Consider the following 57,671-nt stretch of genomic DNA (forward strand, 5'->3'; position numbering starts at 1 on the left):
TGATTCACCCGCGTACGCGCGGGCACGCCACAGTATCCGTGCGTCACGCGGCTTCATCATCAATCGCTCCCTGCACCAGGAATGCGCAACATCTCCGTGTCCGTGTTGAACATTCGAATGTTCTGCTGCCTGCCATGGGCAAGGTAGCGCTGAACGCGCTCTCGCAAGACGAACTCGCTGCGAGGGCGTCGCTGGCTCGCCCAAACCTCGCGAGCGTCGAACAAGGACGGCGGGCAAACCTCCGACTCTCCACGCTTTCGCGGTTAGCCGAAGTGTTAGGTGTCGACGTTGTCGATTTCTTTTGCGACAGGTCGGTAGATGAACAGCAGCCGGTCGGCGAAGACGCCACGGCCCGAGTGATAGCAAACGTGAAACGGCTGCGCAGTGAGGCAGGGCTGAGTCAAGAAGCACTCTCGGTGAAAGCGCATCGATTTCGCACCTACGTCGGCCGATTGGAAAACGAAGCGGCCAGCCCAATGGTGGTCGATTTGCAGGACCTCGCTGACGCGCTTGGCAGCCAGATACCCGTACCGAGCCCCAGCAAACGCGGATAGGCCGAGGGGCCGCAAACGCCCCGAATTCGGCATCCAGCCGACGAACGGCCGCTGTTACTCCAAGACGATTGGGCGACGGAGGCAATATAGCGAACGCAAACTATGCTGGCTCGGTGCGCCTTTCCCCTCTGCTGCTTCTTTCGCGCGAGACAGCGACACTGCGATGAACTCCGACAGCTCCTCTGCTTTCTTGCGAAGTGCGGCGGTAAGCGTCGGGTGCCATGGGGTAGCTTCGTAAACCTGGTCTACTGTGTGCCGTAGCGCTCTACGCATCCTGTCGTCGGTGGAACGGGCCACTGAGCGAAATTCCGGATGTCGGTAAATTGCTGAGGCGAGACGTTCGACAACGTGTGCCAATGCACCGAACTGAAAGTCTAGTACGTGAAGTGAACTGAAAACGCCGCAAACTACGTTGACAGCCGCATCGAATAACGTGTTCTGACTTGCAATCACTTCGGCCCAGGCGTCGAGGACAACGCTCGAATAGCCTGCCTGTGACAGCATCCATAGGAAGTCATATGGCGCGATGGAGATGTAGGTTCGGTTCGCGAGAAGCGACAGCATCAGATACTGGCGGTGCTCTGCAAGCGAGCGCGGCCCAGTCTGAGCCGCGTGCGCAATAACGGCCAGCGGTGCCACGGACGACACCTTGAACCCACTCAAAGCCAATGCGCGCAATCGCGCATCGATGGATACGAGCGCCGCATTTTTTTCGAGGCAAAGCGCGATAGCATCGTACGATTCCGCGTCCAGAACCTCTTTAAACTCTAAGAAATTGCTAGGCACTTCGGCGGGGCCGTACGCGGGCGCAACTTCACAGTAGCGCTGGACCGACTCGACAATTGCCGTCAGCATGGCCACTCTTTGCTGCCGGTCTTCGGGAGTGTACCGAACTACCGCAAGCTTCCCGTCTACTTCCGCGGCTCGGCCTATCGAGCGTTCATTTTTTGCCTCCTCCAAGGCTATAAGCAGCAAATCATAGGCGCGTTGCGACACAATCGGATGTGGCAAAAAGCCGAGAACCGACAGAGCCTTAAATAGGCCCAATTCGACCAGCGTGATGCAATCCAGCACGCACGACGAACTCGACCCGAGTGGATTTGACCGCTCAAGCCCACCAGTGACGCGTCCCTCGGCAACGACCAAAGGCGGCTGGCTCGCCCCCCAGGACAATATAAGGTCCACTGGCGAACGTCCAAGCAACTGCGCACAAAGGCCTACGGTAACGCGACCCTGCCTGTAGCCATCGATGACTAGGTCCGTCCCTCCCGACTGTCGTTTCAACTGTGCGTGAATCCGAGACATATCTATGCCGCCGTCGTCGTTCTTTACAGACATAGTCAGGTAGCCCGGAATGGGTTCTACAGTCCTTTCGGTTAGCTCGTGCGCGTAACCGAGCAGATGCCTAGAGGCGGGCATCAATGAAGCAACGCGATAGGTGATCTCTTCTCCCATCTGATGCCGAATGGTCACCGTCTCGCCAACCCTCTTGCCGATAAAGTTCGCAGCAAAAGCAGAGTCATGAGGGAAGTAATTCTGTGCCTGCGGAAGAGTACCGACGTCTGCAGGGTCAATTACAAGGGTGAACGGCGACCCATCTTCTCGCATCAGTGTGGCCGCAACACCCGCAGAAACGGCTGTAGGTGTCGCGCCCCATGGAATGTCATCGGCAGTGAGCAGGGCGGTGATGAAACCCGCTGCAACGTTCGCGTTGTCGAGGTTACATCTAAACAATCGATACAACCGACGCATACCGAGGTCACGGTCACCGTATTGAATTTCCGCCAACGCCACCCTGCGGATAATCTTGGGCTCACCGCTTAGCTCCAGCGGGGCCTCGCCAAACGCACTCTGGATTTCTGCCGGCCGCAAGGTCTGGAGAGCGACGCGATACCAAAACTCCCAGGCGCGAGCATCGGTAGGACAACGGTCCCTTTGTCGCAAGGCCAGTGGCTTTAACCGGTGCCAATCATTCGCCTGCTGCGCGGCCAGGACTGCCATGCCGACGAAGGCGTCGTCCTCGAACCAATCTGGGGGAGCACTATCCACGATGGACCGAGCCTTCGCGCGGTAACCGCCTCTTGCGTATGCCTCCAGTAGGCGTGTTTGCAACCCACGACTGAGATTGACATTCGGAACCGATGTCAGCAGCGATATCGCCGCCTTGCAGTCCCCAAGCAGAGTAAGCGTATCGGCTGCCTGAATCTTCACAGGCTGGGCCGAGGTCGTCGTAACTAAAGCGGCAAGCTTCTCTCCTAAAATCGCAGCCTTCTCCGGCCGTCCAATCGCCAGATAAATTCGGACAGCAGCGTTGAGTAGAATGGGCGCGGTCTCTGCCTCGAAATCATGCTTATCAAGCAATTCAGCGACTGACGAACTGTCGCCGCTGTTTCGAAGTGCAATCCACATTAATGCCTGAGCGGTTTTCGCCGCGTCGACATCAGAGACCACAGCTGGGGATTCCGTGATATCCCGTACCAACTCGGGCATTCCGAGAATGGCGGCCGACTCGCCGACCATCATCTGCGCCGAGATATGCATCTCTTTCAGGTGAGGCGCCCCAACCTCTACAACGTTCTGGAGGTCGTCCAGTTCGTGATATGCGTATACGCGCGGAGCCACAAGCTTCAACGAAGACTCACCAAATACCTCCGCTTCCTCACAAATCTTCAAGCAAGCCGACGCGTCCCCGAGCAGTAGTCTTCCAACCGCAAGGTTCGCGGCTGCGTCCGAAACTAGTGCGCCGATTTCCTTGCGCCAGAGTTTTTCATCGCGTGGTTCAAAACATTCACATACGGCGCGCAATGTACACTCGACCTCTGGCGGCAATAGTCCCATTGAGGCCAGAAACGGGTCCTTACTGGCAAAGTCTGTGGCAATAAATAGGACGTTGCTCCACGTGTAGAAGCCCGCACCATCCGCACGTAGAGCTCGGTCAGCATAAGCGAGGGACAACGCTCGGTCCCCCGCGTCGTGAAAGCTGATTGCCATCATTTGCAACGCATCGGCGTTGCCTTGGAATCTGACGGGCACATCGGCTTCAGCAAGAAACTGCTTCAGTGCGATTTTTGTATTGGCCCAAGCAAGCCATACGTGGGCTGAATCCGGAAAACGCGAGCGCGCTTGCTCTGCGATGTCAAACGCGACGTCGAGATGGTCAGAAAGCAAGAGACCACGAATCTTTCCAGAGGCAATCCGGTCGTCGTCCGGGTATATCTCATACGCGGCGTCAAATTTCTGTGCAGCGCTAACGACATCTCCCGCGTGCCAATCCACAATACCGGAGAGCAAATACCATTTCGCTCTCTGCCGCTCATTCAATGAGGAATATTCATCAAAGATTACCGATAGCAACGCACTTGCGCCGCTGTAGCTCATTTCCTTAATGAGCTCGGCCACCTTGTCCAACTGTCTCGATACTGTACTGTTTTCGTTTGTTACAAGCGACGAGACAAGCGCCGGCCCACCCACTTGCGACATGAACGAATCGAGCTTCGATGATACTGCACTTATGAGCTCATTGGTCTCGACCACCCTCGATTGAGTCTCCTCCGACGACCTTCTCATATCATCAAAGACACCGCCTGGGGAGTTAGGGCTGTATTTCTTTTGAAGAACGGCGTGACGCTTTATGTGGTTACAAATATCGTCCCAAAACTCAATGCTTACCTTGAACTTTCCAGACTCCGCCCGCACGTCAGTCAAATCCTGAGCATACTTGACGAGCTTCGAATCACTTGCGGTCGTCGTCGCTACAATTAACTCGCCAATGCTCCAGCCAGCCGTGTCGGCCGCAGCCACTTCATCATTTATAACTTTTTCAGTGACCTTCGTTTCGTAGTAACGCTTGCACTGAATTCCTTTACGTTTACCAATGCGAGGCTCAACAAAAATGTCGACACCGCCCTGACTTTGTCCCGTTCGACCGTTGCGCTTCGGGGTGGGGTCTTCAAAGATTACTGAGTAGATGTCGGCGCAATAATCTTCGAAGTCCTCTGCATGCTTGGGCTTGGAGATTTCTAAAGTGAATGTGCGCATGTAGATGCTTCTTCGCTCTTCCGAAACCAAAGGATAAATGTCATCGAATCCGGCGTTCGCACATCGATGTATAAATTATCGTCGGCTCGAACATTGTGCACGAAAACAGCCAACGGAAAACGCGTTGGCCGATGCCGCGAAGGTACTCGGTCTGACTCATCGGCCATCATTCGACGTATGGGCAGCTTCGCGACAGAACGATGCAGTTCCAACCAAGAGGAAGATGCATCTGCTTTATCTGCAAACTGAGGTCTACAGCTCCGCGAATTTTTTCCTTTCCGCTCAAACCGTTAGGCGACTCAAGGTGCAGCCCATCTTCCTGTTTCACAGCACCATGCCATGGCACAAAAAAGGGCGTCACGAGAGGACGCCCTAAAGTCACCTTTTTCCGATACCCATCAGGAGTTAGAGTGAGAATCTTCCTTCCTCTTGTGGGTATGCTCATCAGAACGGAATATCGTCGTCCATCTCGTCGAATCCGCCGCCTGCCGGCGCGCTCGGACGGCTCTGGCCGCCGCCACCCGCACCGCCACGCGCTGCGCCGCCGGCACGGCCACCGCCGCCACCGCCGCGCTCCGCCTGCTCGCCGCGACCGCCACCACCGCCACCACCGTAGCCGCCGCCATAACCGCCTTCGTCACCGCCGCCACCGCCGCCGCCCGAACCGCCGCGGCCGCCGAGCATCTGCATCTGTTCGGCGACGATCTCGGTCGAGTAACGATCCTGGCCGTCCTGGCCCTGCCACTTGCGCGTGCGAATGCGGCCTTCGATATAGACCGACGAACCCTTCTTCAGGTATTCGCTGACGATTTCCGCCAGACGGCCGAAGAACGCGACGCGATGCCACTCGGTCATTTCCTTGAAATCGCCGCTTGCCTTGTCCTTGTAGCGGTCGGTCGTCGCGAGACGGATGTTCGCAACCGCGTCGCCGCTCGGCAGGTAACGGACTTCAGGATCGGCGCCGAGGTTGCCGACGAGGATGACCTTGTTGACGGATGCCATGTGTTTCTCCAGTAAATTCGATGCCGGGCCGCCCGCGCGTATCGCCGGAACGGACCGCCGGGCAGGCCGGCGCGCTGCCGATGCCTGCCCGAAACAAGATTCAGGCCTTGCGCGGCGGCGCTTTCATGCTGGCCGCGATTATAAGCCACGCGGCAACGAGCCCCGAGCACGTATAAAACACCGTGTTCGCGCCGCCGTGCTTCAGCAGCCAGCCGCCCACGATGCCGCCGAGCGCGAGCCCGATCGACTGCGTGGTGTTGTAGACGCCCGTGGCCGCGCCCTTGCGCGAACCCGGCGCGAGCTTCGACACGAGCGACGGCTGCGACGCTTCCAGGATGTTGAACCCGAGGAAGTACACGAAGAGAATCGCCGCCACGATCACAATGGTATGCGGTGCGCTGCCGAGCAACAATTGACCGATCAGGATAGCCAGAATGCCGCCGAGCAGCACCGGCTTCATCTTGCCCCGTTTTTCCGCGACGATGATCGCCGGCACCATCATGATGAACGCGAGCCCCATCACCGGCAGGTAGACCTTCCAGTGCGCGGCGACCGGCAGCCCGCCGTCCACCAGCAGGCGCGGCACGACCAGGAACAGCGCCGTCTGCGTCGCATGCAGCACCAGCACGCCGAAGTTCAGGCGCAGCAGCTCGACGTTGTGCAGCACCTCGGCGAACGGCGCGCGCACGTGCACGGGCTTCGCCGCGTCGGGCACGACCCACAGCACGACGCCGATCGCGAGGATCGACAGCACGCCGACGATCGCGAACAGCCCGCTCATCCCGACCCAGTGGAACACGATCGGCGCGCCGACGATCGCGACCGCGAACGACACCCCGATCGAGCCGCCGACCATCGCCATCGCCTTCGTGCGGTTCTGCTCGGAGGTCAGGTCGGCGATGAACGCGAGCACCGCCGACGACACGGCGCCCATCCCCTGGATCACGCGGCCGACGATGATCCACGTGATGTCGTGCGCGAACGCGGCGACGAAGCTGCCGAGCGCGAAGATCACGAGGCCGGTGACGATCACCGGCTTGCGGCCGAACTTGTCGGACGCCCAGCCGTAGAAGATATAGAACAGCGACTGCGTGACGCCGTAGGCCCCAAGCGCGAGCCCGACGAGCAGCACGTTGTCGCCGCCCGGGATGGTTTTCGCGTAGACCGAGAATACCGGCATGATCATGAACAGGCCGAGCATGCGCAGCGCGAAGATCGCCGCGAGCGACGTGGTCGCGCGCAGTTCGGGCGCAGTCATGCGGGAAGACGTGGCGGACGGATTGGACATCGGGAATGAATTTCGAATGATCGGAATGTCCGCCCGGCGGCGGGCGGCGGAAGATCAGGACCGGCGACCTGGCGGCCTTTCGGACGACACGTCGGGGCCGGATGCGGGCGGCCTGCGGGCCGCGCGGAACATGCGGCGCGACCGCTTTTCCCGGCGCAGGTGTCGCCTTGCTGTCACCTGCTGTAAAGGCCAGGGGCCGTAAACGACGGTCTCGAAAAGCCGTTATAGTAGCAGGTTTGGTTCCCTCCATTTCGCCAGGTTCATGGAACAGATCCGTATCCGTGGGGCACGCACCCACAACCTGAAAAACGTCAATCTCGACCTGCCGCGCCACAAGCTGGTCGTGATTACCGGGTTGTCCGGGTCGGGCAAGTCGTCGCTCGCGTTCGACACCCTTTATGCCGAGGGCCAGCGCCGCTACGTGGAAAGCCTGTCCGCGTACGCCCGCCAGTTCCTGCAGCTGATGGAGAAGCCCGACGTCGACCTGATCGAGGGGCTGTCGCCGGCGATCTCGATCGAGCAGAAGGCGACGTCCCACAACCCGCGTTCGACCGTCGGCACGGTCACGGAAATCCACGACTACCTGCGACTTTTGTACGCACGCGTCGGCACGCCGTACTGCCCCGACCACGACATCCCGCTCGAGGCGCAGAGCGTGTCGCAGATGGTCGACGCGGCGCTCGCGCTGCCCGAGGAAACCAAGCTGATGATCCTCGCGCCCGTCGTCGCGAACCGCAAGGGCGAGCACGCCGAGCTGTTCGAGGAGATGCAGGCGCAGGGCTTCGTGCGCTTTCGCGTGCGCTCGGGCGGCGGCGCCGCGAACGAAGGCGTCGCGAAGATCTACGAGGTCGAGTCGCTGCCGAAGCTGAAGAAGAACGACAAGCACACGATCGACGTCGTCGTCGATCGCCTGAAGGTGCGCCCGGACATGAAGCAGCGGCTCGCCGAATCGTTCGAGACGGCGCTGCGCCTTGCCGACGGCCGCGCGATCGCGCTGGAAATGGATACCGATCGCGAGCACCTGTTCAGCTCGAAGTTCGCGTGCCCGATCTGCTCGTATTCGCTGCAGGAGCTCGAGCCGCGTCTGTTCTCGTTCAACAACCCGATGGGCGCGTGCCCGGAATGCGACGGCCTCGGCCAGATCACGTTCTTCGACCCGAAGCGGGTCGTCGCGCACCCGTCGCTGTCGCTGGCCGCCGGCGCGGTGAAGGGCTGGGACCGCCGCAACCAGTTCTACTTCCAGATGCTGCAGAGCCTCGCGGCGTTCTATGAATTCGACATCGACGCCGCGTTCGAGGATCTGCCCGAAAAGATCCGCAAGGTGCTGCTGTTCGGCTCGGGCAAGCAGACGATCCCGTTCTCGTACATCAACGAGCGCGGCCGCACGACGATCCGCGAGCACGTGTTCGAAGGGATCATCCCGAACCTCGAACGCCGCTACCGCGAGACCGATTCGGTCGCGGTGCGCGAAGAGCTGTCGAAGTACCAGAACAACCAGCCGTGCCCGTCGTGCGACGGCACGCGCCTGCGCCGCGAGGCGCGCCACGTGCGGATCGGCACCGGCGACCACGCGCGCGGCATCTATGAAATCAGCGGCTGGCCGCTGCGCGACGCGCTCGGCTATTTCGACGGGCTGACGCTCGACGGCGCGAAGCGCGAGATCGCCGACAAGGTGATCAAGGAAATCGTCGCGCGCCTGACGTTCCTGAACAACGTCGGCCTCGACTACCTGTCGCTCGAGCGCAGCGCCGAGACCTTGTCGGGCGGCGAGGCGCAGCGCATCCGGCTCGCGTCGCAGATCGGCTCGGGGCTCACGGGCGTGATGTACGTGCTCGACGAGCCGTCGATCGGCCTGCACCAGCGCGACAACGACCGCCTGATCGCGACGCTCAAGCACCTGCGCGACCTCGGCAACTCGGTGATCGTCGTCGAGCACGACGAGGACATGATCCGCACGGCCGACTACGTCGTCGACATGGGCCCGGGCGCGGGCGAGCACGGCGGCGTCGTGGTGGCCGAAGGCACGCCGAAGCAGGTTCAGTCGAATCCGCAGTCGCTGACCGGCCAGTATCTCGTCGGCAAGCGCGTGATCGAGTATCCGGACGAGCGCATATCGCCCGATCCGGAGCGGATGCTGCGCATCGTCGACGCGCACGGCAACAACCTGAAGCACGTCGATCTCGAACTGCCGGTCGGCCTCCTGACCTGCATCACCGGCGTGTCGGGCTCCGGCAAGTCGACGCTGATCAACGACACGCTGTATCACGCGGTCGCGCGCCACCTGTACGGCTCGGCCGCCGAGCCGGCGCCGCACGAGGCGATCGAGGGCCTCGAGCACTTCGACAAGGTGATCAACGTCGACCAGTCGCCGATCGGCCGCACGCCGCGCTCGAACCCGGCCACGTATACGGGCCTGTTCACGCCGATCCGCGAGCTGTTCTCGGGCGTGCCGACGTCGAAGGAGCGCGGCTACGATCCGGGTCGTTTCTCGTTCAACGTGAAGGGCGGCCGCTGCGAATCGTGCCAGGGCGACGGCGTGCTGAAGGTCGAGATGCACTTTTTGCCGGACGTGTACGTGCCGTGCGACGTGTGCCACGGCAAGCGCTACAACCGCGAAACGCTCGAAGTGCAGTACAAGGGCAAGAACATCAGCGAAGTGCTCGACATGACGGTCGAGCACGCGTATGCGTTCTTCAGCGCGGTGCCGGTCATCGCGCGCAAGCTGAAGACGCTGCTCGACGTCGGCCTCGGCTATATCCGCCTCGGCCAGTCGGCCACGACGCTGTCGGGCGGCGAGGCACAGCGCGTGAAGCTGTCGCTGGAGCTGTCCAAGCGCGACACCGGCCGCACGCTGTACATCCTCGACGAGCCGACCACCGGCCTGCACTTCCACGACATCGCGCTGCTGCTCGAAGTGATCCACCGGCTGCGCGACCAGGGCAACACGGTCGTGATCATCGAGCACAACCTCGACGTAATCAAGACGGCCGACTGGGTGATCGACCTCGGCCCCGAAGGCGGCGCCGGCGGCGGCCAGATCATCGCGCAGGGCACGCCCGAGCAGATCGCGAAGACGAAGGCGAGCTTCACCGGCAAGTACCTCGCGCCGCTGCTCAAGCGTCCGACCCGCAAAGTCGCGGCCAGCTGACGCCCGTTCGCCCTTCCCCGCGCGCGGCCGCCCGGCCGCGCGCCCGTCGAGGGCGATCGCGCCCCCTCGTTTTCCCTTCTGCGTTTACACCATGCGCCAAACGGCCCGTTTGCGGACCATAATGGCAGCTATACTTTACGGCCGTAAGGTTCGTCATCCGCACCAATCCGGTGCGGCGCCGGGCGACCCGCGCTCTGCCGCGTGCCGCGCGGCACGACCCAGGGACAACAGGAATCCACGATGGAGAAGCAACAAGAGTCGCGCGATACGCAGAACCGCGAGCCGCACCTGCGCAGCGTGCGGCTGACGAGCGACTTGAGCCTGCCGAAGCTGTCGGCGCTCGAGATCGGCAGCTATCTCCTTGCGCTCGTCATGATGTGGCTCGTCCTCGAGCTCAAGCTGCTCGGCGGGATGCTGGCCGGCCTGCTCGTCTATCAGCTGATCCACACGATCGCACCGGTGATCGAACGCCACACCACCAGCATGCGCGCGCGCTGGGTCGCGGTCGTACTGCTGTCGATCGCGATCGTCGGCGCGCTCACCGGCCTGACGCTCGCCATCATCGAACACTTCGAGCACACGGTGCCGAACCTGCAGAGCCTGCTCGGCCAACTGATGCAGATCGTCGAGCAGACCCGCGCACGCACGCCGTCCTGGATCGCCAATCTGCTGCCCGTCGACGTCGAACAGATGAAGACGAAGGCGGCCGTGCTGATGCACTCCCACATGGACCAGCTCCAGCAAAGCGGCAAGAGCGTCGCGCGCGGCTTCGGCCACGTGCTGTTCGGGATGATCATCGGCGCGATGATCGCGATCGGCGTCGAGCAGGGCAAGGCGCGCCGGCCGCTGTCGACCGCGCTCGTCACGCGCGTGTCGCGCTTCGCCGACGCGTTTCGCCGCATCGTGTTCGCGCAGATCAAGATCTCGGCGATCAACGCAGCCTTCACCGGCATCTACCTGCTCGTCGCGCTGCCGATCTTCCATCAGCGGCTGCCGCTGTCGAAAACGCTCGTGCTCGTCACGTTCATCGTCGGCCTGCTGCCCGTGATCGGCAACCTGATCTCGAACACGCTGATCGTCGCGGTGTCGCTGTCGGTCAGCATGGGCACCGCGATCGCGTCGCTCGCGTTCCTCGTGGTCATCCACAAGCTCGAATACTTCCTGAACGCGAAGATCATCGGCGGCCAGATCGAGTCGCGCGCGTGGGAGCTGCTGCTCGCGATGCTGATCATGGAAGCCGCGTTCGGGCTGCCGGGCGTGATCGCCGCGCCGATCTTTTATGCGTACCTGAAACGCGAGCTGTACCTGCTGCGGCTGATCTGAAGCCGCCCGCTCGCCAACGGCCATAAAAAAACGCCGCGCCCGTGAATGAAGGGCGCGGCGTTTTCGTTTGCAGAGCCAGCCTGTCGCGGCCGACGGATCAGCGGAACACGACCGTCTTCGTCCCGTTCAGCACGATCCGGTGCTCGACGTGCCACTTCACCGCCCGCGCGAGCGTCACGCATTCGACGTCGCGGCCGATCGCGGTCAACTGGTCGGGCGTCATGCTGTGGTCGACGCGCTCGACTTCCTGCTCGATGATCGGGCCTTCGTCGAGATCGGTCGTCACGTAGTGCGCGGTCGCGCCGATCAGCTTCACGCCGCGGTCGAACGCCTGGTAGTAAGGCTTCGCGCCCTTGAAGCTCGGCAGGAACGAATGGTGGATGTTGATCGCACGCCCGGCGAGCTGCGCGCACATGTTCGGCGACAGGATCTGCATGTAGCGCGCGAGCACGACGAGATCGGCCTGATGCTCGTCGATCACTTCCAGCACGCGCGCTTCCTGCGCGGCCTTCGCGGCATCGGATGAGCCGCCGATCAGCGGGAAGTGATGGAACGGGATGTTGTAGCTCGCGGCGAGCTGGTAGAACTCCTTGTGGTTCGACACGATCGCCGGAATCTCGATCGGCAGTTGGCCGGTGCGATAGCGGAACAGCAGGTCGTTCAGGCAGTGGCCGATCTTCGACACCATGATCACGACGCGCGGCTTGACGGCCGCATCGTGCAGCTCCCAGCGCATCGAGAACTGTTCGGCGAGCGGCGCGAATTCCTTGCGAAGCGTGTCGAGCGCCGACGCGGCATCCACGCCGCCGCCGTCCTGCTCGAAGTGCACGCGCATGAAGAACTCGCTGGTGCGGCTGTCGCCGAACTGCGCGGAATCGAGGATGTTGTTGCTGCGCTCGAACAGGAAGCCCGAGACCGCATGGACGATGCCGTGCCGGTCGGGGCACGACAGTTTCAAGATAAAGCTGTGATCGGTCGGCATGACCGCTACTCCCATTGTTTCCGTATTCGTCAAATTGGCCGTTCGCGGCGCGCGGCGCACGTCGCTGTGCACGTCACGCGGCCGGCACGAACAGCGCGTCGATGCCGGCCGCGTCGGCCGCCGCAATCCAGCGGTGGCGCAGCAGCGTGTCGAGCGTCGCGAGGCTCGCATCCATCGTCGCACGGCCTTCGCGCAGCCACCCGATCACCTCGGGCACGCCGGCCAGCAGGTGCTCGGCCACTTCGCCGTCCTGGTTGCGCGGCGCGAAGTCGTGCGGCAGCGGCAGGTCGTACACGAAGATCAGTTCCGACTGCGTGCCTTCCGGCAGCGCGTTCAGCACCTGCACCGTGCGGCCCGCGATCGCGCGCGCCGACAGGTCGGCCGGAATGCCGGCTTCTTCCCAGCACTCCTTCGCGAGCGTCTCGTGAACGCCCAGCCCCCAGCCGATACCGCCGGCGACGACGTTGTCGAGCATGCCGGGGTCGGTGGCCTTGGTCGCGCTGCGGCGGCCGAGCCACATCTTCGGCGTCGCCGCGGCGGCCGGCTCGCCCGGCGCAACCGCATATTCTACGATGCCGTTCACGTGCACCGCATAGGTCTGCGTGCCGAAGAAGCGCGACGCCGCGCGCTCGATGTAGGCGAGCGGCGGATCGTCGAAGCGGTTGCGGATCGCGTAGATCTCGTCGCGCCAGCCGGGAATCGCGCCTTCGGCCGCGAGCGCGCCGATCGCGCTGGCCAGCGCCATGCTGCGCGCGTCGACCGAATCGTAGCGCGCCGACAGCACGACCCGATCGGCGGTCAGTTCGAACACGTCGGGCCAGCGCGCGAGCTTCGCGACGTCCTGGCGGCGCACCCAGCCGACCGCCTGGCCGGCGATCTCGAAACGCAGGTGCGCAGCCGGATCGAAGCGGCGCGCGGCCGCGATGCACGGAAACGTCATCGCGCTCAGTCCTTCAGCGCGACGCGGATGCCGATCGCGATGAACGTCGCGCCGGCGATCCGGTCGAGCCACACGCCGGCTTTCGGGCGGCGCTTCAGCCACGCGCCGATCATGCCCGCGCCGACGCCGAACAGCGAGAAGACCGCGGCCGTCTGCAACATGAACAGCGCGCCGAGCTCGAACATCTGCAGCGTCACGCCCTGCGCGCCGTGCGGATCGACGAACTGCGGCAGGAACACGACGAAGAACAGCGTGACCTTCGGGTTCATCAGGTTGCCGATCACGCTCTGCCGGAAAATCGTGGCGAGCGGCTGCGGCGGGCGCGCATGCGCGTTCGCGAGCCCCTGGCTGCGCAGCGCCTTGATGCCGATCCACACGAGGTACGCGGCGCCCGCGAGCTTCAGGATCTGGAACGCGACCGGCGACGAGCGCAGCACGGCCGCGACGCCGAGCGCCGCGAGCGTCGTGTGGAACAGGATTCCGGCGGTGAAGCCGAGCGCGGCGACGAAGCCGGCCGCGCGGCCCTGCGAGATGCCGCGTGCGAGGACCTGCAGGTTGTCGGGACCCGGCGCGAACGTGATCGCGATCGACGTGGCGAGAAACAGCATGAAGTTGGGCATCGTGACCTCGCTGCGGAATGTGACCCAAGCGTGAATCAAGGCAAGCCGCGACGGCCGGCCCCGACGGGCCGGCGTTCAATGGCCGGCGAATTCGGTAACGGTATAGACGGGCAGTCCGGCGTTGCGCAGCAGCGTCGAGCCGCCGAGATCGGGCAGGTCGATGATCGCCGCGCCTTCGACGACCTCCGCGCCGAGCCGCTGCAGCAGGTTGCGTCCCGCCATCATCGTGCCGCCGGTCGCGATCAGGTCGTCTATGATGATCACGCGATCGCCCGGCTTGCACGCGTCTTCGTGAATCTCGACCGTCGCGCTGCCGTATTCGAGATCGTACGATTCCGAACGGGTCTTGTACGGCAGCTTGCCGACCTTGCGGATCGGCACGAAGCCGACGCTCAGCTCGTAAGCGACGATCGGCGCGATGATGAAGCCGCGCGCGTCGAGGCCCGCGACGTAATCGAGCTTCGCGTCGACATAGCGTTCGACGAACAGGTCGACGAGGATGCGCAGCGCCTTCGGGCTCTGCAGCAGCGTCGTGATGTCGCGGAACTGCACGCCCGGCTGCGGCCAGTCGGGCACCGTGCGGATCTGGCTGTGGATGAAGGCGACCGGATCGAGCGGTGCGCCCGGCGACGAATGCGGCATGAAACTCTCCGAAAAAAACGGTGCGCGAAGATCGGGCACCGTTTCTGATCAATACGGGTCGGGTCGTGAATCGCGGCTCACGCTGCCGCGGCTGGCGGGTCGCGCCGATGGCGCGACAACCGCTCCTCCGCGAGCGCGAGCGCCTCGGGCAGCCCGCGCAGCACCACGATGTCGCTCGCGCGCAGCTTGGTCTGCGGATCGGGTTCGACGCCGCGGATGCCGTGCCGGCGGATCGCCGTGACTTCCAGCCCGAGCGCGTACAGCCCGAGTTCTTCCAGCGAACGCCCGACCGCGTCCGCGCGCGCATCGACCGGCACCGATTGTAGCCGCACCTGCTCGTGATCGTCGTCGTCCGCATCGTCCGCGCCGCGGAAATAGCCGCGCAGCAGGCTGTAGCGCTCGTCGCGCATCTCCTCGACGCGCCGCACGACCTTGCGCATCGGCACGCCGACCAGCACCAGCGTGTGCGACGCGAGCATCAGGCTGCCCTCGACGATCTCCGGAATCACCTCGGTCGCGCCGGCCGCGAGCAGCTTCTCGAGATCGGCGTCGTCGACGGTGCGCACGATCGCGGGCAGCGTCGGCTCCAGCTCGTGCACGTGATGCAGCACGCGCAGCGCCGACGGCGTGTTCGCATAGGTGATCGCGACGGCCGCCGCCCGGTGGATACCGGCCGCGAGCAGCGATTCGCGGCGCGCGGCGTCGCCGAACACGACCGATTCGCCGGCCGTCGCGGCCGCGCTCACACGATCGGGGTCGAGGTCGAGCGCGACGTACGAAATGCCTTCCTGCTCGAGCATGCGCGCCAGGTTCTGGCCCGCGCGGCCGTAGCCGCAGATGATCACGTGGCCGCGCTGCTTGAGGCTTTGCGTCGCGATCCGCGTCATCTGCAGCGACTGCTGCATCCATTCGGTCGACGACAGCCGCATCACGATGCGGTCCGCGTTCTGGATCAGGAACGGCGCGGCGAGCATCGACAGCAGCATCGACGCGAGAATCGCCTGCAGCAGCGTCGAATCGACGAGGTGCCGGTCGAGGATCAGGTTCAGCAGCACGAAGCCGAATTCGCCGGCCTGCGCGAGGCCGATGCCCGTGCGCATCGCGACGCCCGGCGTCGCGCCGAACAGCCGCGCGAGCCCGGCGATCATCGTCGCCTTGAACAGGATCTGCCCGACGAAGAAGCCGAGCACGATCAACGGATGCTCCCAGATCACGCGCGGATCGAGCAGCATCCCGGTCGTCACGAAGAACAGGCCGAGCAGCACGTCGCGGAACGGCTTGATGTCCTCCTCCACCTGATGGCGGAACGGCGTCTCGGAAATGAGCATCCCCGCGATGAACGCGCCGAGCGCGAGCGACAGGCCGAAGCGGTCGGTGATGAACGCGGCGCCGAGCGTGACGAGCAGCAGGTTCAGCACGAACAGCTCCTGCGAGCGGCGCCGCGCGACCACGTTGAGCCAGCGCGTCATGAAGCGCTGGCCGATGACGAGCAGCAGCGCGAGCGCGATCACGATCTTGACGGCCGCGAAGCCGAGCGTGAGCGCGAGGTCCTTCGACGATTCGGCGCCAAACGCGGCGATCACGATCAGCAGCGGCACGACCGCGAGATCCTGGAACAGCAGCACGCCGAAGATGTTGCGGCCATGCTCGGTCTCGATCTCGAGCCGCTCGGCGAGCATCTTCGACACGATCGCCGTCGACGACATCGCGAGCGCGCCGCCGAGCGCGATGCTGCCCTGCCACGTGATGTGCACCCAGTGCTCGAACAGCGCGCCGAGCACGAGCGCGAGCACGAGGGTCGCGACGACCTGCAGCAGGCCGAGCCCGAACACGAGCCGCTGCATCGACCTCAGCTTCGCCAGGGAGAATTCGAGGCCGATCGAAAACATCAGGAACACCACGCCGAATTCCGCGAGGTGCTCGGCCCGTTCGAGATCCGCCGCGACGCCGAATGCGTGCGGGCCGACCAGGATGCCAACGGTCAGGTAGCCGAGCATCGGCGGCAGGTTCAACGAGCGGAATACGACGACGCCCACCACCGAGGCCAGCAGCAGCAGCAGGGTCATTTCGAGCGGGGAAATCACAGGCGAAGCGTCCTCGTTCGTCGGGGCCACGGCAAGGCGGGCGCGGGTGGTGGCGGTGGACAGGCGGCATCGGACGAGTCCGAAGCGCGGCGCGGCGAACAAACGCCTTTGCTATACTCCGCGCATGATAGCGAAAATCAATGATGATCGGGCGCTCGCGCTCGCCCGCGACGTGCTCGACATCGAGGCGGACGCCGTGCGCGCGCTGCGCGACCAGCTCGACGGCGGCTTCGTCGAGGCCGTGTCGCTGCTGCTCGGCTGCCGCGGCCGCGTCGTGGTTTCCGGGATCGGCAAATCGGGGCATATCGCCCGCAAGATCGCGGCCACGCTGGCCAGCACCGGTACGCCGGCCTTCTTCGTCCACCCTGCCGAGGCCAGCCACGGCGACCTCGGGATGGTCACCTCCGACGACGTCTTCATCGGCATCTCCTATTCCGGCGAATCGGAAGAACTCGTCGCGATCCTGCCGCTCGTGAAGCGGATCGGCGCGAAGCTGATCGCGATCACGGGCCGCGCGGAGTCGAGCCTCGGCACGCTCGCCGACGTGCACCTGAACGCCGCGGTGTCGAAGGAAGCGTGTCCGCTGAACCTCGCGCCCACCGCGAGCACGACCGCCGCGCTCGCGCTCGGCGACGCGCTCGCCGTCGCCGTGCTCGACGCGCGCGGCTTCGGCTCGGACGATTTCGCGCGCTCGCATCCGGGCGGCGCGCTCGGCCGCCGCCTGCTCACCTACGTGCGCGACGTGATGCGCTCGGGCGACGACGTCCCGTCCGTCGGGCTCGATGCCACGCTGTCGGACGCGCTGTTCCAGATCACCGCGAAGCGCCTCGGCATGACGGCCGTGGTCGACGCCGGCGGCAAGGTCGCCGGCATCTTCACGGACGGCGACCTGCGCCGCGTGCTCGCCCGCGACGGCGACTTCCGCACGCTGCCGATCACCGAAGTCATGACGCGCAACCCGCGCACGATCGCGCCGGATCACCTGGCCGTCGAGGCCGTGGAACTGATGGAGCGCCACCGGATCAACCAGATGCTGGTCGTCGATGCCGACGGCGCGCTGATCGGCGCGCTGAACATGCACGACCTGTTTTCGAAGAAGGTGATCTGATGAGCGCAGCGCTGACTGCGGCCGAACGCGCGAGCCGCGTGAAGCTGATGATTTTCGACGTCGACGGCGTGCTGACCGACGGCGGCCTGCTGTTTACCGCGGCCGGCGACGCGATGAAGTCGTTCAATTCGCTCGACGGCCACGGCGTGAAGCTGCTGGGCGAAGCCGGCATCGCGACCGCGATCATCACGGGCCGCCGCTCGGAGATCGTCGCGGCGCGCGCGAAGGAGATGAAGATCGCGCACCTGTTCCAGGGCGTCGAGAACAAGCTCGCCGTGTTCGCCGACCTGATCGCATCGCTCGGCCTGACGGCCGACGCATGCGGCTACATGGGCGACGACTGGCCCGACCTGCCGGTGCTGCTGCGCTGCGGCTTCGCCACGGCTCCCGCGAACGCGCACCCCGAGGTGATCGCCCGCGCGCACTGGGTCGCCGAGGCCCGCGGCGGCCACGGCGCCGTGCGCGAGGTCTGCGATGCGATCCTGCGCGCGCAGCGCCGCTACGACGCGCTGCTCGCCGCCGCCTGCGGAGCCTGACCGATGAGTACGCATTTCCGTTGGACCCAGATGCTGCCGCTCGCCGCGGTCGCCGCGCTCGCGGGCGTCACCTGGTGGCTGCTGCAGGCCACGCTGCCGCCGCCCGGCGAGGGCGTCGCGCAGCCGAAGCGCCACACGCCCGATTATTTCGCGGACAACTTCTCGGTCACCGAACTCGACCAGACCGGCACGACCCAGTACCGGCTGACGGCCGCGAAGCTGGTCCATTACGAAGACACCGAAGGCAGCGACCTGACCGATCCGGCCATGCGCGCGTTCCAGCCCGGCAAGCCGGTCGTGACGACCACCGCGAAGCGCGGCACCGTCAACGGCGACGTGTCGATCGTCGATTTGTACGACGACGCGCGCATCCTGCGCGCGGCCGGCGGCGGCGATCCGCAGATGCAGGCCGATTCCCAGCATTTCCGGATCTTCGTCAATGACGATGTGATCCAGACCGAAAAGCCGGTTAAACTTCAGCGCGGCCTGTCGCTCGTCAACGCGACCGACGGCATGAAGTACAACAACGTCACCCGGGTCATCGAGCTTTACGGCAACGTGCGCGGCACGATTGCCGCCGCGGACACGTCCGGCGGCTCGAAAGGTCAACCCAAGTGACGCATCCCTCACGTGACTGCATGAACGAACCGTTCCCTCGACTGATTTCCGGCGGCGCTGCGCGCGCCGTCCGCGCCGCGCTCGCCGCGACGCTCGTGGCGCTCCCGCTCGTCGGGCTGGCGCCGCTCGCCCATGCCGAGAAGGCCGACCAGAACAAGCCGATCAACGTCGAGGCCGACAACCTGACCTACGACGATCTGAAGCAGGTCACGGTCGCGACCGGCAACGTCGTGATCACGAAGGGCACGATCATCATCAAGGGCGATCGCGTCGAAGTGCGCCAGGACCCGGAAGGCTATCAGTATGCGACGTCGTTCGGCAGCGGCAAGAAGCACGCGACGTTCCGCCAGAAGCGCGAAGGCCTCGACGAATACATCGACGGCGACGCCGAACGCATCGACTACGACGGCAAGCAGGACCTGACCACGCTGACCACCGCCGCGACCGTGCGCCGCCTGCAGGGCACGTCGACGGTCGCCGACACCGTGCACGGCAGCGTGATCACGTACGACGGCCAGCGCGACTTCTACACCGCGAAAGGCGGCAAGGACGTCGCGGCGCCGGGCAACCCGAACGGCCGCGTGCGCGCGATGCTGTCGCCGAAGAACGGCGGCCCCGCGCCGCTGAACGGCGCGCCGGCCAAGCTGTCGCCGTCGACCACGATCCAGGGAGCACCGGGCCAATGAACGCGCTCCCGAACCGCCAGCCGGCCGGCACGACGAGCTCGCTCGTCGTCCGCAACCTGAAGAAGCGCTACGGCTCGCGCACGGTCGTCAAGGACGTGTCGCTCGACGTGAAGAGCGGCGAAGTCGTCGGCCTGCTCGGCCCGAACGGCGCCGGCAAGACCACGTCGTTCTACATGATCGTCGGCCTCGTGCCGACGGACGCGGGCGAAATCTCGCTGAACGGCAGCTCGATCGGCCTGCTGCCGATCCACAAGCGCGCGTCGCTCGGCCTGTCGTACCTGCCGCAGGAAGCGTCCGTGTTCCGCAAGCTGACCGTCGAGCAAAACATCCGCGCGGTGCTCGAGCTGCAGTACGGCGAAGACGGCAAGCGGCTGTCGAAGGACGCGATCTCGTCGCGCACCGAAGCGCTGCTCGACGAGTTGCAGATCGGCCACCTGCGCGAGAACCCCGCGCTGTCGCTGTCGGGCGGCGAACGACGCCGCGTCGAAATCGCGCGCGCCCTCGCGACCAACCCGAGCTTCATCCTGCTCGACGAACCGTTCGCCGGCGTCGACCCGATCGCGGTGCTCGAGATCCAGAAGATCGTCAAGTTCCTGAAACAGCGCAACATCGGCGTGCTGATCACGGACCACAACGTCCGCGAAACGCTCGGCATCTGCGACCACGCGTACATCATCAGCGACGGGTCGGTGCTGGCCGCCGGCGCGCCGAGCGAAATCATCGAAAACGAAAGCGTGCGCCGCGTGTACCTCGGCGAACACTTCCGCATGTAACGTCCTCCTCGTGGCTGGCTGCACCCCGCCCGGCATCGCCGCGGGGGGGGGGGCCCCGCTTTGCATCCACGCCCGCGGCCCTGCCCGCGGCCGGGCGGCGCGCCGCGCGTAATCGCGGATGGCTCAATGCGCCTGGGTCGTGGCAAACTGCCGGTATGACTCCCTCCTTGCCATGAAAGCCAGCCTTCAACTCCGCCTGTCGCAACATCTTGCGCTGACGCCCCAGCTGCAGCAATCGATCCGGCTCCTGCAGTTGTCGACGCTCGAATTGCAGCAGGAAGTCGCGATGGCCGTCGCGCAGAACCCGCTGCTCGAGAACGACGACGAATGGATCGCGAGCCCGCTGCGCGTCGCGGCCGACGGATCGCTGATCGCGCAGACGCCGCCCGCCTCGAACACCGAACCCGCCGCGGCCAACGGCAGCAGTACGTCCAGCGATCGCGCGGAGCGCGACGAGCCGGCCGGCGCCGACGAATACGACGGTTACGGCTCCGCCGACGGCAACGACGGCCCGCAGTGGAACCTCGACGAATACGGCCGCTCGAGCGGCGCGTCCGACGACGACGACCTGCCGCCGCTGCAGGTGCAGGAAGCCGCGACGTCGCTGCGCGACCACCTGTCCGCGCAGTTGCGCGTCACGCAGGCCGGCCCGCGCGATCGCGCGCTCGTGATGTTCCTGATCGAATCGCTCGACGACGACGGTTACCTGACCGCCACGCTCGACGAAGTGCTCGCCGACCTGCCGCCCGAACTGGAAATCGACTGCGACGAACTGAACGCGGCGCTCGCGCTGCTGCACAGCTTCGACCCGGCCGGCGTCGGCGCGCGCTCGGCCTCCGAATGCCTGAAGCTGCAGCTGCTGCGCCTCGATCCGTCCCCCACGCGCACGCTCGCGCTCGAGATCGTGTCGCAGCATCTCGAACTGCTCGCCGCACGCGACTTCACACGGTTGCGCAAGCACCTGAAGGCGAGCGACGACGCGCTGCGCGACGCGCATGCGCTGATCCGCTCGCTGGAGCCGTTCCCCGGCGCCGCATACGGCAAGGCCGAGGCCGACTACGTCGTGCCCGACATCATCGTGAAGAAGGCCGGCCAGGGATGGCTCGCGGAGCTCAATCCGGAGGTCGTGCCGCGCCTGCGGATCAACAACCTGTACGCGAACATCCTGCGCAACAGCCGCGGCGATCCGTCGGCCGGATCGCTGAAGCAGCAGCTCCAGGAAGCACGCTGGTTGATCAAGAACATCCAGCAGCGTTTCGAGACGATCCTGCGTGTCGCGCAGGCTATTGTCGAGCGTCAGAAGAATTTCTTTGCGCACGGTGAAATTGCCATGCGCCCCTTGGTTTTGCGGGAAATAGCTGATACGCTGGGCCTACACGAGTCGACTGTCAGCCGTGTGACAACCGGGAAGTACATGCTGACCCCGTTCGGGACGCTGGAATTTAAGTACTTCTTCGGATCTCACGTCTCGACCGACACCGGTGGCGCCGCCTCGTCGACCGCCATCCGAGCCCTCATCAAGCAACTGATAGGAGCTGAAGACCCAAAATCGCCACTTTCGGACAGCCGCATTGCCGAGCTGCTGGCAGAACAGGGTTTCGTGGTCGCGCGCCGCACGGTTGCGAAATATCGCGAAGCCCTCAAGATCCCGGCAGTGAATCTGCGCAAGTCTCTTTAAGCCTGCTGCCTGCCCGGCGGCAGGCGTGTCCCGACCACCGCGCACACGGGGAACAGGCCGGGCGACCTGTCCGCGATACGCCGCCTTTCCGCGGCATGGGCAAGTCGACCGGAGCGCCGCCTCGATGCGGCCGGGTGGTCACTCGCTTGGAGAAGCACTATGAACCTGAAGATCAGTGGACATCATCTCGAAGTCACGCCTGCCATTCGCGAATACGTGATCACCAAGCTGGACCGGGTGCTACGGCATAGCGATCAGGTGATCGATGGCACTGTGATCCTCTCGGTCGACAACCACAAGGAAAAGGACAAGCAGCAGCGCGCGGAAATCAACCTGCACCTGAAGGGCAAGGACATCTTCGTCGAAAGCGCGAACGGCAACCTGTATGCCGCGATCGATCTGTTGATCGACAAGCTGGATCGCCAGGTCGTCAAGCACATGGAGCGCCTGCAAACGCACGCGCACGACCCGATCAAGCTGCAGCCGTCGATCGACCAGATCGAACTGCCGCCGCAATAACCGTCACCGCAACACGCACGCCGCCCGGTTCGCCGGGCGTTTTTTTTGCCACGCCGAGCGCAGGTGCCACCGGTCCGTCCGTGCTGCGCCACGCACGCGGCTGTGCTCTATAATGTTCCGGTTATCGCCGGGGGGTGTTGGATGCGGTAGCGGCGTTGCAGGTTGCCATGCCACATGCCTTGATATCGCCGAACATGGAAAATCAGTCCGCCGCCGCAAGGAGACCCCAGGCCGCCCAATCGCCTGCCAACATGAATCGCCTAGCCAAAATCCTGCCCATAGAGAACGTCGTCATCGACCTCTCGGTCACCAGCAAGAAACGCGTCTTCGAACAAGCCGGGCTGATGTTCGAGAATCAGAACGGCATCGGCCGCAGCACCGTCACGGACAACCTGTTCGCGCGCGAGCGCCTCGGTTCGACCGGGCTCGGCGAAGGTGTCGCGATTCCGCACGGCCGCATCAAGGGCCTCAAGCATCCGCTCGCCGCGTTCGTCCGCCTCGCCGATGCGATCCCGTTCGAAGCGCCCGACGGTCAGCCTGTCGGTCTCCTGATCTTCCTGCTCGTCCCCGAGCAAGCCACCCAGCAGCACCTCGAGATCCTGTCGGAAATCGCGCAACTGCTGTCCGACCGCGACGCACGCGAGCGTCTGCACAACGAAACGGATATCGCCGAGTTGCATCGCCTGCTCACTCAGTGGCAACCTTGAGTTGTTCCGGGCGGAATATTTCCCCGTACGAGGCGGCACGCGCCGCCCAGGGCCGCCCGGCGCCGGCCCGGCATGGCGACGTCCGTCGCCGCGCGCCCGCACCGGCCCATTGGAGTGACGAGAGTCATGGATACGTCCAGCATCAACGCCCAGAGCATCTTCGACGACAACGCAGCGACGCTGAAACTGAGCTGGCTGACGGGGCATGAAGGCTGGGAGCGCGGCTTTTCGGCCGACACGGTCGGCAACGCAACGTCGAGCGCCGACCTCGTCGGCCACCTGAACCTGATCCACCCGAACCGGATCCAGGTGCTCGGCGAAGCCGAAATCGACTACTACCAGCGCCAGACCGACGAAGACCGCTCGCGCCACATGGCCGAGCTGATCGCACTCGAACCTCCGTTTCTCGTCGTCGCCGGCGGCGCCGCGGCGCCGCCCGAACTGGTGCTGCGCTGCACGCGCTCGTCCACGCCGCTGTTCACGACGCCGATGTCGGCCGCCGCGGTGATCGACAGCCTGCGGCTCTACATGTCGCGCATCCTCGCGCCGCGCGCGACGCTGCACGGCGTGTTTCTCGACATCCTCGGGATGGGCGTGCTGCTGACCGGCGATTCCGGCCTCGGCAAGAGCGAGCTCGGCCTCGAGCTGATCAGCCGCGGCCACGGCCTCGTCGCCGACGACGCGGTCGATTTCGTCCGTCTCGGCCCCGATTTCGTCGAAGGCCGCTGCCCGCCGCTGCTGCAGAACCTGCTCGAAGTGCGCGGCCTCGGCCTGCTCGACATCAAGACGATCTTCGGCGAAACCGCGGTGCGACGAAAAATGAAGCTGAAGCTGATCGTCCAGCTCGTGCGTCGCCCCGACGGCGAATTCCAGCGCCTGCCGCTCGAAAGCCAGACCGTCGACGTGCTCGGCTTGCCGATCAGCAAGGTCACGATCCAGGTCGCGGCCGGCCGCAACCTCGCGGTGCTCGTCGAGGCGGCCGTCCGGAACACGATCCTGCAGTTGCGCGGAATCGACACGTTGCGCGATTTCATGGATCGGCAACGACTCGCGATGCAGGATCCCGACAGTCAGTTCCCCGGCAAACTGGTGTAACCCGCACGCGCCGGCCGCGCAACGCCGACGCGTCGAGCCGGTGCTATGATGAAACGTCAGGATTCTCCGTTCCCATGCGCATCGTCCTCATCACCGGCATCTCCGGCTCAGGCAAGTCCGTCGCGCTGAACGCGCTCGAGGACGCAGGCTATTACTGCGTCGACAACCTGCCGCCGCACGTGCTTCCCGAACTCGCCCGCTACCTCGAGCAGGACGGCCAGCGCCGGCTCGCGGTTGCGATCGACGCGCGCTCGAGCGCATCGCTCGACGAAATGCCCGGCCTGATCCGCGAGCTGTCCCGCGAGCACGACGTGCGCGTGCTGTTCCTCAACGCGAGCACCCAGGCGCTGATCCAGCGCTTCTCCGAAACGCGCCGCCGCCATCCGTTGTCCGGCTCGCTGTCGCACGATGCGGACGTCGGCCTGCTGTCGTCGCTCGAGGAAGCGATCGAGCGCGAGCGCGAGCTTGTCGCGCCGCTCGCCGAATTCGGCCACCAGATCGATACCAGCACGCTGCGCGCGAACGCGCTGCGCACCTGGGTCAAGCGCTTCATCGAGCAAAAGAACAACGACCTGATGGTGATGTTCGAATCGTTCGGCTTCAAGCGCGGCGTGCCGCTCGACGCCGACCTGATGTTCGACGTGCGCGCGCTGCCGAATCCGTACTACGACCACGAGTTGCGCCCGCTCACCGGGCTCGACCAGCCGGTCATCGCCTTTCTCGACGCACTGCCGATCGTCCACCAGATGATCGACGACATCCATGCGTTCCTGATGAAATGGCTGCCGCACTTCCGCGACGACAACCGCAGCTACCTGACCGTCGCCATCGGCTGCACGGGCGGCCAGCATCGCTCGGTGTTCATCGCGGAAACGCTCGCCGCGCGCCTGGCGCGCGAGGCGAACGTGATCGTGCGGCATCGTGACGCGCCCGTGGATGTCGACGCGTCGTCGCGGCTCGTCTCCGAGGTCGACCGACCCTAGCGACACCCGCCCCCACGCCCGCGCGCCATGTCCTCCTTATCGACCACCCTGATCGACCTGCCGCTGTTTCCGCTGCACACGGTGCTGTTTCCTGGAGGGCTGCTCCCGCTCAAGGTGTTCGAGGCGCGCTATCTCGACATGTCGCGCGCCTGCCTGCGCGACGACGCACCGTTCGGCGTGTGCCTGCTCAAGAGCGGGCCCGAAGTCGCGCAGGACGGCGCGGTGTCGGTGCCCGAAACCATCGGCTGCATGGCGCGCATCACCGAGTGCGATACCGGCGAATTCGGGATGCTGTATCTGCAGGCGGTCGGCACGCAGCGTTTCGAGCTGCTGTCGTATCGCGTCGAAGGCAACGGGCTGCTGGTCGGCATCGCGGAGCCGCTGCCCGACGACATTCCGCTCGAAGGCGAACAGGCGCTCGCGCAGTTCGGCTCGTGCGCCGAGGTGCTCGAACGCATCATCGATGCGCTGAAAAAATCCGATCCGCAGAAAATGCCGTTCGGCGAACCGTTCCGCCTCGACGATCCGAGCTGGGTATCGAATCGCCTCGCGGAACTGCTACCGCTCGACCTGCGCGCGCGGCAGAAGCTGATGGAATTTCCGGACGTCGGCGCGCGCATCGACGCCGTGCACCACGTGCTCGACCGGCACGGCTGGCTGTAGCGACCGCGCGCCGATCCGCCGCGAGTCGCGCGTCGCGCCCGCCCGAAGGCCATTCCTTCCTGCGGGCGACAACGCGGCGCCTTCGCGAACGCGGCCCGCGCCGCGCCCTTCCCCGTTCGTTACAGCAACGGCCCGCTCAGCGCATCGAGCAGCTTGCGCACGGGCGCCGGCACGCCGTACGCGTCGAGCCGGCTCAGCGGCACCCATGCGGTGTCCGCGTCCCGCGCCTGCGACGGCAGGCCGCCGCCGTCGGCCACATCGCTCAGCCGCGGCTCGATCTCGAGCCGGAAATGCGTGAACGTATGCGTGAGCGGCGCAAGCGGCACCGTGCCGCCGCCGCCGAAACCGCGCGCGAGATCGGCGAGCGCGGCATCGCCGTCCGCTTGCGGCAGGCTCCACAGGCCGCCCCAGATGCCGGTCGGCGGCCGTCGCTCGAGCAGCACGGCGTCGCCGTCGCGCAGCACGAGCATCCAGGTCTTGCGCGTCGGCACGGCCTTCTTCGGCCGGGCGGCCGGCAGTTCGCGCTGCCGGCCGGTCGATTGCGCGACGCAGTCGCCCGCGAACGGGCAGCGCGCGCAGTCGGGCTTGCCGCGCACGCACAGCGTCGCGCCCAGGTCCATCAGCCCCTGCGTATACGCGCTCACGTCGGCCGCGTTCGCGGCATCGGGCAGCAGCGATTCGGCGAGCGCCCACATGTCGTTCTCGACCCGCTTCTCGCCCGGAAAGCCCTCGACGCCGAATACCCGCGCGAGCACGCGCTTCACGTTGCCGTCGAGGATCGTCGCGCGCGCGCCGTACGCAAACGACGCGATCGCGGCGGCCGTCGAGCGGCCGATGCCGGGCAGTTCGGCCAGTGCGTCGGGCGTCGCCGGAAACGCGCCGCCGTGCTCGGCGACGACGACCTGCGCGCAGCGGTGCAGGTTGCGCGCGCGCGAGTAGTAGCCGAGCCCCGCCCATAGCGCCATCACGTCGTCGGCCGGCGCGGCCGCGAGCGCGGCGACGTCGGGGTAGCGGTCGAGAAAACGCGTGTAATACGGAATGACGGTCGACACCTGCGTCTGCTGGAGCATGATTTCCGACAGCCAGATCCGGTACGGATCGCGGGTGTTCTGCCACGGCAGGTCATGGCGGCCATGCTCGCGCTGCCACGCGACGAGACGCGTGGCGAACGTGCGGTGCAGCGGCGTGACGGGGAACGGAGCGGGGGCGATGCGGGGCGGCTTCAAGTTATCTGATCGGGGAAAAGGGTTTCAACGCTGGCACGTCGGGCAGAAATAGGTCGACCGCTGGCCCTGCACGATCTGGCGGATCGGCGTGCCGCATACGCGGCAAGGCTGGCCGGCACGATCGTAGACGAAGCAATCGAGCTGGAAGTAGCCGCTTTCGCCGTTGCTGCCGACGAAATCGCGCAACGTGCTGCCGCCGCGCTCGATCGCGTCGGCGAGCGTCGCGCGCACCGCATCGGCCAGCCGCTCGTAGCGCGGCAGCGAAACCTTGCCGGCGGCCGTCGTCGGCCGGATGCCGGCGCGAAACAGGCTCTCCGACGCATAGATGTTGCCGACGCCGACGACCATGTCGCCCGCCAGCAGCGCCTGCTTGACCGACACCGTGCGGCCGCGCGTGCGCGCATGCAGCAGCGCGCCGGTGAACGCCGGCGAGAACGGCTCGACGCCGAGGCTCGCGAGCAGCGGATGCGCATGCACGTCACCGGCTTCGCGCGGGTGCCACAGCACGGCGCCGAAGCGGCGCGGATCGCGGAAGCGCAGCACGAATTCGTCGAAGATCCAGTCGATGTGGTCGTGCTTCGCGGCGATCGGCACGCCGGCCGCGGGCAGCACGCGCAGCGTGCCCGTCATCCCGAGATGGACGATGAACCAGCCCGCATCGACTTCGAACAGCAGGTACTTGCCGCGGCGCTCGACGGCGAGCACCTCGCGCGCGCGCAATTGCTCGGCGAGCCCGGCCGGCACGGGCCAGCGCAGCATCGCGGTACGGACGTCGACACGCTCGACGCGGCGGCCCGCGACAAAGGGCTCGATGCCCCGGCGCGTGACTTCGACTTCTGGCAACTCTGGCATGTTTTGCGGGTCTGAGGCTACGGTCTGCTTACATAGGGAACGCGCATGCGCCGCCGCGAGAACGGCCGTTCTCGCGGCGGCCCCGAATTAAACACGGGAATGCCCGAAATCGCTCGCCTGGCAGCACGCGAGGCGGGCGATTTCGGGCATTCGCATGGGGGTTCCACAGGTAAACGGACCCTATCACGATCGTGCGTGTATTGTAGCGAGCGCGTTACAATCGGTTGAAACATCGAACGGATTTCCATGACCCTGCCCTCGAAGCTGCTTCAGGAGCGCCCCGCCGCCGTGCGCGGCGCGCGCGCCTTCCCGGTCCGCCGTGCACTCGGTGCCGCGCTGTTTGCCGCCTGGACCCTCACCGCCTTTCCGGCCCACGCGCAGAATCCGGCATCGGACGACGCGGAGCCGCAGGGTGCGTTCGAGCACGTGTTGCCGGACGAGCAGAAGAATCTCCCCGGCGTGCCGCTGACGAGCCAGATCGTCTACCAGGTGCTCGCCGCCGAGGTCGCGCTCCAGCGCAACCAGCCGGCGCCGGCGTACCAGACCTACCTCGCGCTGGCCCGCGACACGCGCGATCCGCGCATGGCGCAGCGCGCGACCGAAATCGCGCTCGGCGCGCAGAGCCCGGCCGACGCGCTGTCCGCCGCGAACCTGTGGCGTCAGTACGCACCGGATTCGAACCGCGCGTCGCAGGTCGACGCCGCGCTGCTGGTGCTCGCCGGCAAGCCGGCCGACGCGCAGCCGATGCTCGCGCGCGAGCTGGCCCGCGCGACCGGCGACACGCGCGGCCCGGCGATCCTCGCGCTGCAGGCGCTGCTCGTGCGCGGCCCCGACCGCGTCGGCGGCCTCGCGGTGCTGAAGGACATGCTGAAGAACGACATGAACCGCCCCGAAGCGCAGCTCGCGATCGCGCGGCAGCAGCTCGCGGTCGACGACAAGGAAGGCGCCGCGCAATCGCTGAAGCAGGCGCTGCAGATCCGCCCCGACTACCTGCCGGCGGCGCTGATGCTGTCGCAGATGGGGCCGGCGGAACGCGCGGCGGGCATCGCGTCGTTCGAGAAGTATGTTCAGCAGAATCCGAAGTCGCGCGACGCACGGCTCGCGCTGTCGCAGCTCTATCTCGCCGACGATCGCCTCGACGACGCGCAGAAGCAGTTCGAGACGATGCGCAAGCTCGACGCGAAGGATCCGACGCCGCTGATGGCGCTCGCGCTGATCAAGATCCAGCAGAAGAAACTCGACGAGGCGACCGGCTACCTGAAGCAATACGTGCAGCTCGCCGACAAGCAGCCGAACCTCGACGTCGGCCAGGGCTACATCTACCTCGCGCAGATCGCGATCGACCAGAACAACGACGCGCAGGCGTCGCAATGGCTCGACAAGGTCGACCAGACGAGCCAGCACTACCTGCCCGCGCAGATCACGCGTGCGCAGCTGCTGCAGAAACAGGGCAAGACCGACGAGGCGCGCAAGGTGCTCGACAACCTGCCGATCTCGGATCCGCGCGACGCGGCCGTGGTGGCGCGCACCGATGCGTCGATCCTGTTCACCGCGAAGCGCTATCCGGAAGCGGAGGCGCGGCTCGGGCAGGCCGTCCAGGACTTCCCGGACGATCCCGACCTGCGCTACGACTACGCGATGGCGGCCGAAAAGACCGGCCACTACGCGACGATGGAAAAGCAGTTGCGCGAGTTGATCCGTACGCAGCCCGACAACCCGCAGGCCTACAACGCGCTCGGCTATTCGCTCGCCGACCGCAACCAGCGCCTGCCCGAGGCCAGCAAGCTGATCGACAAGGCGATGGCGCTCGCGCCGAACGACGCGTACATCATGGACAGCCTCGGCTGGGTGAAGTACCGGATGGGCGACACGGCCGGCGCGACGAAGGTGCTGCAGCGTGCATACGAACTGCAGCCGAACGCCGAGATCGGCGCGCATCTCGGCGAAGTGCTGTGGAAGAGCGGCGCGCAGGACGACGCGCGCAACGCGTGGCGTGCCGCACAGAAGCTCGAGCCCGACAACGAAACGCTCGTGCAGACGCTCAAACGCCTGCAGATCAACGGCCTCTGATGCGGATGTTCCCGATGTTTTCCCTGTCCTCCCGCGCGCGGCGCACGCTGGCCGCGGCCGGCGCGGCGCTCGCGCTCGCCGGCTGCGCGAGCACTCCGCCGTCGGCCAACGCGCCGACGGGCGCCGTGCTGCAGACGGCGGCGGCGCATGCGTACCACGGCCGCTTCGCGGTGCGGTACGACGATCGTCTCGGCAACCCGCAGAACGTGTACGGCAACTTCGACTGGCAGGAGCACGGCGACGACGTGTCGCTCGAACTGCGCAGCCCGCTCGGCCAGACGCTCGCGGTCGTGAAATCGACGCCGCGCGCGGCGTCGCTCGAATTGCCGAACCGCCCGACCCAATATGCGCCCGACGTCGGCGACCTGATGCAGAAAACGCTCGGCTTCGAGCTGCCGCTCGCGGGCCTGCGCTACTGGCTGCTGCCGACCGCCGCGCCCGCGACGCCCGCCGAAACCGTGCGCGACCCGGCCGACGGCACGCGCATCAAGCAGTTGCGCCAGGACGGCTGGACGATCGACTACCTTGCCTACGCGGATGCCCCGGCCACGGGCGTCAAACGCGTCAACCTCGTGCGCGCCACGCCGCCGCTCGACATCAAGCTCGTGCTCGATCAGTAAGGGGCAGCGCTGCATGAGCGTTTTTTTGTTTCCGGCGGTGCCTAGCCGCCGCCACACTCCTTACGCCATTGTCTAAAGGAGTATTCTCTTTGAGCAGTTCCGTCATGGATTCGACCCGCTCGCTGCGCAACTGCCTGGCGCCCGCGAAACTCAACCTGTTCCTGCACATCACCGGCCGCCGTCCGAACGGCTATCACGATCTGCAGAGCGTATTCCAGCTGCTGAACTGGGGCGACACGCTGCACTTCACGCGGCGCGACGACGGCCGCGTCGCACGCGTCACCGACGTGCCGGGCGTGCCCGAGGAAAGCGATCTCGTCGTGCGCGCGGCGAACCTGCTGAAAGCGCATACGGGCACCGCGCACGGCGTCGACATCGAGATCGACAAGATCCTGCCGATGGGCGCCGGGCTCGGCGGCGGCAGCTCCGACGCGGCGACGACGCTGCTCGCGCTGAACCGCCTGTGGCAACTCGATTTGCCGCGCGCCGAACTCCAGGCGCTCGCGGTCAAACTCGGCGCCGACGTCCCGTTTTTTATTTTTGGAAAAAATGCGTTCGCGGAGGGTATCGGAGAAGAATTAGCTGAGGTACAATTGCCGACTCGCTGGTTCTTGGTTGTGACGCCACGCGTTCATGTCCCGACCGCTGAAATATTTTCAGATGAGTTGTTGACAAGAAATACGAAGCCCGTCACAATTGCTGACTTTCTTGCACAGCAAACCAGCGATGCGGGATGGCCAGATAGCTTCGGTCGGAACGATATGCAGGAAGTTGTAACAAGGAAGTACGCGGAAGTTGCGCAGGCGGTCAAATGGTTGTATGATGTGACCCCCGCGAGGATGACCGGCTCCGGAGCAAGCGTGTTTGCAGCGTTTCACAGCAAGCACGAGGCAGAAGCGGCGAAAGCCAAGCTGCCCGCCAGTTGGAATGGCGCAGTTGCCGAGAGTCTGAACGAGCATCCGCTCTTCGCTTTCGCGTCATGAAGTTTTACTTTGCCGAACGGCCTACACAAGTTCGGTGAAGTTATCAGTTAAGTGTAGGGGAGTCGCCAAGTTGGTCAAGGCACCGGATTTTGATTCCGGCATGCGAGGGTTCGAGTCCTTCCTCCCCTGCCAAAAATTTTCCCGCATTTCCCGCCCAAGCCTGAAGCAGGTGCACGATGAGCAGCCACAGCCATGATGGCCTGATGGTCTTTACTGGCAACGCGAATCCCGCGCTCGCCCAGGAAGTCGTCAGTATCCTTGGTATTCCCCTCGGCAAAGCGATGGTCAGCCGTTTCTCCGACGGCGAAATCCAGGTCGAGATCCAGGAAAACGTGCGCGGCAAGGACGTCTTCGTCCTGCAATCCACGTGCGCACCGGCGAACGACAATCTGATGGAACTGATGATCATGGTCGATGCGCTCAAGCGCGCCTCCGCCGGCCGGATCACCGCTGCCATCCCCTACTTCGGCTATGCGCGTCAGGATCGCCGCCCGCGTTCGGCGCGCGTCGCGATCTCGGCGAAGGTCGTCGCGAACATGCTGGAAATCGCCGGCGTCGAGCGGATCATCACGATGGATCTGCACGCCGACCAGATTCAGGGCTTCTTCGACATCCCGGTCGACAACATCTACGCGACGCCGATCCTGCTGGGCGACGTGCGCAAGCAGAACTACTCGGATCTGCTCGTCGTGTCGCCGGACGTCGGCGGCGTGGTGCGTGCCCGGGCGCTCGCGAAGCAGCTCAACTGCGATCTCGCGATCATCGACAAGCGTCGTCCGAAGGCGAACGTCGCCGAAGTGATGAACATCATCGGTGAAGTCGAAGGCCGCACCTGCGTGATCATGGACGACATGGTCGATACGGCAGGCACGCTCTGCAAGGCTGCACAAGTGCTGAAGGCGCGCGGTGCGAAGCAGGTGTTCGCGTACGCGACGCACCCGGTCCTGTCGGGCGGCGCCGCCGAGCGTATCGCCGCATCGGAACTCGACGAGCTGGTCGTCACCGATACGATTCCGCTGTCGGCCGAATCGCTGGCATGCTCGAAGATCCGCTCGCTGACGAGCGCGAGCCTGCTGGCCGAGACGTTCTCGCGGATCCGCCGCGGCGATTCGGTGATGTCGCTGTTCGCGGAATCCTGATCGCGAATCGACGGAACAAAGCATGCGCGAAAAGCGAAGCGGCAACGCTTCGCTTTTTGCACAATCGGACGGGATAGACGAAACCCCGGCCGTTTCATCGGGGGCCGTTTGATGGCCCCGTTTTACTGCCTGGTCGCGGGCAGCACATGGAGAATCACATGAAAGTCGTCGCTTTCGAGCGCCAACAGCAAGGTACGGGTGCGAGCCGCCGCCTGCGCAACGCCGGTAAGACCACGGGTATCGTCTACGGTGGCGAAGCAGCCCCGCAAAAGATCGAACTGGATCACAACGCGCTGTGGCATGCACTGAAGAAGGAAGCCTTCCACTCGTCGATCCTCGACCTGGAAGTCGCTGGCCAGTCGCAACAGGTTCTGCTGCGCGACGTGCAATACCACCCGTTCAAGCAACTCGTGCTGCACGTGGACTTCCAGCGCGTCGACGCGAAGAAGAAGCTGCACACGAAGGCACCGCTGCACTTCCTGAACGCGGAAGTCAGCCCGGCCGTGAAGCTGTCGAGCGCGATCGTCTCGCACGTCGCGACGGAAATCGAAATCGAGTGCCTGCCGGCTGACCTGCCGGAGTTCCTCGAAGTCGACCTGTCGAAGATCGAAGCCGGTCAATCGCTGCACGCGAAGGACATCGCGCTGCCGAAGGGCGTCGCGCTGGTCGCACACGTCGACGCGGAAAACCCGGTCATCGCTTCGGCGACGGTCCCGGCGGGTGCCGTGTCGGACGCAGCAGAAGGCGAAACGCCGGCTGCCTAAGCGGCTGCCTGCACGCCCCATCGATCCGTTTCACGAAACGGTCGACGCAACCCGCCGCGGCTTGCCCGGCGGGTTTTTCTTTTTCTGCGCCCAGGCGGCAGCCGCCGCCTTCGAAACGTCATGATCAAACTGATCGTCGGCCTCGGCAATCCCGGGGCGGAATACACCGCGACGCGCCACAACGCCGGTTTCTGGCTGATCGACCAGCTCGCTCGCGAAGCCGGCACGACGCTGCGCGACGAACGCCGCTTCCACGGCTTCTACGCGAAAGCGCGCCTGCACGGCGAGGAAGTGCATCTGCTCGAGCCGCAGACCTACATGAACCGCTCCGGCCAGTCGGTCGTCGCGCTCGCGCAATTCTTCAAGATCCTGTCCGACCAGATCCTCGTCGCGCACGACGAGCTCGACCTGCCGCCCGGCACCGTGAAGCTGAAGCTCGGCGGCGGCAGCGGCGGCCACAACGGCCTGAAGGACATCACCGCGCACCTGTCGTCGCAGCAATACTGGCGGCTGCGGATCGGCATCGGCCATCCGCGCGACCTGATTCCGGAAAGCGCGCGCGCCGGCGCGAAGCCCGACGTCGCGAACTTCGTGCTGAAACCGCCGCGCCGCGAGGAACAGGACGTGATCGACGCATCGATCGAACGCGCGCTCGCCGTGATGCCGATGGTCGTCAAGGGCGAACTCGACCGCGCGACGATGCAGCTGCATCGCAGCTGACCGCACCGCGCACGGGTCGGTGCATCGGCCATCCGGCCAACCCGGCGGCCTCGCCTGACCCACCGCGACGCGCACATGCGGTAATCTGGGCGTTTTGCCCGACAGGAGCCAAGCGGTGAGCCGTTACTGGAGCGACGTCGTTCAGCAATTGGTGCCTTACGTGCCGGGCGAACAGCCCGCGCTTGCGCACCCCGTCAAGCTGAACACCAACGAGAATCCCTATCCGCCGTCGCCGCGCGTCGTCGCGGCGATCGCACGCGAACTCGGCGACACCGGCGACACGCTGCGCCGCTATCCCGACCCGGTCGCACGCGCGCTGCGCGAGACGGTCGCGGCCCATCACCGCATCCAGCCCGAACAGGTGTTCGTCGGCAACGGCTCCGACGAGGTGCTCGCGCATGCGTTCCAGGCGCTGCTCAAGCACGACCGGCCGCTGCGCTTTCCCGACATCACGTACAGCTTCTATCCGACCTACGCGCGCCTGTACGGCGTCGAGACCACGATCGTGCCGCTCGCGGATGATTTCTCGATCCGCGTCGACGACTATCTCGACGACGCCGGCGGCGTGCTGTTTCCGAACCCGAACGCGCCGACCGGGCGCGCGCTGCCGCTCGCGGACGTCGAGCGGATCGCGGCCGCGAACCCGTCGTCGGTCGTCGTGATCGACGAAGCGTACGTCGACTTCGGCGCGCAGTCGGCCATCACGCTGATCGACCGCCATCCGAACCTGCTCGTCGTGCATACGACGTCGAAGGCGCGCTCGCTCGCGGGCATGCGCGTCGGCTTCGCGTTCGGCGATGCGGCGCTGATCGACGCGCTGAACCGCGTGAAGGACAGCTTCAATTCGTATCCGCTCGACCGGCTCGCGCAGGCCGCCGCGCAGGCTGCATATGAAGACACCGATTATTTCAACGCCACCTGCCGGCGCGTGATCGACAGCCGGGCGCGGCTCACGCATGCGCTCGCCGCGCTCGGCTTCGAGATCGTGCCGTCGGCCGCGAATTTCGTGTTCGCGCGCCATCCCGCGCACGATGCGGGCGCGATCGCGGCGAAGCTGAAGGAACGGGAAATTTTCGTGCGGCACTTCCGGCTGCCGCGGATCGACCAGCATCTGCGCATCACCGTCGGCACCGATGCCGAATGCGATGCGCTCGTCGCGGCGTTGGGCGAGCTGCTGGGCTGATATGGAAGAACCGGCGCCGGTCTGAATAGAAAGCGCGACGCGCGCCCGTCGATCGGAGCGCGCGTCAGCGCAGGATCACGACGCGTCGTCGCCCTTCACGGCGATCAACGCGTGGTACTTCTCCATCAATTGCGCGTGCGATTCGTCATGCTGCGGATCGCGCGGAATGCATTCGACCGGACACACCTGCTGGCACTGCGGTTCGTCGAAATGGCCGACGCACTCGGTGCACTTGTTCGGGTCGATCACGTAGATATCCGGGCCCATCGAAATCGCGCCGTTCGGGCACTCGGGCTCGCACACGTCGCAATTGATGCACTCGTCGGTAATCATCAAAGCCATGCTGATCTCACTTCTTCAGGCCGGCGGCCGGCTTCGCAACGAAACCGGCCGGCGCCGCATCACGCGGCAGGGCCTCCCATCGCCGTGACTTTCTCGGTCAGCCACTTCTCGACGGACGGAAACACGAATTTGCTGACATCGCCGCCCAATTGCGCGATTTCGCGCACGATCGTCCCCGAGATGAACTGGTACTGGTCGGACGGCGTCATGAACATCGTCTCGACGTCGGGCAGCAGATAGCGGTTCATCCCCGCCATCTGGAACTCGTATTCGAAATCGGATACGGCGCGCAGCCCGCGCACGATCACGCGCGCATTGTTGACGCGGACGAAATCCTTCAGGAGGCCGGTGAAACTCATCACCTTCACGTTCGGATAATGGCCGAGCACCTCGTTCGCAATCGTCAGACGTTCTTCGAGCGAGAAAAACGGCTTCTTCGCGCGGCTGTCGGCAACGCCCACCACCAGCGTATCAAAAATGCTCGACGCACGCCGCACGAGGTCTTCGTGCCCGCGCGTCAGCGGATCGAACGTACCGGGATACACGGCGACTACCATGTCGCTCCTCCTGTCATCACGCAAACGGGATGGCAGCCGTGCGATGCACGCGCCGCTGCCGAGATGGGCATGCGTCGCCTTCGCGGCGCGCCGCCTCGTATGGAACGCGCATTATTCATCATTTTCGCGGCGCAGCAAATGATAGTGAACCGCACCGGCCTTGCCGTGCTTCACCACCTGCCAGCCCGCGAGCGCGTCGTGCGCGGCCGGATCGAGTTCCGCCCCCGTTTCGACGTACAGCGCGCCGCCGGCCGCGACGAGCGGCGCCGACAGCGCGATCGCGCGCTCGAGCGCGGCCAGATCGTCGAACGGCGGATCGAGGAACACGACGTCGAACGCGCCCGGCGTGAGCCCGGCCGCGAGCCGCAGCGCATCGGCTTCGGCGATCTCGACCGAACGGGCGCCGAGCTTGTCCTTGATCGCACGCAACTGCTGCGCGGCGCGCGGATGGCGCTCGACCATCACGACGCTCGCCGCGCCGCGCGATGCGGCCTCGAAACCGAGTGCGCCGGTGCCCGCGAACAGGTCGAGGCAGCGCCGGCCTTCGAGATCCTGGCCGAGCCAGTTGAACAGCGTCTCGCGTACGCGATCGGGGGTCGGGCGCAGGCCGTCGAGATCGAGCACCGCGAGCGGCGTGCGTTTCCAGTCGCCGCCGATGATGCGGATCGTGTGCGGCTTGCCGCGGCTGGAAGGGGCCGCCGGGCGGCCGGAAGAGGAACGGGACATACGGGATATCGACAACGGAGGAACCGGGCGCGCGCGAGGGGCGCCGCCAAACAGGCGCACGTTACCACAGCGGCGACGCGCACTGACGCGAGCGCCGCGCCGCACTGATAAAATGCACGGTTTCGGCCGCCGAGCGCCGCGTCCGCGCGAACGCAGAACGGCCCGTCCGGCGCCCGCCCCCGCGGCGGCCCGCCCTCTTCCCGACGCCAGACCATGTTCAGTTTCTTCAAACGATTCAAGAAAACGCAGGAGCTCGATCCGGCGGAATCGCAATCGGCCGACGCGCAGCAAGCGGACGAAGCGTCCGACGCCGACGCGCCCGAGCCCGACGCACTGCCCGCGGCCGACCTGCCGCAGGCGAGCGCGCAACCGGCCGCGCCGGCCGTCGTGATGACGGTCACGCCGACCAACGACGGCCGCGACGAAGTCGTCGAGACGGTCGAGATCGTCCCGCCGCCGCTGCAGGACGCCTCCGCGAAGAAGTCGTGGCTCGCGCGCCTGAAAACGGGGCTCGCGAAGACGGGCTCGAGCATCACCGGCGTCTTCGTCAACACGAAGATCGACGAGGACCTGTACGAGGAGCTCGAAACCGCGCTGCTGATGTCCGACGCGGGCGTCGACGCGACCGAGTACCTGCTCGGCGCGCTGCGCGAGAAGGTGCGCACGGGCCGGCTGACCGATCCGCAGCAGGTGAAGGATGCGCTGCACGACCTGCTCGTCGAGCTGCTGACGCCGCTCGAGAAATCGCTGATGCTCGGCCGCGCGCAGCCGCTCGTGATGATGATCGCCGGCGTGAACGGCGCGGGCAAGACGACCAGCATCGGCAAGCTCGCGAAGCATCTGCAGAGCTTCGACCAGTCGGTGCTGCTGGCCGCCGGCGACACGTTCCGCGCGGCCGCGCGCGAGCAGCTGGCGGTCTGGGGCGAGCGCAACAACGTGACGGTCGTGCAGCAGGAAAGCGGCGATCCGGCCGCGGTGATCTTCGACGCGGTCAGCGCCGCACGCGCGCGCAAGATCGACGTGATGATGGCCGACACGGCCGGCCGCCTGCCGACGCAGCTGCACCTGATGGAAGAGCTGAAGAAGGTGAAGCGCGTGATCGCGAAGGCGCACGACGGCGCGCCGCACGAAGTGTTGCTGGTGATCGACGCGAACACCGGCCAGAACGCGCTCACGCAGGTGAAGGCGTTCGACGACGCGCTGGGCCTGACCGGCCTGATCGTCACGAAGCTCGACGGCACCGCGAAGGGCGGGATTCTCGCCGCGATCGCGCGGCAACGGCCGGTGCCCGTCTACTTCATCGGCGTCGGCGAGAAGGTCGAGGACCTGCAACCGTTCAGCGCGGTGGAATTCGCGGACGCGCTGCTCGGCTGAACGCCGCCAGCCCGTCTCGCACCAGGGCGCCTTCGGGCGCCCTTTTTCGTGCGCGCCCGATCCGGCCTGCCACGGGTCGCGGCGCGCATTCGGCGCTCATTCCGCGTCCGGCTGCACGCCCGGCTCGGCGGCCTTGAACGCATCGAGCGTCGCCGCATGATCGGCGATCCGCTGGATCGTCGGGAAACGCGTCGTGTCGATCGAAAAGCGGTTCGCGTTGAACACCTGCGGCACGAGGCACACGTCGGCGAGCGTCGGCGTGTCGCCGAAGCACAGCTTGCCGGTGCGCGGATCGTTCGCGAGACGCGTCTCCAGCGTGTCGAAGCCCGCCTCGATCCAGTGCCGGTACCACGCGTTCTTGGCATCCTCGGACACCTTCAGCGTGTGCTTCAGGTACTTGAGCACGCGCAGATTGTTGAGCGGGTGGATTTCGCACGCGATCTGCAGCGCGACCGATCGCACGTACGCGCGATCGACCGGCTGCTTCGGCAGCAACGCGGGCTCGGGATGGATTTCGTCGAGATATTCGATGATCGCGAGCGACTGCTGCAGCGTCGCGTCGCCATCGACCAGCGTCGGCACGACCCCGTCCGGATTCAGCGCGCGGTACGCGTCCTTCAGTTGCTCGCCGCCGTCGCGCAGCATGTGCACGGGCGCATAGTCGAACGGCAGCTGCTTGAGGTTCAGGGCGATCCGCACGCGGTACGACGCGGAACTGCGGAAATAGCTGTAGAGCTTCATGGGATGTCTCTCTTTTGGTCGTATTCGGCCGGCGGCGACATCGGCGCGGCGCGGCGGCGCGCGCGCCGCCGGGAACCAGAGTGTAGCGCGGCACGATGCGCGGCCGCGCCCGTGCGATACTCGGGGCATCCCTCACCGCTCACCGCGCGGCCCAATGCCGGCCGCCCGCCCCACGCTCCGATGACCGCTTCCCACGATCCCGCCGCCGCTCCGTTCCCCTGCGCCCGCTTCATCAAGGAAATCGGCCGCGGCCCGAACGGCGCGCGCGCCCTGTCCGCCGAGGACACGTTCGCGCTCTATCGCGCGATGCTCGATGCGCGCGTGTCGGACGTCGAACTCGGCGCGATCCTGATCGCCTACCGGCTGAAAGGCGAATCCGCCGACGAACTGGCCGCGATGCTCGCCGCCGCGCAGGCGTCGTTCGAGCCCGTGCACGTACAGGACGCCGCGTTCCGCCCGGTGTCGATCCCGAGCTACAACGGCGCGCGCAAGCAGCCGAACCTCGTGCCGCTGCTCGCGCTGCTGCTCGCGCGCGAAGGCGTGCCGGTGCTGGTGCACGGGGTGGAGCGCGATCCCGGCCGCGTGACGAGCGCCGAGATCTTCTCGGCGCTGTCGCTCGCGCCGTCGACGTCGCACGATGCGATCGAGGACACGCTCGCCGAGCGCCGCGTCGCGTTCGCGCCGATCGACGTGCTGGCGCCGCGCATCGCGCACCTGCTGTCGCTGCGCGGCGTGCTCGGCGTGCGCAACTCGACGCATACGCTCGTGAAGATCCTGCAGCCGTTCGCGCCGGCCGGGCTGCGGCTCGTCAACTACACGCACCCGCCGTACCGCGACAGCCTCGCGCAGCTGTTCCGCGATCATCCGGACGCCGCGCTCGGCGGCGCGCTGCTCGCGCGCGGCACCGAAGGCGAGGCGGTGGCCGACACGCGGCGCCAGGTGCAGGTCGACTGGCTGCACGACGGCGTGTGCGACACGCTGATCGACGCCGAGCGTTCGTCGACCGACGCGCCGCCCGTCGCGCTGCCCGAGTCGCGCGACGCGGCGACCACGGCCGCGTGGACGGACGCGGTGCTGCGCGGCGAGGTGCCGGTGCCCGACACGGTGGCGCGACAGGTCGCGACGATCGTACAGATCGCCCGCGTCGCGCGCTGACGGCTCGGCGCCGACCTGCCCCTTTATCCCGACATTTGACACGCGAGCGCATCCTGGCATAGAGTGGTCGCCATGCGTTCCTTTCCGAACACCCTCCGAATTACCTCCGGCCGCCTAGCGCGGCCGCTATCGCTACGACTAGCCTAAGGCTGTCGTAGCGCCGTGTGCCGTCCGCACGGTCCTCCCAGCAGTTCCTCGCCGTACCCCTCTCGCAGTTTTTACAACCCGAAGTCGTCAGCATTCGTCCGTCCATCCGTCGGCCGATTCGCGAAGATCATCCGCATCCGCGGCGCCATTGCGCGCCGGATGCGAGGCAGCGCCCACCGGCGCCCGTGCCGCCCGTCTTCGCTCGCGACTTGAGACCCGAGGTCCAGAAGATGATGCGCAATCCGCAAGACAAGTACCGTCCGTTCGAGCCCGTCCGCCTCAATGGCCGCCGCTGGCCCGCCCGCACCATCGAGCGTGCGCCCGTGTGGATGAGCACCGACCTGCGCGACGGCAACCAGTCGCTGATCGAGCCGATGAGCATCGAGCAGAAGCTCGAGTTCTTCGAAATGCTGGTCGCCATCGGGTTCAAGGAGATCGAAGTCGGTTTTCCGTCGGCGTCGCAAACCGACTTCGATTTCGTCCGCAAGCTGATCGACGACAAGCGGATTCCCGACGACGTGACGATCGAAGTGCTCGTGCAGTCGCGTGAAGACCTGATCGCGCGCACGTTCGATGCGCTCGAAGGCGTGCCGCGCGCGATCGTGCACCTGTACAACGCGGTCTGCCCGTCGTTCCGCCGCATCGTGTTCGGGATGTCGAAGGACGACGTGAAGGCGCTCGCGATCGACGGCACGCGCATCATCAAGGCACACGCCGCCGCGCGCCCCGATACGCACTGGACCTTCCAGTACTCGCCGGAAACCTTCAGCATGACCGAGCTGACGTTCGCGCGCGAGATCTGCGACGCGGTCGCGCAGACTTGGCGCCCGACCCGCGACCACAAGATGATCGTCAACCTGCCGGCCACCGTCGAGGCCGCGACCCCGAACGTGTTCGCCGACCAGATCGAATGGATGGACCGCAACCTCGCGTACCGCGACAGCATCGTGCTGTCCGTGCATCCGCACAACGATCGCGGCACTGCGGTCGCGGCGGCCGAACTCGCGTTGCTCGCGGGCGCCGATCGCATCGAAGGCTGCCTGTTCGGCAACGGCGAGCGCACCGGCAACGTCGATCTCGTCACGCTCGCGTTGAACCTCTACACGCAAGGCATCGACCCGGGCCTCGATTTCTCCGACATCGACGCGGTGCGCCGCGTCGTCGAGCGCTGCAACCAGATTCCCGTGCATCCGCGCCACCCGTACGCGGGCGACCTCGTGTTCACCGCGTTCTCGGGCTCGCACCAGGATGCGATCCGCAAGGGCTTCGCGCAGCAGCGCCCCGACGCGGTGTGGGAAGTGCCGTACCTGCCGATCGACCCGGCCGACCTCGGCCGCAGCTACGACGCGGTGATCCGCGTGAACAGCCAGTCCGGCAAGGGCGGCGCGACGTTCCTGCTCGAGCGCGGGATGGGCTTCACGCCGACGCGCCGCGTCCAGATCGAGTTCAGCCATGCGGTGCAGACGCTCGCCGACGCCTCGGGCGAGGAAGTGACGGGCGACGCGATCTGCGCGCTGTTCGCGCGCGAATTCCTCGAGACCGACGGCCCGGCCGCGCGCCACGGCAGCGGCGCGCGCTGGCAAAACCGCGAGATCGCGGCGGCGCCCGCCGCCGACGCGACGCCCGACGACGCGGTGCGACGTTTCGCCGCGGCATTTGCGACGGCCGCCGGCGCCGCGATCGACGTCGCGTCGTGCGAACACACGCGCACCGCGGACGGCCGGATCGCGGTATCGGTCGGCTGCCGGGTCGGCGACGCGCCGCTGCGGCACGGCGTCGGCGTGCATGCCGACGCGGCGAGCGCGGCGCTCGATGCGGTCGCGAGCGCGATCAACCGCTCGGCATGGCACTGCGCGGATCGACGCGCGGCGGCCTGAGCGCCGGACTTCGATGCAGGGTTGAATGTCAGCGAGCGGTGCGTGACCGCCCGTGCGCCGCGCGATCCGCGCCGCACGAGGCAGCAAAAAGCGGCTCAGAAGGCCGCTTCGGTCGATGCATGAAAAGGGGCGCCACCCGCGCTCATGTTTCGGTCGCGCACCGCGTCGCCTGCCACGCGAACAGGCACCAGCGGCCCTGGTCGTGCGTGTGGACGGACGTATAGGCAATCGGAAAGACGAGGCCGCCGTTGTTCGTTTCCATCTCGATCAACGCGCGCCCGGTGACGACGCAGGTGGCGTCGCCGACCGGCAGCACGTCCTGTGACTGGATTTCGATCTGGCGATAGCGGCGGCGGCCGGCGACGATGGCGTCGATGAACTGCTGCTTGGTTTCGCGTTTGCCGTTGGTGTGAACGAAAAACACCTTGTCCGACAACAGCGCGTCGAGCGCCTCGCCGTCGCCGTCCACCATCGCCCGGAACCGATCGCGCTCGAGCGCGCGGATCGCATCGACCACCTTCGTCATCGCCTGACTCCTCGGCAACGCGCCCGCGTTGCCCGGGCGTACGGATCAGAAGTTGTACTGCACGTAGAACTGGTGGAAATTTATACCAGGATTCGGCTCTTTGATACCCGCGTTAGACACATGTTCGAAACGGTAGCCGACCTGATACTGTTGCCGTTGGCCGAACTGCACGCCCACGCCGCCCGTCGGCGCGAACTGGAATGCGGTGGACAGCGAGAAATTGTCCGAGATCGTCGGGTGCGTCAGCAGGCGAACGCCGCCGCCCGCCTCGATGAACGGGCGAATCTGCCCGCTGCTCTTGATGAAGCGGAACATCGGCGTGACGCCGAACTCGCCGATGTTGCCGTGAACGTTGCCGCCCGTATGCCAGTAGCCGGCGTGCCCTTCGACGACGAACGTGAAGTGCCAGCCGCCGACTTCCCACCAGTTCCAGCCGGGATCCCACACCACGCCGATATCGGCCTTGTCGATCCCGCGGCGATCCGAAAAGCCGCCGCCGGCCTGGATCCCCCATCGATCCGCGAAAGCCGCACCCGATCCGCCCAGAAGAGACGCCGCCAGCATTGCATGCAGCACCAGCCGGCTGCGGGGCCGGCGATTCTTCTTATTGTTCATCTGACACTCCAACTTTGTGGGTTGAATGGAGCCTGCGGCAACGGCCGGGCCCGAGCGAACTGAATGGTATGGTAAAGGACTTTTCGAATCGGCATCACGAAGCGAAATGGCTTGCTTCCAAAACGACAAAAATCGAAATCGTCTACCGATTCCCAACAGAAACAACGGCTTACGGAACTTCGTGGCGGAGCCCCTGTCGCAGAATAGGCTATCGACTCGACTCATCCGATAGAAAAACAGGGAACTCCGATGCCCCCGCGTGCTCTAAGGAATTAGCACTCGTATTGCGGGAGTGCTAAGATGACCCACGGAATCTCATTCGAGACCGGGGTTTGTCCCTGATTCCAAAGGAGTTTTTAGTGAGCAACGCCCTGACCCTCCCGAACACCCTGAGCCCGGCGCCGGCCAAGGCCGAATCGGCAGGCTCGCTGGCGCTCGCAGCCCAATCGATGTTGCCCGGCCAGCTCGGCAACATCGACGCGTACATCCAGGCCGTCAACCGCATTCCGCTGCTGACCGCCGAGGAGGAACGCCGGTATGCAACCGAATTCCGCGAAAACAACGACCTCGACTCCGCGCGCCGCCTGGTGCTGTCGCACCTGCGTCTCGTCGTGTCGATCGCGCGCAACTATCTCGGCTACGGCCTGCCGCACGGCGACCTGATCCAGGAAGGCAACATCGGCCTGATGAAAGCGGTGAAGCGTTTCGACCCGTCGCAAAACGTGCGCCTGGTGTCGTATGCGATTCACTGGATCAAGGCCGAGATCCACGAGTACATCCTGCGCAACTGGCGCATGGTGAAGGTCGCGACGACGAAGGCGCAGCGCAAGCTGTTCTTCAACCTGCGCAGCCACAAGAAGAGCATGCAGGCGATGACGTCCGAGGAAATCGACGGCCTCGCGCAGGAACTCAACGTCAAGCGCGAGGAAGTCACCGAGATGGAAACGCGCCTGTCGGGCGGCGACGTCGCGCTCGAGGGTCAAGTGGAAGACGGCGAGGAGTCGTACGCGCCGATCGCCTACCTGGCCGACTCGCACAACGAGCCGACCGCCGTGCTCGCCGCGCGTCAGCGCGACATGCTGCAGACGGACGGCATCGCGCAGGCGCTCGACGCGCTCGACGCACGCAGCCGCCGCATCATCGAGGCACGCTGGCTGCAGGTCGACGACGACGGCTCGGGCGGCTCGACGCTGCACGATCTCGCTGCCGAATTCGGCGTGTCGGCGGAACGCATCCGCCAGATCGAGGCGAGCGCAATGAAAAAGATGCGCACCGCCCTCGCCGAATACGCCTGAATCCCGCCGATTGAGAGCGCCTCATCGAAAACCGCTGCCCAACCGGCAGCGGTTTTTTTTCGTCCTTTTTTCTGCTGCTTTTCACTCGCTTTTCAGCGCGTTTCACGCTCCGTTTCTCACCCGATAATTGAACGGATTCATCAGGCATTACGCTATTTGCGACGCCCTTCCGCATAAGCTTGATCCACCTCAATTTTTACCCCCTGTTTCGCGACGGTCTGCCGCATCGCAGCACTCGGCATCGGAAAGCAGTCCTTTTAAAATTGGCATGTCAGGCGCAAAAGGATTAAAACAGCTTCACGGCCGTCATAAATCCGACGTAAAGTCGCCCCCAATCCGACGTAAATCGTTTCAGGATAATCGCCTTGATCTCGATCAATAAAGAGCCTGCGCCGCCCTCGCGGCCGACCGGCACGATCGGCTGGCGTGCGCGCATCGCCGCATGGGCACGCGGCCCCACCCTCGCCCGCGACATCACCCTGGTGCTGATCGTCAAGCTGATCCTCCTGATGTCGCTCAAATACGCATTCTTCAATCATCCGCAGGCCGAGCACATGTCGTTGCCGCCTGCCGCCGTGGCCGAGAAGCTGCTCTCGGTGCCGGCGCCTGCATCTACCGAGGGAGACCATCATGATAAGTAGTGAAGTCGTCGATCTGTCGCGCCTACAGTTCGGCATCACGGCGCTCTACCATTTCCTGTTCGTGCCGTTGACGCTCGGCCTGTCCTGGCTGCTCGTCATCATGGAAGCCGTCTACGTGATGACCGGCAAACAGGTCTACAAGGACATGACCCAGTTCTGGGGCAAGCTGTTCGGCATCAACTTCGCGATGGGCGTGACGACCGGCATCACGCTCGAATTCCAGTTCGGCACGAACTGGTCGTACTACTCGCACTACGTCGGCGACATCTTCGGCGTGCCGCTCGCGGTCGAAGGCCTGATGGCGTTCTTCCTCGAATCGACCTTCGTCGGCCTGTTCTTCTTCGGCTGGAACCGCCTGTCGAAGGTCAAGCACCTGATCGTCACGTTCCTCGTCGCGCTGGGCTCTAACCTGTCCGCGCTGTGGATCCTCGTCGCGAACGGCTGGATGAACAACCCGGTCGGCGCCGAGTTCAACTACCAGACGATGCGCATGGAGATGACGAGCCTGTTCGACGTGCTGTTCAACCCGGTCGCGCAGGTGAAGTTCGTGCACACGGTGTCGGCCGGCTACGTGTCGGCGGCGATGTTCGTGCTCGGCGTGTCGTCGTGGTATCTGCTGAAGAAGCGCGACGTCGATTTCGCGCTGCGCTCGTTCGCGGTCGCGGCCGGCTTCGGCCTCGCGGCGACGCTGTGCGTGATCGTGCTCGGCGACGAATCGGGCTATACGACCGGCGAAGTGCAGAAGATGAAGCTCGCCGCGATCGAATCCGAATGGGAAACGCAGCCGGCGCCCGCGTCGTTCACGCTGATCGGCATCCCGAACCAGGCGGAACAGCGCACCGACTATGCGATCAAGATCCCGTACGCGCTCGGCCTGATCGCGACGCGCTCGATCGACGAACCGGTGGTCGGCCTGCGCGACCTCGCGAAGCGCAGCGAGGAGCACATCCAGAGCGGGATGATCGCGTACGGCGCGCTGCAGAAGCTCAAGCAGGGCGACACGAGCGACGCGACCCGCGCGCTGTTCGACCAGCACAAGCAGTATCTCGGCTACGGGCTGATGCTCAAGCAGTTCACGCCGAACGTGACCGACGCGACGCCCGAGCAGATCAAGGCCGCCGCGAAGAAGACGATTCCGCCCGTCGCACCGGTGTTCTTCTCGTTCCGGATCATGGTGGCTCTCGGCTTCCTGTTCGTCGCGACGTTCGTTGCCGCGTTCTGGTTCTGCGCGCGGCGGCAACTGCTGCAGGACAACCGCCGCTGGTTCCTGCGCTACGCGGTGTGGGCGATCCCGCTGCCGTGGATCGCGATCGAATTCGGCTGGATCGTCGCCGAGCTCGGCCGCCAGCCGTGGACGATCGCCGGCGTGCTGCCGACGCACCTGTCCGCGTCGAGCCTGCAGCCGAGCGACCTGTACCTGAGTCTCGCCGGCTTCATCCTATTCTACACCGCGCTGTTCGTCATCGAGATCAAGCTGATGTTCAAGTACGCGCGGCTCGGCCCGTCGTCGCTGCATACCGGCCGCTATCACCACGAACTCGTCGCTACCGGCGAGCGGGCCGCGGTTTGAGCACGCCCTCGCAACGGAACAAGGAATCGCTATGGACTATGCAACTCTCAAGCTGATCTGGTGGGTGCTCGTCGGCGTGCTGCTGATCGGCTTCGCCGTCACCGACGGCTTCGACATGGGCGCGACCGCGCTGCTGCCGTTCCTCGGCAAGACCGACGAGGAGCGCCGCATCATCGTCAACACGGTCGGCGCGACGTGGGAAGGCAACCAGGTGTGGCTGATCACGGCCGGCGGCGCGATGTTCGCGGCCTGGCCGCTCGTCTACGCGGCGTCGTTCTCCGGCTTCTACTTCGCGATGCTGCTCGTGCTGTTCGCGCTGTTCTTCCGGCCGGTGGGCTTCGACTACCGCAGCAAGCGGCCGGACCCGCGCTGGCGTGCGGGCTGGGACTGGAGCCTGTTCGCCGGCGGCTTCGTGCCGGCGCTCGTGTTCGGCGTCGCGTTCGGCAACCTGCTGCAGGGCGTGCCGTTCAAGTTCGACAGCGACCTGCGCGTGACCTACTACGGCGGCTTCTGGGCGCTGCTGAACCCGTTCGCGCTGCTGTGCGGGCTCGTCAGCCTCACGATGCTCGTCGCGCACGGCGCCGCGTTCATCAAGATGAAGACCGACGGCGTGATCGCCCGCCGTGCGTCGATCGCGCTGCGTGTCGCGTCGTTCCTCGCGGTCGTGCTGTTCGTGCTGGCCGGCGTGCTGGTGGCCTCGTATATCGGCGGCTTCCACATCACGCACGCCGCGCCGACCGACACCGTCGCGAACCCGCTGCTCAAGGACGTCGCCGCCGGTGCGGGCCTGTGGCTCGCGAACTACGGCGACTATCCGTGGATGATCGCCGCGCCCGTCGTCGGGATCGCGGGCGGCGTGCTCGCGCTGCTGCTCGCCGGCTCGAAGCAGGAAAAGACGGCGTTCTTCTGCACCGGCCTGATGATCGCCGGGGTGATCCTGACCGCGGGCTTCTCGATGTTCCCGTTCATCATGCCGTCGTCGCTCGACCCGCGCAGCAGCCTGACCGTATGGGATTCGACGTCGAGCCACATGACGCTGCAGGTGATGCTGTTCGCGGTGATCGTGTTCCTGCCGATCGTGCTGCTCTACACGGGCTGGGTGTATCGCGTGATGCGCGGCAAGGTCACGCACCAGACGCTCGAAGAGAACAAGCACTCGATGTATTGATGCATTGAACCGGGCCGGGGCGCGTGGGCGCCCTCGCCTACCGTTTCGCAAGGAGTCGGATCATGTGGTATTTCAGCTGGATTCTCGGTATCGGCGTCGCGCTGTCGTTCGGCATCGTCAACGCGATGTGGCTCGAAGCGCGGCAGAAGACGCAGGAAGCGTCCGGGCGGACACGGCGCGACTGACGCACCGACGGGTGACGCGCGCGGCCGCTCGATCCGCGCGCCGCTGCCGTCGCCGTCCGGAAGGAAAGAACCTCGCTTCGCGCGAGGTTTTTTTCGTCCTGGCCGCGCTGGCAGGCCGCGCACATCGATGCCAATTTAGCGCCAGATTGATACCACTTGAATACCAATCAAAGGTTTCATAAGATCGTTGGACACGGCCGCTGACAGGCCGATTCCTTCTGGGTGGGGGAGACATGCGAAACCCGTATGTGGCGTGCGCCTGCGCGCCGTATCGACGTCCACGTGCCGCGACGCGCACCGTCGTCGCGCGCGTGCGCGGCCAGCCGAGCGCCGCCCGCCGCAGCCGACTCGTCGCAGCGGCGAACGCCGTGGGCCGCCGATGAATCCGCGCACGCCGCCGCGCCGATCCGATCGGCACGCGTGCCCGCCGCCCGTTCCGTAACGCACGCGCCCGCGTGCCGAATGCGCGCGGTGCAGCCGCATCGCCCCGCGCGCGGGTGTCTCCCGCAGCTCCACTGAAAGATCCGATCGCAGCGACGTCGCGTCACGACGCCGCCACGCCCTCTTTTTCTCAGGAGTTCGAATTGAAGCGTACCTTGACCTCCCTCCTTGCCGGCCTGCTGATCGCGGTGCTGTCGCCCGCCGCGATCTCGGCGGTACCGGCGTCGGCCGCCGCTGGCGCGACCGCCGGCACCGCACAATCGACCGCCGCCCAAGCGGCCAGCCTCGCGACGCAGCTGTCGAACGGCCTCGCGTTGCGCGTCGCCGTCGACAACAACCACGCGGCCGCGGCCGGCGTGCCGTGCGCCGATCTCGGCGCGGACGGCGCGGCCTGCGCGACGGGCCGCCTGATCCTGCAGAACCGCGGCCACCAGCCGATCGCCGACGGCGGCTGGAAGCTCTACCTGCACAGCATTCGCCGCCTGTTGCGGATCGACCGGCCCGGCTTCGCGCTGCGGCGGCTCACCGGCGACCTGTACGAACTGACGCCGCAGCCGGGCTCGGTGCGGCTCGCGCCCGGCGAGCGCATCGAGCTGCCGTTCGTCGCCGAATACTGGCTGCTGCGCTACAGCGACGTGATTCCGCGCCCGTATGTCGTCGTCGACGGCGCGCCGCCGGCCGTGCTGCGCTACAACGATACCGACAACGAGCTGCGCTACGTCGAATCGCTGCCGGCCGACGCGCAGAACAACTCGACCGGCAACGCGCCGCCGGTGGCCGCACGGCCCGATCCGGGCCGCGCGCTGCCGAGCGTGAAACGCGAGCGGCCGCTGCCCGGCACGCTCGAGCTGCGCGGCGTCGAACTCGCGCTGCCGGACCTGCCTGACGCGCAAGTCGCGGCGCTGCGCGAGCGCGCGACGACGCTCGGGCTCGACGGCGCACGCGTGCCGGTGCGCGGCTTCGTCGCACCGCGCCGGCTGCCGGCCGACCTCGCGACACCGGGCGGCTACCGGCTCGCGATCGGGCCGCGGGGCGTGCTGATCGAAGGCTACGATCGCGCGGGCCTCTACTACGGCGTGCAGACGCTCTACTCGCTCGCGCCGGCCGGTGGCGGCCCGATTCCGGCGATGCTCGTCGAGGATGCGCCGCGCTTCACGCATCGCGGCATGCACGTCGACCTCGCGCGCAACTTCAAGCACCCGGCGACGCTGCGCCGCCTGATCGACCAAATGAGCGCGTACAAGCTCAACCGCCTGCACCTGCATCTGTCCGACGACGAAGGCTGGCGCATCGAGATTCCCGGCCTGCCCGAGCTGACCGAGATCGGCTCGCGCCGCTGTCACGACCCGAGCGAGACGCGCTGCCTGCTGCCGCAGCTCGGCTCCGGCCCCGACAACCGCTCGGGCGGCGGCTACCTGACGCGCGACGACTACGTGGCGCTCGTACGCTACGCGGCCGCGCGCTTCGTGCAGGTCATCCCCGAGATCGACATGCCCGCGCACGCCCGCGCGGCCGTCGTGACGATGGAGGCGCGCTACCGGCAGCTGCACGCGGCCGGCCGCGAGCAGGAGGCGAACGCGTATCGGCTGCTCGACCCGCAGGACACGACGAACCTGACGACGGTGCAGTTCTACGACCGGCGCAGCGACCTGAACCCGTGCGTGCCGGGCGCGCTCAACTTCGCGTCGAAGGTGATCCGCGAAATCGCGGCGATGCACGCGGACGCACAGGCGCCGCTGCAGACCTGGCACTACGGCGGCGACGAGGCGAAGAACATCTTCCTCGGCGGCGGCTTCCAGCCGCTGAACGGCACCGACCCGAACAAGGGGCGCATCGACCTGGCCGCGCAGGACAAGCCGTGGGCGCGTTCGCCCGCGTGCACGGCGCTGCTTCAGCGCGGCGAGATCAAGTCGATCGACGAGCTGCCGACGCGTTTCGCGAAACAGGTGAGCGCGGCCGTCAACGCGAACGGGATCGGCACGATGGCCGCGTGGCAGGACGGCATCAAGCATGCGAACGGGCCGCAGGATTTCAGCACGCGCCACGTGATGGTGTCGCTGTGGGACACGATCTTCTGGGGTGCGTCGGACAGCGCGCGCGACCTGAGCAACAAGGGCTACCTGACCGTGCTCGCGCTGCCCGACTACCTGTACTTCGACTTCCCGTACACGCTCGATCCGCGCGAGCGCGGCTACTACTGGGGCTCGCACGCGACCGACGAGTACAAGGTGTTCTCGCTCGCGCCGGAGAACCTGCCGCAGAACGCCGAAGTGATGGGCGACCGCGACGGCAACGCGTTCGAGGTGACGGGCACGGGCCCCGCGCCGCGCATCGAAGGCATGCAGGGGCAGGCGTGGGGCGAGGTGATGCGCAACGACACCTTCCTCGAATACATGACCTACCCGCGGCTGCTCGCGCTCGCCGAGCGCGCGTGGCACCGGGCCGACTGGGAGCTGCCGTATGCGGCCGGCGTGCGCTTCAAGCGCGGCGACACGCACCACGTCGACGTCGCCGCGCTGCAGCGCGACTGGGCCGGCTTCGCGACGCTGCTCACGCAACGCGAATTGCCGAAGCTCGAGCGCGCCGGCGTCGGCTACCGGAAGCCGACCTTCACGCTGACGAATCCGTGAACGGCTGATCGGCCGGGCAGCCCGGCGACCGGCGAGGTGGATCAACGCAGCGCCTGTCGCTCATCGGGAATCGTCCGCACCCAAGCAAAAACGGCTTGCGACGCACCGGTCGCAAGCCGTTTTCTGTTGACCGCCGGCCCGGATCCGCCGCGCGGATCGATCAGGCCGGCTTCACCGCGTCACGCCGGTTGTGCGGCCGCCCCGCCGCCCGACGGCGGCAGGCGCGCGCCGAGCTGTTCGGCATAGCGTGCCGCCGCGTTGCCGCAGACGATGTGGAACGTGTCGAGCGATACCCATGCGACGTCGAGCGTGCCGAGACGCTCGCGATCGACCGCCGACGGATCGCGCACGACCACGCGCAGGCGCGTGGTGGCCACCGCATCGAGCGACGCGACGTTGGTCGCGCCGCCGAACACCGCGAGCCAGCGCGTCGGTTCCGGATCGAGCGGGCCGGCGGCCGCGCCCGTGACGGGCTGTGCGGCGCCGGCCGGCGCCGTTGCCGCCGCCCCGATCGCACCGCTGCCGATCGCGGCACGCATCTCGTCGGCGATGATGTCGGCCTCCGGCCCGATGATCACCTGCACGCTGTTGCCGCCGCGCTTGAGCACGCCGCGTGCGCCGATCGACTTCAGTTCCGGCTCCGATACCTTTTCCGGATCGACGATGCTCAGGCGCAGGCGCGTCGTGCACGCGTCGACGACCGACAGGTTGGCCGCCCCGCCGAGCGCGGCGATGTAGCGTTGCGCACGCGGCGCGGCAGCCGTTGCGGCCGCGCCCGGTGCGACGAAACCACCCGATGCGGACGATTCCGCGGCCGCGTCGGTCGAGGCCGGTTCACGGCCCGGCGTGGCCATGTTGAACTTGCGGATGAAGAAGCGGAACAACCCGTAGTACGCGACGCCGTACGCGATGCCGAGCGGAATCGCGATCCAGCCCTTCGTCGACAGCCCGTAGTTCAGCACGTAGTCGATCGCGCCGGCCGAGAACGTGAAGCCGAGCTTCACGCCGAGAATCTGGCAGATCGCGAGCGACAGCCCCGTCAGCACCGCGTGGATCACGTACAGCACCGGCGCGAGGAACATGAAGCTGAATTCGATCGGTTCGGTCACGCCGGTCAGGAACGACGTGAGCGCCATCGAGAACAGCAGGCCGCCGACCATCGCGCGGCGCTCCTTCGGCGCTTCGTGCAGCATCGCGAGACATGCGGCCGGCAGGCCGAACATCATGATCGGGAAGAAGCCGGCCATGAAGGTGCCCGCGGTCGGGTCGCCCGCGAAGAAGCGGTGCAGGTCGCCGTGCACGATCTCGCCGCCGGCCGGCGGCGTGAAGTTGCCGAACACGAACCACGCGAGCGAGTTGATGATGTGGTGCAGGCCGGTGACGAGCAGCAGGCGGTTCAGGAAGCCGAACACGAACGCACCGATCGCGCCCGCGGTCGTCAGCCACTGGCCGGCCGCGTCGATCGCATGCTGGATCGGCTGCCACACGTACCCGAACGCGATGCCCAATATCACGCAGACGAGCCCCGTGATGATCGGCACGAACCGCTTGCCGCCGAAGAACGCGAGGTAGTCCGGCAGCTTGATGTCTTTATAGCGGTTGTACAGCAGGCCCGCGACGACACCCGCGATGATCCCGGACAGCACGCCCATGTTCAACTTCGGATCGATGTCCTTCATGATCGCGGTTTCGATCAGGTAACCGATCGCGCCCGCGAGCGCCGCCACGCCGTTGTTGTCCTTCGCGAAGCCGACCGCCACGCCGATCGCGAACAGCAGCGGCAGGTTGTCGAAGATCGCGCCGCCGGCGTCGGCGATCATCTTGATGTTGAACACGTCCGGCTGGCCGAGTCGCAGCAGGATGTCGGCGACCGGCAGTACCGCGATCGGCAGCATCAGTGCCCGGCCCAGGCCCTGTATTTTCAGAAACGGATTCCCGTTCATTCAGTCCTCCAATCCTTGTCTCGTCATTGATCGTCGTTGAGCTGATAGCTTTCGTCGTAATACGGGCCGCGAACCTGCCGCCGACGTTCAGTCGAGCGGCCAGACCTCGCGGCTTGCTGCCCTTACCGCCTGTGCCGAATCGAGCGCGAGCAGATCCTGCGCGCGCTGACGGCACAACTGGTAATCGAGACGGCGCACACGCGCCTTGATGCCCGGCACCGACACCGGATCGACCGACAGTTCGGTCACGCCGAGGCCCACCAGGACCGGCACCGCGAGCGGATCGCCGCCGAGCGCGCCGCATACGCCGACCCACTTGCCGTGCTTCGCGGCGCCGCGCACCGCGATGTCGATCAGGCGCAGCACGGCCGGATGCAGGCCGTCGGACTGCGCGGCGAGATCGGCCTGGCAGCGGTCCATCGCGAGCGTGTATTGCGTGAGGTCGTTGGTGCCGATCGACAGGAAATCCGCGTGCTGCGCGAGCTGGTCGGCCAGCAGCGCGGCCGACGGCACCTCGATCATCACACCGACCTCGATCGGCTCGGTGCGGCCCTGCGCGCGCGCGATTTCGTCGATGCGCTTTTTCAACCGCACGAGTTCGCCCGCGTCGGTCACCATCGGCAGCAGGATGCGCACCGCGCCGAACGGCTTCACCGCGAGCAGGCCCTGCAATTGATCGTCGAGCAGATCGGGGCGCACCTGCGCGAGGCGGATGCCGCGCAGGCCGAGCGCCGGGTTCGGTTCGGGCGGCAGCGTCAGGTAGTCGACTTCCTTGTCCGCGCCGACGTCGAGCGTGCGGATGATCGCCGTGCGGCCCTGCAGCGCGTCGACGATCGACTGGTAGCTCTGCTGGTGCTCGACCGCCGTCGGCGCGGCCTGGCGATGGATGAACATCAGTTCGGTGCGCAGCAGGCCGACCGCGTCCGCGCCGTTGTCGACCGCGGTGTTCGCGTCGTCGAGCGTCGCGATGTTCGCGGCGACCTCGATCGCGCGGCCGTCGACCGTCGCGGCCGCCTCGCCGGCCTGTTGCCGGTTCGCCTCGCGCACGCCGTCCAGGCGCTGGCGCTCGTGCCGCGCGCGCTCGACGTCGAGCGCGGTCGGCGCGTGTTCGAGCCGGCCCGCGCTCGCGTCGACGACGACCTGCGTGCCGTCAGGAATCGCGTACAGCGCATCGCCGACCGCCACCAGTGCCGGGATGCCGAGTTGCCGCGCGATGATCGCCGCGTGCGACGTCGCGCCGCCGCGCGCCATCACGAGCGCGGTCACGCGTTGGCGATCGAGCGACGACAGGTCGGACGGCGTGAATTCGTCGGCCGCGAGCACGGCCTCGTCGGGCAGCGCACGCGCGGCGCCGTTCGTGTGACCGAGCGCGCGCAGCACGCGCTTCTCGATGTCGCGCAGGTCGGCCGCGCGCTCGGCGAGCAGCGCATCGTCGAGCTTCGACAGCGTGTCGATCTGCGTGCGGATCGTCGCGCGCCACGCGAAGCCCGCGCCCTTGCCGAGGCTGATCAGGTCGCGCGCCGCGTCGACGAGCGTCGGGTCTTCCAGCAGCACGCGATGCACCGCGAAGATGCCCGCTTCGCCGACCGCGCCGCGCGCCGATGCGTTGCGCACCGTTTCGCCGAGCTCGGCGTCGACCGCCTTCAGCGCCTGATCGAGGCGGCGGCTTTCCGCGGCCGGCGTGCCGGACGCCTGCTCGGGCGGCACGATGTCCGCATCGTCGAGACGCACCAGCGTGCCGACCGCGATGCCGGGCGCGGCGCACACGCCGGCGAGCGTGTTCGGGTCCAGCGGCGCGCCGGAATTGCGCACGACCGTCTGCGGTGCGGGCGACCGCAGCCGCGCCGGCTTTTCTTCCACTTCGCCGTGCGCCTCGTGCAGCAACTCGTGCTCGACCGCATCGACGGCCTGTTGTGCCTGCGCGCCGCGGCCGACCAGCTCGACCGTCGCGCCTTCGCCGGCGCCGAGACCGAGCAGGCCGACGACGCTCGCGATCGACGCCTTGCGGCCGTCGAACAGCACGTCGACGCTCGCATCGAACCCGCGCGCGGCTTCACGCGCCCGTGCGGCCGGCCGCGCATGCAGGCCGCCCGGCTGCGCGAGCACGATCTCGCGGCGCACTTCGTGGTGCGCGGCCGCGCCGGCCTGCGCCGCCTGCGCGGCGGCTTCGCCCTTGCCGCGCAGCGCGAGCAACGGCGTCTCGCCGGCCGTTGCGAAACCGCTCGCGCGATCGACGACCTCGAACGCGTCGGAATTCGCGATCGCGATCACCGACACGAGCGAATGCGCGTGGCGCGCCACCGCATCCTGGTCGAATTCGATCAACAGCGCGCCCGCTTCGACGCGCGCACCGGCTTCGACGTGCGCGACGAAGCCCTGCCCGTTCAGCTCGACGGTGTCGATGCCGATGTGCAGCAGCACTTCCGCGCCTTGCGGCGTCGTGATCGTCACCGCGTGGCCGGTGCGTGCGAGATGCGACACGACGCCCGCGCACGGCGCGACGAGCCGGCCCGCGAGCGGGTCGATGCCGATGCCGTCGCCGAACATCCCGCCGGAGAACACCGGATCGGGCACGTCGGCCAGCGGGACGATCGGCCCCGTCAACGGGCTAAGCAGGACGATCTGATCGTGGGTGGGGCTCTTCAACTGGGACTCCTCGGCGCGTCTCATCGGCTTTCTCGGCTATCAGTGCGTTTCGGTGACTTTGTTCAGGTGGCGCGGCGTGTCGGGATTGCGGCCGCGCGCGACGGCGAGATCCGCCGCCATCACGTAGAACGAAAGAATGGCGGCGATCGGGTCGAGCGCCGAATGGGCCGACTGCGCGAGCGGCAGCACGGTGCCCGATACGCCGGGCGTCGATACGCCGGGCGTGCCGGCGGGCGCCGCGAGCAGCACGGCGGCGCCGCGTGCGCGCATGTCCGCGGCCAACTGCAGCAGGCCGGCCTGCTCGGGGCCGGGCGGCGCGAACACGAGCAGCGGATAGTCGCGGTCGATCAGCTCCATCGGGCCGTGACGGACTTCGGCGCTCGAGAATGCCTCGGCCTGGATGCCGGACGTTTCCTTCAGCTTCAGCGCGGCTTCCTGCGCGATCGCGAGGCCGAGGCCGCGACCGATCACGATCATCCGCTCGACGCCCGCGAGCGCGGCGACGGCCTGCGACCAGTCGAGCCGGCCGGCTTGCGCGAGCACGTCGGGCAAGCCGCGCAACGCGGTGATCAGCGCGGCGTCGCGCTGCCAGTACGCGACGATCTGCGCGGACAGCGACAGCATCGCGATATAGCTCTTGGTCGCGGCGACCGACAGCTCGGGGCCGGCCAGCAGCGGCAACTGGTGCTCGCATGCGTCGGCGAGCGGCGACGGCAGCACGTTCACGGCGGCGACGGTGCGCGCGCCGGCTTCGCGCAGCGCAGTCATCGTGTTGACGAGATCGGGGCTCTTGCCCGACTGCGAGAACGCGAGCGCGAGCTGGTCCTGCACCTTCAGCGGCGCCTGCTGCAGCGTGGCCACCGACATCGGCAGCGACGCGACCGGCACGCCGAGGCGGCTCATCGTCAGGCTCGCGAAATAGCTGGCGGCGTGATCCGAGCTGCCGCGCGCGACCGTCAGCGCGACGGCCGGCGGGTGATCGAGCAATTGGCCGGCGAGCGCTTCGACGCGCGCGGTGTCGGCGAGTTGCGCGGCGACGACCTGGGCGGACTCGCGCGCTTCCTTAAGCATATTCGACAATCGATTCTCCTTCGACGTAGGTCGCGGTGAGGTTCAGGTCGCGATCGAACACCGCGAGGTCGGCCCATGCGCCGCGCTCGAGGCGGCCGCGATCGGCGATGCCGAGGTAGTCGGCCGCGTAGCGCGACATCCGGTTCGACACGTCGGCGATCGGCAGGCCGAGCGACACGAGATTGCGCAGCGCCTGGTCCATCGTCAGCGTGCTGCCGGCGAGCGTGCCGTCGGCGAGCCGCACGCCGCCGAGGCACTTCGTCACGTGCTGGCTGCCGAGCCGGTATTCGCCGTCGGGCATGCCGGTGGCGGACGTGCTGTCGGTCACGACGTACAGGCGCGGGATCGCGCGCAGCGCCGCACGGATCGCGCCCGGATGCACGTGCAGCAGGTCGGGGATGATTTCCGCGTACTCGGCATGCGCGAGCGCCGCGCCGACGAGGCCCGGGTTGCGGTGATGCAGCGGCGACATCGCGT

The 57,671-nt window shown here is 66.4% G+C and carries 50 protein-coding genes and 1 tRNA gene (1 of these 51 running past the window's edge); 31 read left to right on the forward strand and 20 right to left on the reverse strand.

The features are described 5' to 3' along the window. Positions 1-554 (forward strand): helix-turn-helix domain-containing protein (locus tag AC3IFE_RS12305; RefSeq protein ID WP_489190705.1); only part of this gene is annotated, 554 nt, incomplete at its 5' end. 54 nt (positions 555-608) lie between these two features. Here AC3IFE_RS12305 and AC3IFE_RS12310 read toward each other — a convergent pair. The 3 genes from AC3IFE_RS12310 to AC3IFE_RS12320 all read right to left on the reverse strand — a co-directional run bounded on the left by AC3IFE_RS12310 (position 609) and on the right by AC3IFE_RS12320 (position 6,882). Further along, the gene (locus AC3IFE_RS12310) at positions 609-4,592 is read right to left on the reverse strand and encodes a PIN domain-containing protein (RefSeq protein ID WP_489190706.1); all 3,984 of its coding nucleotides are present in this window, start codon (positions 4,590-4,592) and stop codon (positions 609-611) included. 444 nt (positions 4,593-5,036) lie between these two features. Continuing rightward, the gene (locus AC3IFE_RS12315; protein WP_089468473.1) at positions 5,037-5,594 is read right to left on the reverse strand and encodes a single-stranded DNA-binding protein; all 558 of its coding nucleotides are present in this window, start codon (positions 5,592-5,594) and stop codon (positions 5,037-5,039) included. Positions 5,595-5,694: 100 nt separating this feature from the next. Then, the gene (locus AC3IFE_RS12320; protein WP_089468474.1) at positions 5,695-6,882 is read right to left on the reverse strand and encodes an MFS transporter; all 1,188 of its coding nucleotides are present in this window, start codon (positions 6,880-6,882) and stop codon (positions 5,695-5,697) included. Between the two features lie 262 nt (positions 6,883-7,144). On the opposite strand from AC3IFE_RS12320, the gene uvrA reads away from it, so the two are divergent. Both uvrA and AC3IFE_RS12330 read left to right on the forward strand, forming a co-directional pair. Further along, a complete protein-coding gene (gene uvrA / locus AC3IFE_RS12325; protein WP_489190707.1) occupies positions 7,145-10,030 on the forward strand; it encodes an excinuclease ABC subunit UvrA in 2,886 nt (961 codons plus the stop codon). 240 nt (positions 10,031-10,270) lie between these two features. Continuing rightward, positions 10,271-11,353: an AI-2E family transporter gene (locus AC3IFE_RS12330; RefSeq protein ID WP_179233441.1), complete on the forward strand. Its 1,083-nt coding sequence runs from the start codon at positions 10,271-10,273 to the stop codon at positions 11,351-11,353. Positions 11,354-11,450: 97 nt separating this feature from the next. Here AC3IFE_RS12330 and purU read toward each other — a convergent pair whose 3' ends face one another. The 5 genes from purU to AC3IFE_RS12355 form a co-directional block, all read right to left on the reverse strand. Beyond that, on the reverse strand, positions 11,451-12,335 hold the full coding sequence (gene purU / locus AC3IFE_RS12335) for a formyltetrahydrofolate deformylase (RefSeq protein WP_089468476.1): 885 nt from the start codon (positions 12,333-12,335) through the stop codon (positions 11,451-11,453). Positions 12,336-12,408: 73 nt separating this feature from the next. Continuing rightward, entirely contained in the window at positions 12,409-13,275 is an 867-nt protein-coding gene (locus AC3IFE_RS12340) for an NUDIX hydrolase (RefSeq protein ID WP_489190708.1), read from the reverse strand. A gap of 5 nt (positions 13,276-13,280) precedes the next feature. After that, positions 13,281-13,895, reverse strand: a complete 615-nt coding sequence (locus AC3IFE_RS12345; protein WP_069620289.1) for a LysE family translocator — start codon at positions 13,893-13,895, stop codon at positions 13,281-13,283. A gap of 75 nt (positions 13,896-13,970) precedes the next feature. Next, complete coding sequence (locus AC3IFE_RS12350; RefSeq protein ID WP_489190709.1) at positions 13,971-14,537, reverse strand: adenine phosphoribosyltransferase; 567 nt, start codon at positions 14,535-14,537, stop codon at positions 13,971-13,973. Between the two features lie 77 nt (positions 14,538-14,614). Beyond that, positions 14,615-16,621 (reverse strand): monovalent cation:proton antiporter family protein, encoded by a 2,007-nt coding sequence (locus tag AC3IFE_RS12355; protein ID WP_012329236.1) that lies wholly within the window; start codon positions 16,619-16,621, stop codon positions 14,615-14,617. A 124-nt stretch (positions 16,622-16,745) separates the two neighbouring features. On the opposite strand from AC3IFE_RS12355, the gene kdsD reads away from it, so the two are divergent. The 11 genes from kdsD to AC3IFE_RS12410 all read left to right on the forward strand — a co-directional run bounded on the left by kdsD (position 16,746) and on the right by AC3IFE_RS12410 (position 25,987). Further along, complete coding sequence (gene kdsD / locus AC3IFE_RS12360) at positions 16,746-17,729, forward strand: arabinose 5-phosphate isomerase KdsD (RefSeq protein WP_089468480.1); 984 nt, start codon at positions 16,746-16,748, stop codon at positions 17,727-17,729. Further along, the gene (locus AC3IFE_RS12365; RefSeq protein ID WP_050014885.1) at positions 17,729-18,265 is read left to right on the forward strand and encodes a KdsC family phosphatase; all 537 of its coding nucleotides are present in this window, start codon (positions 17,729-17,731) and stop codon (positions 18,263-18,265) included. Before kdsD ends, AC3IFE_RS12365 begins: the two co-directional genes overlap by 1 nt. 3 nt (positions 18,266-18,268) lie before the next feature. Then, positions 18,269-18,883 (forward strand): LPS export ABC transporter periplasmic protein LptC, encoded by a 615-nt coding sequence (gene lptC / locus AC3IFE_RS12370; RefSeq protein WP_012329238.1) that lies wholly within the window; start codon positions 18,269-18,271, stop codon positions 18,881-18,883. Between the two features lie 20 nt (positions 18,884-18,903). After that, positions 18,904-19,569 carry a lipopolysaccharide transport periplasmic protein LptA gene (gene lptA, locus AC3IFE_RS12375; protein ID WP_050014883.1) on the forward strand — a complete coding sequence of 222 codons (666 nt, stop codon included), beginning with the start codon at positions 18,904-18,906 and terminating at the stop codon, positions 19,567-19,569. Continuing rightward, entirely contained in the window at positions 19,566-20,342 is a 777-nt protein-coding gene (lptB, locus tag AC3IFE_RS12380; protein ID WP_089468481.1) for an LPS export ABC transporter ATP-binding protein, read from the forward strand. The genes lptA and lptB overlap by 4 nt, the downstream gene beginning before the upstream one ends. 172 nt (positions 20,343-20,514) lie before the next feature. Further along, a complete protein-coding gene (locus AC3IFE_RS12385) occupies positions 20,515-22,020 on the forward strand; it encodes an RNA polymerase factor sigma-54 (protein ID WP_089468482.1) in 1,506 nt (501 codons plus the stop codon). A 159-nt stretch (positions 22,021-22,179) separates the two neighbouring features. Further along, complete coding sequence (hpf, locus tag AC3IFE_RS12390) at positions 22,180-22,539, forward strand: ribosome hibernation-promoting factor, HPF/YfiA family (RefSeq protein WP_006477786.1); 360 nt, start codon at positions 22,180-22,182, stop codon at positions 22,537-22,539. Between the two features lie 194 nt (positions 22,540-22,733). Further along, the gene (locus AC3IFE_RS12395) at positions 22,734-23,246 is read left to right on the forward strand and encodes a PTS sugar transporter subunit IIA (RefSeq protein WP_027806888.1); all 513 of its coding nucleotides are present in this window, start codon (positions 22,734-22,736) and stop codon (positions 23,244-23,246) included. 126 nt (positions 23,247-23,372) lie between these two features. Beyond that, the gene (hprK, locus tag AC3IFE_RS12400; protein WP_006483133.1) at positions 23,373-24,341 is read left to right on the forward strand and encodes an HPr(Ser) kinase/phosphatase; all 969 of its coding nucleotides are present in this window, start codon (positions 23,373-23,375) and stop codon (positions 24,339-24,341) included. A gap of 74 nt (positions 24,342-24,415) precedes the next feature. Then, positions 24,416-25,324, forward strand: coding sequence for an RNase adapter RapZ (gene rapZ, locus AC3IFE_RS12405; RefSeq protein WP_089468483.1), 909 nt, complete (start codon positions 24,416-24,418; stop codon positions 25,322-25,324). A gap of 27 nt (positions 25,325-25,351) precedes the next feature. Next, positions 25,352-25,987: an LON peptidase substrate-binding domain-containing protein gene (locus AC3IFE_RS12410; protein WP_059575655.1), complete on the forward strand. Its 636-nt coding sequence runs from the start codon at positions 25,352-25,354 to the stop codon at positions 25,985-25,987. Positions 25,988-26,106: 119 nt separating this feature from the next. Here AC3IFE_RS12410 and mutY read toward each other — a convergent pair whose 3' ends face one another. Both mutY and mutM read right to left on the reverse strand, forming a co-directional pair. Further along, positions 26,107-27,213 (reverse strand): A/G-specific adenine glycosylase, encoded by a 1,107-nt coding sequence (mutY, locus tag AC3IFE_RS12415; protein WP_301739647.1) that lies wholly within the window; start codon positions 27,211-27,213, stop codon positions 26,107-26,109. A 24-nt stretch (positions 27,214-27,237) separates the two neighbouring features. After that, positions 27,238-28,065 (reverse strand): bifunctional DNA-formamidopyrimidine glycosylase/DNA-(apurinic or apyrimidinic site) lyase, encoded by an 828-nt coding sequence (gene mutM / locus AC3IFE_RS12420; protein ID WP_089468485.1) that lies wholly within the window; start codon positions 28,063-28,065, stop codon positions 27,238-27,240. A 246-nt stretch (positions 28,066-28,311) separates the two neighbouring features. On the opposite strand from mutM, the gene AC3IFE_RS12425 reads away from it, so the two are divergent. The 8 genes from AC3IFE_RS12425 (at position 28,312) to hisC (ending at position 35,544) form a co-directional block, all read left to right on the forward strand. Next, positions 28,312-30,135, forward strand: coding sequence for a tetratricopeptide repeat protein (locus tag AC3IFE_RS12425; RefSeq protein WP_489190710.1), 1,824 nt, complete (start codon positions 28,312-28,314; stop codon positions 30,133-30,135). Next, positions 30,135-30,755, forward strand: a complete 621-nt coding sequence (lolB, locus tag AC3IFE_RS12430; protein WP_301739649.1) for a lipoprotein insertase outer membrane protein LolB — start codon at positions 30,135-30,137, stop codon at positions 30,753-30,755. Before AC3IFE_RS12425 ends, lolB begins: the two co-directional genes overlap by 1 nt. A gap of 104 nt (positions 30,756-30,859) precedes the next feature. Continuing rightward, positions 30,860-31,738: a 4-(cytidine 5'-diphospho)-2-C-methyl-D-erythritol kinase gene (gene ispE, locus AC3IFE_RS12435; protein WP_489190711.1), complete on the forward strand. Its 879-nt coding sequence runs from the start codon at positions 30,860-30,862 to the stop codon at positions 31,736-31,738. A 55-nt stretch (positions 31,739-31,793) separates the two neighbouring features. Next, positions 31,794-31,870: transfer RNA gene (locus AC3IFE_RS12440), tRNA-Gln, on the forward strand. Between the two features lie 44 nt (positions 31,871-31,914). Continuing rightward, positions 31,915-32,877: a ribose-phosphate pyrophosphokinase gene (locus tag AC3IFE_RS12445; RefSeq protein ID WP_089468489.1), complete on the forward strand. Its 963-nt coding sequence runs from the start codon at positions 31,915-31,917 to the stop codon at positions 32,875-32,877. 158 nt (positions 32,878-33,035) lie between these two features. Further along, positions 33,036-33,641, forward strand: coding sequence for a 50S ribosomal protein L25/general stress protein Ctc (locus AC3IFE_RS12450; RefSeq protein ID WP_011546248.1), 606 nt, complete (start codon positions 33,036-33,038; stop codon positions 33,639-33,641). Positions 33,642-33,761: 120 nt separating this feature from the next. Beyond that, positions 33,762-34,361 (forward strand): aminoacyl-tRNA hydrolase, encoded by a 600-nt coding sequence (pth, locus tag AC3IFE_RS12455; protein WP_489190712.1) that lies wholly within the window; start codon positions 33,762-33,764, stop codon positions 34,359-34,361. 115 nt (positions 34,362-34,476) lie between these two features. Further along, positions 34,477-35,544: a histidinol-phosphate transaminase gene (gene hisC, locus AC3IFE_RS12460; RefSeq protein ID WP_489190713.1), complete on the forward strand. Its 1,068-nt coding sequence runs from the start codon at positions 34,477-34,479 to the stop codon at positions 35,542-35,544. 75 nt (positions 35,545-35,619) lie between these two features. On the opposite strand, the gene AC3IFE_RS12465 is transcribed toward hisC, so the two are convergent. The 3 genes from AC3IFE_RS12465 to rsmD all read right to left on the reverse strand — a co-directional run bounded on the left by AC3IFE_RS12465 (position 35,620) and on the right by rsmD (position 37,169). After that, positions 35,620-35,886: a YfhL family 4Fe-4S dicluster ferredoxin gene (locus tag AC3IFE_RS12465; RefSeq protein WP_006477774.1), complete on the reverse strand. Its 267-nt coding sequence runs from the start codon at positions 35,884-35,886 to the stop codon at positions 35,620-35,622. A gap of 59 nt (positions 35,887-35,945) precedes the next feature. After that, on the reverse strand, positions 35,946-36,443 hold the full coding sequence (coaD, locus tag AC3IFE_RS12470; protein WP_006477773.1) for a pantetheine-phosphate adenylyltransferase: 498 nt from the start codon (positions 36,441-36,443) through the stop codon (positions 35,946-35,948). Positions 36,444-36,554: 111 nt separating this feature from the next. After that, positions 36,555-37,169: a 16S rRNA (guanine(966)-N(2))-methyltransferase RsmD gene (gene rsmD / locus AC3IFE_RS12475; RefSeq protein ID WP_124479356.1), complete on the reverse strand. Its 615-nt coding sequence runs from the start codon at positions 37,167-37,169 to the stop codon at positions 36,555-36,557. A 213-nt stretch (positions 37,170-37,382) separates the two neighbouring features. On the opposite strand from rsmD, the gene ftsY reads away from it, so the two are divergent. Continuing rightward, on the forward strand, positions 37,383-38,543 hold the full coding sequence (ftsY, locus tag AC3IFE_RS12480; RefSeq protein ID WP_489190714.1) for a signal recognition particle-docking protein FtsY: 1,161 nt from the start codon (positions 37,383-37,385) through the stop codon (positions 38,541-38,543). Positions 38,544-38,639: 96 nt separating this feature from the next. Here ftsY and maiA read toward each other — a convergent pair whose 3' ends face one another. Next, positions 38,640-39,284: a maleylacetoacetate isomerase gene (gene maiA, locus AC3IFE_RS12485; protein ID WP_489190715.1), complete on the reverse strand. Its 645-nt coding sequence runs from the start codon at positions 39,282-39,284 to the stop codon at positions 38,640-38,642. 180 nt (positions 39,285-39,464) lie between these two features. Here maiA and ybiB point away from each other — a divergent pair, with 180 nt between their 5' ends. Further along, positions 39,465-40,439 carry a DNA-binding protein YbiB gene (gene ybiB / locus AC3IFE_RS12490; RefSeq protein WP_489190716.1) on the forward strand — a complete coding sequence of 325 codons (975 nt, stop codon included), beginning with the start codon at positions 39,465-39,467 and terminating at the stop codon, positions 40,437-40,439. Positions 40,440-40,816: 377 nt separating this feature from the next. Next, on the forward strand, positions 40,817-42,463 hold the full coding sequence (gene leuA, locus AC3IFE_RS12495; protein WP_489190717.1) for a 2-isopropylmalate synthase: 1,647 nt from the start codon (positions 40,817-40,819) through the stop codon (positions 42,461-42,463). A gap of 142 nt (positions 42,464-42,605) precedes the next feature. On the opposite strand, the gene AC3IFE_RS12500 is transcribed toward leuA, so the two are convergent. Both AC3IFE_RS12500 and pagL read right to left on the reverse strand, forming a co-directional pair. After that, complete coding sequence (locus AC3IFE_RS12500; protein ID WP_089468496.1) at positions 42,606-42,989, reverse strand: nuclear transport factor 2 family protein; 384 nt, start codon at positions 42,987-42,989, stop codon at positions 42,606-42,608. Between the two features lie 45 nt (positions 42,990-43,034). Further along, on the reverse strand, positions 43,035-43,604 hold the full coding sequence (gene pagL, locus AC3IFE_RS12505; protein WP_089468497.1) for a lipid A 3-O-deacylase PagL: 570 nt from the start codon (positions 43,602-43,604) through the stop codon (positions 43,035-43,037). 359 nt (positions 43,605-43,963) lie between these two features. On the opposite strand from pagL, the gene rpoH reads away from it, so the two are divergent. From rpoH to AC3IFE_RS12535, 6 genes are all read left to right on the forward strand, one after another. Beyond that, entirely contained in the window at positions 43,964-44,899 is a 936-nt protein-coding gene (gene rpoH, locus AC3IFE_RS12510) for an RNA polymerase sigma factor RpoH (RefSeq protein WP_489190718.1), read from the forward strand. 359 nt (positions 44,900-45,258) lie between these two features. After that, positions 45,259-45,540 (forward strand): cytochrome oxidase putative small subunit CydP, encoded by a 282-nt coding sequence (gene cydP / locus AC3IFE_RS12515; RefSeq protein ID WP_489190734.1) that lies wholly within the window; start codon positions 45,259-45,261, stop codon positions 45,538-45,540. Beyond that, positions 45,530-47,110: a cytochrome ubiquinol oxidase subunit I gene (locus tag AC3IFE_RS12520; protein WP_089468500.1), complete on the forward strand. Its 1,581-nt coding sequence runs from the start codon at positions 45,530-45,532 to the stop codon at positions 47,108-47,110. Before cydP ends, AC3IFE_RS12520 begins: the two co-directional genes overlap by 11 nt. A 31-nt stretch (positions 47,111-47,141) precedes the next feature. Continuing rightward, complete coding sequence (gene cydB, locus AC3IFE_RS12525) at positions 47,142-48,278, forward strand: cytochrome d ubiquinol oxidase subunit II (protein ID WP_489190719.1); 1,137 nt, start codon at positions 47,142-47,144, stop codon at positions 48,276-48,278. A gap of 62 nt (positions 48,279-48,340) precedes the next feature. Then, positions 48,341-48,463, forward strand: coding sequence for a cytochrome bd-I oxidase subunit CydX (gene cydX, locus AC3IFE_RS12530; RefSeq protein ID WP_089468502.1), 123 nt, complete (start codon positions 48,341-48,343; stop codon positions 48,461-48,463). A gap of 584 nt (positions 48,464-49,047) precedes the next feature. Next, entirely contained in the window at positions 49,048-51,534 is a 2,487-nt protein-coding gene (locus AC3IFE_RS12535) for a beta-N-acetylhexosaminidase (RefSeq protein ID WP_489190720.1), read from the forward strand. A 179-nt stretch (positions 51,535-51,713) separates the two neighbouring features. Here AC3IFE_RS12535 and nagE read toward each other — a convergent pair whose 3' ends face one another. The 4 genes from nagE to nagA form a co-directional block, all read right to left on the reverse strand. Next, on the reverse strand, positions 51,714-53,477 hold the full coding sequence (gene nagE, locus AC3IFE_RS12540) for an N-acetylglucosamine-specific PTS transporter subunit IIBC (RefSeq protein ID WP_489190721.1): 1,764 nt from the start codon (positions 53,475-53,477) through the stop codon (positions 51,714-51,716). A gap of 87 nt (positions 53,478-53,564) precedes the next feature. After that, a complete protein-coding gene (gene ptsP, locus AC3IFE_RS12545) occupies positions 53,565-56,147 on the reverse strand; it encodes a phosphoenolpyruvate--protein phosphotransferase (RefSeq protein WP_489190722.1) in 2,583 nt (860 codons plus the stop codon). 15 nt (positions 56,148-56,162) lie between these two features. After that, entirely contained in the window at positions 56,163-57,194 is a 1,032-nt protein-coding gene (locus AC3IFE_RS12550) for an SIS domain-containing protein (protein WP_301739676.1), read from the reverse strand. Then, positions 57,187-57,671, reverse strand: partial view of an N-acetylglucosamine-6-phosphate deacetylase gene (nagA, locus tag AC3IFE_RS12555; RefSeq protein ID WP_089468507.1) — the 3' end only. It continues 619 nt past the right edge of the window; 485 of the gene's 1,104 nt are visible here — the last part of the coding sequence; its start codon lies beyond the right edge, outside the window; its stop codon occupies positions 57,187-57,189. Before nagA ends, AC3IFE_RS12550 begins: the two co-directional genes overlap by 8 nt.

It is taken from the genome of Burkholderia sp. APQ4-4ca, assembly GCF_057837105.1.

Excerpts from the sequence above, each read along its gene's own strand:
- AC3IFE_RS12310 (WP_489190706.1), bottom strand. The coding sequence starts at position 4,592 with ATGCGCACATTCACTTTAGAAATCTCCAAGCCCAAGCATGCAGAGGAC.
- AC3IFE_RS12315 (WP_089468473.1), bottom strand. The coding sequence starts at position 5,594 with ATGGCATCCGTCAACAAGGTCATCCTCGTCGGCAACCTCGGCGCCGAT.
- AC3IFE_RS12320 (WP_089468474.1), bottom strand. The coding sequence starts at position 6,882 with ATGTCCAATCCGTCCGCCACGTCTTCCCGCATGACTGCGCCCGAACTG.
- uvrA (WP_489190707.1), top strand. The coding sequence starts at position 7,145 with ATGGAACAGATCCGTATCCGTGGGGCACGCACCCACAACCTGAAAAAC.
- AC3IFE_RS12330 (WP_179233441.1), top strand. The coding sequence starts at position 10,271 with ATGGAGAAGCAACAAGAGTCGCGCGATACGCAGAACCGCGAGCCGCAC.
- purU (WP_089468476.1), bottom strand. The coding sequence starts at position 12,335 with ATGCCGACCGATCACAGCTTTATCTTGAAACTGTCGTGCCCCGACCGG.
- AC3IFE_RS12340 (WP_489190708.1), bottom strand. The coding sequence starts at position 13,275 with ATGACGTTTCCGTGCATCGCGGCCGCGCGCCGCTTCGATCCGGCTGCG.
- AC3IFE_RS12345 (WP_069620289.1), bottom strand. The coding sequence starts at position 13,895 with ATGCCCAACTTCATGCTGTTTCTCGCCACGTCGATCGCGATCACGTTC.
- AC3IFE_RS12350 (WP_489190709.1), bottom strand. The coding sequence starts at position 14,537 with ATGCCGCATTCGTCGCCGGGCGCACCGCTCGATCCGGTCGCCTTCATC.
- kdsD (WP_089468480.1), top strand. The coding sequence starts at position 16,746 with ATGATAGCGAAAATCAATGATGATCGGGCGCTCGCGCTCGCCCGCGAC.
- AC3IFE_RS12365 (WP_050014885.1), top strand. The coding sequence starts at position 17,729 with ATGAGCGCAGCGCTGACTGCGGCCGAACGCGCGAGCCGCGTGAAGCTG.
- lptC (WP_012329238.1), top strand. The coding sequence starts at position 18,269 with ATGAGTACGCATTTCCGTTGGACCCAGATGCTGCCGCTCGCCGCGGTC.
- lptA (WP_050014883.1), top strand. The coding sequence starts at position 18,904 with ATGAACGAACCGTTCCCTCGACTGATTTCCGGCGGCGCTGCGCGCGCC.
- lptB (WP_089468481.1), top strand. The coding sequence starts at position 19,566 with ATGAACGCGCTCCCGAACCGCCAGCCGGCCGGCACGACGAGCTCGCTC.
- AC3IFE_RS12385 (WP_089468482.1), top strand. The coding sequence starts at position 20,515 with ATGAAAGCCAGCCTTCAACTCCGCCTGTCGCAACATCTTGCGCTGACG.
- hpf (WP_006477786.1), top strand. The coding sequence starts at position 22,180 with ATGAACCTGAAGATCAGTGGACATCATCTCGAAGTCACGCCTGCCATT.
- AC3IFE_RS12395 (WP_027806888.1), top strand. The coding sequence starts at position 22,734 with ATGGAAAATCAGTCCGCCGCCGCAAGGAGACCCCAGGCCGCCCAATCG.
- hprK (WP_006483133.1), top strand. The coding sequence starts at position 23,373 with ATGGATACGTCCAGCATCAACGCCCAGAGCATCTTCGACGACAACGCA.
- rapZ (WP_089468483.1), top strand. The coding sequence starts at position 24,416 with ATGCGCATCGTCCTCATCACCGGCATCTCCGGCTCAGGCAAGTCCGTC.
- AC3IFE_RS12410 (WP_059575655.1), top strand. The coding sequence starts at position 25,352 with ATGTCCTCCTTATCGACCACCCTGATCGACCTGCCGCTGTTTCCGCTG.
- mutM (WP_089468485.1), bottom strand. The coding sequence starts at position 28,065 with ATGCCAGAGTTGCCAGAAGTCGAAGTCACGCGCCGGGGCATCGAGCCC.
- AC3IFE_RS12425 (WP_489190710.1), top strand. The coding sequence starts at position 28,312 with ATGACCCTGCCCTCGAAGCTGCTTCAGGAGCGCCCCGCCGCCGTGCGC.
- lolB (WP_301739649.1), top strand. The coding sequence starts at position 30,135 with ATGCGGATGTTCCCGATGTTTTCCCTGTCCTCCCGCGCGCGGCGCACG.
- ispE (WP_489190711.1), top strand. The coding sequence starts at position 30,860 with ATGGATTCGACCCGCTCGCTGCGCAACTGCCTGGCGCCCGCGAAACTC.
- AC3IFE_RS12445 (WP_089468489.1), top strand. The coding sequence starts at position 31,915 with ATGAGCAGCCACAGCCATGATGGCCTGATGGTCTTTACTGGCAACGCG.
- AC3IFE_RS12450 (WP_011546248.1), top strand. The coding sequence starts at position 33,036 with ATGAAAGTCGTCGCTTTCGAGCGCCAACAGCAAGGTACGGGTGCGAGC.
- pth (WP_489190712.1), top strand. The coding sequence starts at position 33,762 with ATGATCAAACTGATCGTCGGCCTCGGCAATCCCGGGGCGGAATACACC.
- AC3IFE_RS12465 (WP_006477774.1), bottom strand. The coding sequence starts at position 35,886 with ATGGCTTTGATGATTACCGACGAGTGCATCAATTGCGACGTGTGCGAG.
- coaD (WP_006477773.1), bottom strand. The coding sequence starts at position 36,443 with ATGGTAGTCGCCGTGTATCCCGGTACGTTCGATCCGCTGACGCGCGGG.
- rsmD (WP_124479356.1), bottom strand. The coding sequence starts at position 37,169 with ATGTCCCGTTCCTCTTCCGGCCGCCCGGCGGCCCCTTCCAGCCGCGGC.
- ftsY (WP_489190714.1), top strand. The coding sequence starts at position 37,383 with ATGTTCAGTTTCTTCAAACGATTCAAGAAAACGCAGGAGCTCGATCCG.
- maiA (WP_489190715.1), bottom strand. The coding sequence starts at position 39,284 with ATGAAGCTCTACAGCTATTTCCGCAGTTCCGCGTCGTACCGCGTGCGG.
- ybiB (WP_489190716.1), top strand. The coding sequence starts at position 39,465 with ATGACCGCTTCCCACGATCCCGCCGCCGCTCCGTTCCCCTGCGCCCGC.
- leuA (WP_489190717.1), top strand. The coding sequence starts at position 40,817 with ATGATGCGCAATCCGCAAGACAAGTACCGTCCGTTCGAGCCCGTCCGC.
- AC3IFE_RS12500 (WP_089468496.1), bottom strand. The coding sequence starts at position 42,989 with ATGACGAAGGTGGTCGATGCGATCCGCGCGCTCGAGCGCGATCGGTTC.
- pagL (WP_089468497.1), bottom strand. The coding sequence starts at position 43,604 with ATGAACAATAAGAAGAATCGCCGGCCCCGCAGCCGGCTGGTGCTGCAT.
- AC3IFE_RS12520 (WP_089468500.1), top strand. The coding sequence starts at position 45,530 with ATGATAAGTAGTGAAGTCGTCGATCTGTCGCGCCTACAGTTCGGCATC.
- cydB (WP_489190719.1), top strand. The coding sequence starts at position 47,142 with ATGGACTATGCAACTCTCAAGCTGATCTGGTGGGTGCTCGTCGGCGTG.
- cydX (WP_089468502.1), top strand. The coding sequence starts at position 48,341 with ATGTGGTATTTCAGCTGGATTCTCGGTATCGGCGTCGCGCTGTCGTTC.
- nagE (WP_489190721.1), bottom strand. The coding sequence starts at position 53,477 with ATGAACGGGAATCCGTTTCTGAAAATACAGGGCCTGGGCCGGGCACTG.
- ptsP (WP_489190722.1), bottom strand. The coding sequence starts at position 56,147 with ATGAGACGCGCCGAGGAGTCCCAGTTGAAGAGCCCCACCCACGATCAG.
- AC3IFE_RS12550 (WP_301739676.1), bottom strand. The coding sequence starts at position 57,194 with ATGCTTAAGGAAGCGCGCGAGTCCGCCCAGGTCGTCGCCGCGCAACTC.